At 71.0% G+C, this 42,874-nt stretch carries 33 protein-coding genes; 8 read left to right on the plus strand and 25 right to left on the minus strand.

The window, feature by feature from the left end; genetic code table 11:
• Nucleotides 1-173: 173 nt before the first annotated feature.
• Together ABD366_RS38015 and ABD366_RS38020 are read right to left on the minus strand one after the other, a co-directional pair.
• Nucleotides 174-1,523, minus strand: a complete 1,350-nt coding sequence (locus tag ABD366_RS38015) for a lectin (protein WP_324770422.1) — start codon at nt 1,521-1,523, stop codon at nt 174-176.
• 293 nt (nt 1,524-1,816) lie between these two features.
• Nucleotides 1,817-2,437 (minus strand): YigZ family protein, encoded by a 621-nt coding sequence (locus tag ABD366_RS38020; RefSeq protein ID WP_324770421.1) that lies wholly within the window; start codon nt 2,435-2,437, stop codon nt 1,817-1,819.
• A 136-nt stretch (nt 2,438-2,573) separates the two neighbouring features.
• Between ABD366_RS38020 and ABD366_RS38025 the strand changes: the two genes are divergently transcribed.
• Nucleotides 2,574-4,544: an APC family permease gene (locus ABD366_RS38025; protein ID WP_324770419.1), complete on the plus strand. Its 1,971-nt coding sequence runs from the start codon at nt 2,574-2,576 to the stop codon at nt 4,542-4,544.
• 51 nt (nt 4,545-4,595) lie between these two features.
• Here the strand turns inward: ABD366_RS38025 and ABD366_RS38030 are convergent, their stop codons facing one another.
• Nucleotides 4,596-5,582, minus strand: coding sequence for an arabinan endo-1,5-alpha-L-arabinosidase (locus ABD366_RS38030; RefSeq protein WP_324770418.1), 987 nt, complete (start codon nt 5,580-5,582; stop codon nt 4,596-4,598).
• Nucleotides 5,583-5,830: 248 nt separating this feature from the next.
• Here ABD366_RS38030 and ABD366_RS38035 point away from each other — a divergent pair, with 248 nt between their 5' ends.
• Nucleotides 5,831-6,238, plus strand: coding sequence for a CoA-binding protein (locus tag ABD366_RS38035; RefSeq protein ID WP_324770417.1), 408 nt, complete (start codon nt 5,831-5,833; stop codon nt 6,236-6,238).
• A 12-nt stretch (nt 6,239-6,250) separates the two neighbouring features.
• On the opposite strand, the gene ABD366_RS38040 is transcribed toward ABD366_RS38035, so the two are convergent.
• The 9 genes from ABD366_RS38040 to fes form a co-directional block, all read right to left on the minus strand.
• Nucleotides 6,251-7,171, minus strand: coding sequence for an NAD(P)-dependent oxidoreductase (locus ABD366_RS38040; protein ID WP_486388822.1), 921 nt, complete (start codon nt 7,169-7,171; stop codon nt 6,251-6,253).
• Between the two features lie 77 nt (nt 7,172-7,248).
• Nucleotides 7,249-11,160, minus strand: a complete 3,912-nt coding sequence (locus tag ABD366_RS38045; protein ID WP_324770415.1) for an amino acid adenylation domain-containing protein — start codon at nt 11,158-11,160, stop codon at nt 7,249-7,251.
• Complete coding sequence (locus ABD366_RS38050) at nt 11,157-11,390, minus strand: phosphopantetheine-binding protein (RefSeq protein ID WP_324770414.1); 234 nt, start codon at nt 11,388-11,390, stop codon at nt 11,157-11,159. The genes ABD366_RS38045 and ABD366_RS38050 overlap by 4 nt, the downstream gene beginning before the upstream one ends.
• The gene (locus tag ABD366_RS38055; RefSeq protein ID WP_324770413.1) at nt 11,387-12,028 is read right to left on the minus strand and encodes an isochorismatase family protein; all 642 of its coding nucleotides are present in this window, start codon (nt 12,026-12,028) and stop codon (nt 11,387-11,389) included. The genes ABD366_RS38050 and ABD366_RS38055 overlap by 4 nt, the downstream gene beginning before the upstream one ends.
• A gap of 23 nt (nt 12,029-12,051) precedes the next feature.
• Entirely contained in the window at nt 12,052-13,692 is a 1,641-nt protein-coding gene (locus tag ABD366_RS38060) for a (2,3-dihydroxybenzoyl)adenylate synthase (RefSeq protein ID WP_324770412.1), read from the minus strand.
• Nucleotides 13,689-14,897 (minus strand): isochorismate synthase, encoded by a 1,209-nt coding sequence (locus tag ABD366_RS38065; protein ID WP_324770411.1) that lies wholly within the window; start codon nt 14,895-14,897, stop codon nt 13,689-13,691. Before ABD366_RS38065 ends, ABD366_RS38060 begins: the two co-directional genes overlap by 4 nt.
• A 289-nt stretch (nt 14,898-15,186) precedes the next feature.
• Complete coding sequence (locus ABD366_RS38070; RefSeq protein WP_324770458.1) at nt 15,187-16,023, minus strand: 2,3-dihydro-2,3-dihydroxybenzoate dehydrogenase; 837 nt, start codon at nt 16,021-16,023, stop codon at nt 15,187-15,189.
• Complete coding sequence (locus ABD366_RS38075; protein WP_324770410.1) at nt 16,023-17,015, minus strand: ABC transporter substrate-binding protein; 993 nt, start codon at nt 17,013-17,015, stop codon at nt 16,023-16,025. The genes ABD366_RS38070 and ABD366_RS38075 overlap by 1 nt, the downstream gene beginning before the upstream one ends.
• A gap of 49 nt (nt 17,016-17,064) precedes the next feature.
• Complete coding sequence (gene fes / locus ABD366_RS38080; protein ID WP_324770408.1) at nt 17,065-18,375, minus strand: enterochelin esterase; 1,311 nt, start codon at nt 18,373-18,375, stop codon at nt 17,065-17,067.
• A 115-nt stretch (nt 18,376-18,490) separates the two neighbouring features.
• Here fes and ABD366_RS38085 point away from each other — a divergent pair, with 115 nt between their 5' ends.
• Nucleotides 18,491-19,540, plus strand: coding sequence for a FecCD family ABC transporter permease (locus ABD366_RS38085; RefSeq protein ID WP_324770407.1), 1,050 nt, complete (start codon nt 18,491-18,493; stop codon nt 19,538-19,540).
• On the plus strand, nt 19,537-20,613 hold the full coding sequence (locus ABD366_RS38090; RefSeq protein WP_324770406.1) for a FecCD family ABC transporter permease: 1,077 nt from the start codon (nt 19,537-19,539) through the stop codon (nt 20,611-20,613). Before ABD366_RS38085 ends, ABD366_RS38090 begins: the two co-directional genes overlap by 4 nt.
• Before the next feature lie 70 nt (nt 20,614-20,683).
• Here the strand turns inward: ABD366_RS38090 and ABD366_RS38095 are convergent, their stop codons facing one another.
• Together ABD366_RS38095 and ABD366_RS38100 are read right to left on the minus strand one after the other, a co-directional pair.
• Nucleotides 20,684-24,334: an ABC transporter ATP-binding protein gene (locus tag ABD366_RS38095; protein WP_324770405.1), complete on the minus strand. Its 3,651-nt coding sequence runs from the start codon at nt 24,332-24,334 to the stop codon at nt 20,684-20,686.
• Between the two features lie 6 nt (nt 24,335-24,340).
• Nucleotides 24,341-25,495 carry a glycosyltransferase gene (locus ABD366_RS38100; RefSeq protein WP_411293744.1) on the minus strand — a complete coding sequence of 385 codons (1,155 nt, stop codon included), beginning with the start codon at nt 25,493-25,495 and terminating at the stop codon, nt 24,341-24,343.
• Between the two features lie 74 nt (nt 25,496-25,569).
• Between ABD366_RS38100 and ABD366_RS38105 the strand changes: the two genes are divergently transcribed.
• Nucleotides 25,570-26,838 (plus strand): alpha/beta hydrolase-fold protein, encoded by a 1,269-nt coding sequence (locus tag ABD366_RS38105; RefSeq protein ID WP_324770403.1) that lies wholly within the window; start codon nt 25,570-25,572, stop codon nt 26,836-26,838.
• 61 nt (nt 26,839-26,899) lie between these two features.
• Here the strand turns inward: ABD366_RS38105 and ABD366_RS38110 are convergent, their stop codons facing one another.
• The 5 genes from ABD366_RS38110 to ABD366_RS38130 form a co-directional block, all read right to left on the minus strand.
• The gene (locus ABD366_RS38110) at nt 26,900-28,930 is read right to left on the minus strand and encodes an RICIN domain-containing protein (RefSeq protein WP_324770402.1); all 2,031 of its coding nucleotides are present in this window, start codon (nt 28,928-28,930) and stop codon (nt 26,900-26,902) included.
• A gap of 118 nt (nt 28,931-29,048) precedes the next feature.
• The gene (locus ABD366_RS38115) at nt 29,049-31,094 is read right to left on the minus strand and encodes a beta-galactosidase (RefSeq protein ID WP_324770401.1); all 2,046 of its coding nucleotides are present in this window, start codon (nt 31,092-31,094) and stop codon (nt 29,049-29,051) included.
• Between the two features lie 58 nt (nt 31,095-31,152).
• Nucleotides 31,153-32,493, minus strand: coding sequence for an ABC transporter substrate-binding protein (locus ABD366_RS38120; protein WP_324770400.1), 1,341 nt, complete (start codon nt 32,491-32,493; stop codon nt 31,153-31,155).
• An 82-nt stretch (nt 32,494-32,575) separates the two neighbouring features.
• Complete coding sequence (locus tag ABD366_RS38125; RefSeq protein WP_324770398.1) at nt 32,576-33,550, minus strand: carbohydrate ABC transporter permease; 975 nt, start codon at nt 33,548-33,550, stop codon at nt 32,576-32,578.
• A gap of 5 nt (nt 33,551-33,555) precedes the next feature.
• A complete protein-coding gene (locus ABD366_RS38130; RefSeq protein WP_324770397.1) occupies nt 33,556-34,482 on the minus strand; it encodes a carbohydrate ABC transporter permease in 927 nt (308 codons plus the stop codon).
• A 212-nt stretch (nt 34,483-34,694) separates the two neighbouring features.
• Here ABD366_RS38130 and ABD366_RS38135 point away from each other — a divergent pair, with 212 nt between their 5' ends.
• On the plus strand, nt 34,695-35,813 hold the full coding sequence (locus ABD366_RS38135; RefSeq protein ID WP_324770396.1) for a LacI family DNA-binding transcriptional regulator: 1,119 nt from the start codon (nt 34,695-34,697) through the stop codon (nt 35,811-35,813).
• A 2-nt stretch (nt 35,814-35,815) separates the two neighbouring features.
• Here ABD366_RS38135 and ABD366_RS38140 read toward each other — a convergent pair whose 3' ends face one another.
• From ABD366_RS38140 to ABD366_RS38155, 4 genes are all read right to left on the minus strand, one after another.
• A complete protein-coding gene (locus ABD366_RS38140) occupies nt 35,816-36,376 on the minus strand; it encodes a YbaK/EbsC family protein (RefSeq protein ID WP_324770394.1) in 561 nt (186 codons plus the stop codon).
• A 43-nt stretch (nt 36,377-36,419) separates the two neighbouring features.
• Nucleotides 36,420-36,992 carry a helix-turn-helix domain-containing protein gene (locus ABD366_RS38145; RefSeq protein ID WP_324770392.1) on the minus strand — a complete coding sequence of 191 codons (573 nt, stop codon included), beginning with the start codon at nt 36,990-36,992 and terminating at the stop codon, nt 36,420-36,422.
• 545 nt (nt 36,993-37,537) lie between these two features.
• Nucleotides 37,538-38,845, minus strand: coding sequence for an MFS transporter (locus ABD366_RS38150; RefSeq protein WP_324770390.1), 1,308 nt, complete (start codon nt 38,843-38,845; stop codon nt 37,538-37,540).
• 123 nt (nt 38,846-38,968) lie between these two features.
• Complete coding sequence (locus ABD366_RS38155) at nt 38,969-39,583, minus strand: LysE/ArgO family amino acid transporter (RefSeq protein ID WP_324770389.1); 615 nt, start codon at nt 39,581-39,583, stop codon at nt 38,969-38,971.
• A 69-nt stretch (nt 39,584-39,652) separates the two neighbouring features.
• Here ABD366_RS38155 and ABD366_RS38160 point away from each other — a divergent pair, with 69 nt between their 5' ends.
• On the plus strand, nt 39,653-40,567 hold the full coding sequence (locus tag ABD366_RS38160) for a LysR family transcriptional regulator ArgP (protein WP_324770388.1): 915 nt from the start codon (nt 39,653-39,655) through the stop codon (nt 40,565-40,567).
• A 25-nt stretch (nt 40,568-40,592) separates the two neighbouring features.
• Here ABD366_RS38160 and ABD366_RS38165 read toward each other — a convergent pair whose 3' ends face one another.
• Nucleotides 40,593-41,336 carry an acyltransferase gene (locus tag ABD366_RS38165; protein WP_324770456.1) on the minus strand — a complete coding sequence of 248 codons (744 nt, stop codon included), beginning with the start codon at nt 41,334-41,336 and terminating at the stop codon, nt 40,593-40,595.
• Between the two features lie 123 nt (nt 41,337-41,459).
• On the opposite strand from ABD366_RS38165, the gene ABD366_RS38170 reads away from it, so the two are divergent.
• A complete protein-coding gene (locus ABD366_RS38170) occupies nt 41,460-42,002 on the plus strand; it encodes a gamma carbonic anhydrase family protein (protein WP_324770386.1) in 543 nt (180 codons plus the stop codon).
• A 104-nt stretch (nt 42,003-42,106) separates the two neighbouring features.
• On the opposite strand, the gene ABD366_RS38175 is transcribed toward ABD366_RS38170, so the two are convergent.
• Nucleotides 42,107-42,745 carry a DedA family protein gene (locus ABD366_RS38175; protein WP_324770455.1) on the minus strand — a complete coding sequence of 213 codons (639 nt, stop codon included), beginning with the start codon at nt 42,743-42,745 and terminating at the stop codon, nt 42,107-42,109.
• Between the last annotated feature and the right edge of the window lie 129 nt (nt 42,746-42,874).

A 42,874-nucleotide genomic window follows, 5' to 3' on the forward strand; every position in this document is an offset into this window, starting at 1 on the left:
CCGGCGCTCGCCGGAGTCTGCGCGGCGAACTCGATGCCGGTCGCGGTGGTGGCGACGAGCGCGACCACGGCGAGGGCTCTCGGTATGACGGATCTGGGGACGGGTCTGGTCACGGGTCTGAACACGGGCACTCCTGCGGTGGGGGTCGGCCGGTGGTGGAGGGTCGGCCCGGGTCAGCCGGTGTACTTGGCGAAGATGCCGGTGAACTGCCAGGTGCTCTGGCTCACGCCCGAGCAGGTGTCGTCGTTCGGGTAGCCGCCCGGGCAGGGGCGGTCACGGTTGACCGACCAGAACGTCAGGCGCGCGAGGTGGTGCTGCTGCGCGTAGCCGAGGATGGTCTGGAAGTCGGCGGGGGTGACGGTCTCGTTGACGTCGGTGATCCCGTTCATGGAGGAGATGCCCATGTCCCGGTACGCCTGGTCGTCGCTGTAGCCGTACGCGTTCTTGAGCGCGTTCTTGAGGCCCTCGGCGGCCCGCAGGGTCAGCGTGCCCATGTTCTGGCCCGCGCCACCGAAGTCGAAGGGCATGATCGTCCAACTGTCCACGGTCAGGCCGGAGTTCGCCGCCCGGTTGATCAGGCTCGTATCGGGCCCGGACGTGTCGGTGCCGATGGTGACGATCACCTTGATGCCGGGGTTGTTGGCCTTGACCGTCTTGAGCGCGTCGACGGTGCGCTGCTGGACGGTGGGGTTGCTGTACGCGTCGGCCTCGAGGTCGATGTCGATGGCCTTGAGCCCGTACGCGTCGATGACCTTCTGGTACGCGCCCGCGAGGGCGGACGCGCTGGTGCAGGAGCTCTCCAGCTTGTTGCCGCTGTAGCCGCCGAACGAGGGGATGACGTCGCCGCCGTTGGCCCGCACGGTGTTGATGGTCTGCTGGTCGACGCCGCCGGTGAGCGGGCGGCCGCCGTCCCACTGCGGGTTGCAGCTGCCGTTGCTGAGGACGAAGGCGAGCGTGAACCACTTGACGCCGGTGGCGTTCATGACTGTGACCGGGTTGGGCGGGCTGCCCCAGCCGTTGTAGAGGTACGGGGCGACGGCCATCGGCGCGACGGGGGCCGTGCCGCCGCCGGCCGGCGCGGTCCACTTCTGGTTGGCGGCGCCGGTACAGCTCCAGATCTGGACCGGGGTGCCGTTGGCCGAGGTGTTGCCGGTGACGTCGGCGCACTTGCCGGACTGCCGGCCGACGAGGTCGCGGGCTGCGGAGACGGACCATTTCTGGTTGGCGCTGCCGGCGCAGTCCCACAGCTGGAGCCTGGCTCCGTCGGCGGTCGAATTCCCGGTCACGTCAAGGCACTTGCCGAGCGCGCGGATCGTTCCGTCGGAGCCGACCGTCCACTGCTGGGCTGTGGTGCCGTTGCAGTCGTAGAGCTGAACGGCCGTGCCGTTGGCAGAACTTGCTCCCGCCACGTCGAGGCATTTGCCCGCGAGCCCGGTGATCGTGCCGGTGGCGGCGGAGGCGGGCGTCGCGGCGAGTGCGCCCGCCGAGCCCGCGAGGAGTGCGGTGGCGAGCACGCCGCGCATAGCGGTCGAGCGTACGCGGGTGAATCTGGACATAAGGGGGTTGGCCATTGGGGGGTTCACAGCCCTTCATGGGGAGGCCGTCATGCGGCCGTCGATGGGGGGTGACCGTTCATGGAGATGAACAGCGGGTGCATTCATGAAGCTGTGGCGAACGGGAACCTAAAGGTCTGCACCAGGGCCGTCAAGAGATGAAACCAAGAAAGCCTCAACGGAGCGGTTCTCCGGAGGCGTTCGACAGGAGTTGAACACGAGAAAGCCCCCGGGAAACCTCCCGGGGGCTCAGCCGAGGAAGCTCAGCCGTACGCCTCTCCGCCCAGCTCGAATCCCGCGGTGCCCGCGCTCACGTCGGCCAGCCACGCCCGGAACCGTTCCACGTCCCCCTCGGGCAGCCCGATCTCGATCGCGACGGTCTCCGTGTAGCGGACGTCGCGCACCTCACGGCCCGTGGCCCGCAGATCGTTCTCCATCTTCCCGGCGCGGGTGTGGTCGATGGTCACCGTGGCCAGCCGGAACCGGCGGCGCGTCACCGTGCCCAGGGTGTCGAGCGCCTCCCCCACCGCGCCCCCGTAGGCCCGGATCAGTCCGCCGGCCCCCAGTTTCACGCCGCCGAAGTACCGCGTGACGACCGCGACGACGTACCGCATCTCGCGCCGCGTCAGCATCTGGAGCATGGGCACGCCCGCGGTGCCGCCCGGCTCGCCGTCGTCGCTCGCCTTCTGTACGGAGGCGTCGGCGCCGATGACGTACGCGTAGCAGTTGTGGTTGGCCGTCGGGTGTTCCTTGCGGATACGGGCGACGAAGGCCTGCGCCTCCTCCTCCGTCGCGGCGGGCGCGAGAGCGCACAGGAACCGGGAGCGGCTGATCTCTGTCTCGTGCACGCCCTCACGGGCCACGGTGCGGTACTCGTCCTGCATCACCCCAGCGTATGCGCAGGTACGGCCGGGCTCGCCCCTGCCGGAGGTGCGGGTGACGATGTGGTGGATACTCGCACGTCGCTACAGGGACAGCAGTCCGAACCGAGTGAACCGTCCGAACAGGAAGCGTCGCCACATGACCGGCACCCAGGCCGAGCGCCCCACCGCCTCGTCGGCCTCCACGCCCCGCTGGCGTTCCTGGCTCCTGGAGGGGCTGACCGACCGGACGGCCCGCCACCAGGGGCCGCACGGGCACGTCCCGGAGGAGCATCAGGGTCACACCTGGTGGCGGGTGATGTGTCTGACCGGCGTGGACTACTTCTCCACGCTCGGCTACCAGCCCGGTATCGCGGCCCTCGCCGCGGGCCTGCTGTCGCCGCTGGCGACGCTGGTACTGATCGCGCTCACCCTGCTGGGCGCCCTGCCGGTGTACCGCAGGGTCGCCAAGGAGTCGCCGCACGGCGAGGGTTCGATCGCCATGCTGGAGCGGCTGCTCCCCTGGTGGGCGGGGAAGCTGTTCGTCCTCGTGCTGCTGGGTTTCGCCGCCACCGACTTCATGATCACCATGACCCTCTCGGCGGCGGACGCGGCGGCCCACGTCGTGGAGAACCCGTTCGCGCCCGCGGCGCTGCACGGCGCGAACACCTGGATCACGCTGGTGCTCCTGGCCGCTCTCGGCGCGGTCTTCCTGAAGGGGTTCCAGGAGGCGATCCGGGTCGCGGTCGTGCTGGTCGCCGCGTATCTCACCCTGAACGTCGTCGTTCTCGTCACGGCCGCCGTCCATGTCCTCACCGAACCGGTGAAGGTCGGCAACTGGTGGGACGCGATGACGGCCGAGCACTCCTCGCCGTTCGTGATGGTCGGCGTCGCCCTGCTCGTCTTCCCGAAGCTGGCGCTCGGCATGTCCGGCTTCGAGACGGGCGTGGCGGTGATGCCGCAGGTGCGGGGTGCGGCCACGGACACGTTCGCGAAGCCGGCGGCCCGCATCCGCGAGACCCGCAAACTGCTCACGACGGCCGCGCTGATCATGAGCGGTTTCCTGCTCCTTTCGAGTCTGGCGACCACGATCCTCATCCCGCAGGACGCGTTCGAGTCGGGCGGTCCGGCGAACGGGCGCGCGCTCGCCTACCTCGCGCACACGTATCTGGGCGAGGGCTTCGGCACGGTCTACGACGTGTCGACGATCTGCATCCTGTGGTTCGCGGGCGCCTCCGCCATGGCCGGCCTGCTGAACCTGGTCCCCCGCTATCTGCCGCGCTACGGCATGGCCCCGGAGTGGACGCGGGCGGTGCGCCCCCTGGTCCTCACCTTCATGGCGGCGGCGGTCGCCATCACCTTGTGGTTCAACGCGAACGTCGACGACCAGTCCGGCGCCTACGCGACCGGTGTCCTGGTGCTGATGCTGTCGGCCTCCTTCGCCTCGACCGTGGCCGTGCACCGGCGTGGTCACCGCCGGGCGGCGATCGGCTTCGGCGCCATCACCGCGGTGTTCGCGTACACGCTCGTCACGAACGTCGTGGAACGCCCCGACGGCATCAAGATCGCCCTGATCTTCATCGTGGCGATCCTGCTCTCCTCCTTCGCCTCCCGGGTGCACCGCGCCTTCGAACTGCGCGCGGGCGCCGTCACGTTCGACGACGCGGCCGGGCGGATCATCGACGAGGCGGCGGCGCGGGGCCCGCTGCGGATCATCGCGAACGAGCCGCAGGAGCACAGCACCGCCGAGTACCGCGACAAGGAGTACTGCCAGCGCGAGGACACACACATCCCCGAGGGCGGTCCTGTGCTGTTCCTGGAGGTTTTCGTCCAGGACTCCTCCGACTTCACCGAGGACCTGACCGTGCACGGCGACGAGAAGCACGGGGTGCGCCGGCTGCGGGTGCACGGCCCCGGTGTCCCGAACACCGTGGCCGCGGTCCTGATGAACCTGCGCGACCGTACGGGCCAGGTACCGCACGCGTACTTCAACTGGACCGAGGGCCACCCCGTCAGTCATCTGCTGCGCTTCCTCGTCTTCGGCGACGGCGAGGTGGCCCCGGTCACGCGCGAGGTGCTGCGCCGCGCGGAACGCGATCCGCGGAGGCGGCCGCGCGTGCACGTCGGCTGAGACGGTCGGACAAGGCGGTCGGACAAGGCGGTCGAACGAAGCGGCCGGCCGCTAGTACGCGACGGGCCAACCGCTGCTCCAGTCGAGGAGGTTGACGCCGAGTTTCGGGGTCCCGTTGTCGTTCCCGTCGTAGTAGTGGTACACGATCAGATCCCCGTCGGTGTCGTTCATGATGGACTGCCCGCCGGGGCCGATGACGCTGCCGTGCGACTCCAGGACCGGGGTGCCGCCGTTGTTCGTCAAGGCGACACCGGCCTTGTCGTAGTAGGGCCCGGTGACGCTGCTCGCGCGGCCGACCTTCACCTTGTACGTGGAGGAGGTGCCCGAGCAGCACACGTCGTACGAGGCGAACAGGTAGTAGTAGTTGCCGTGCTTGACGATGTACGGGGCCTCGACGGCCTTGGTCCCGGTCGGCCGGGAGGCGAGGGAGCGGCGGGCGGTGTCGCCCGCGTACTGCTTGCCGGTGGACGGATCGATCCGGATCATCTTGATGCCGGTCCACCAACTCCCGAACGACAGCCACCACTTGCCGTCGCTGTCGACGAAGAGGTTCGGGTCGATGGCGTTGTAGTCGCTCGACGTGGTGGAGGTGTAGACGACGCCGTAGTCCGTCCACGAGCCGGGCAGCCCGGTGCTCGAACCGGCGAGCCCTATCGCGGACTTGTTGGATCCGAACGTCGAGACGGCGTAGTACATCAGGTACTTGCCGCCGTGGTACGAGATGTCGGGCGCCCACGCCTCGGTCGCGTACGACGACCACCAGGACGGCGTGCTGCCGAAGGCGTCGGCGCCGGCCGTGAACGCGATGCGGTCGCTCGACGTACGGAACCCGAGCCCGCCGCCGGTCGCGTACAGCAGGTACTTCCCCGCCGAGGTACGGATCATGGTCGGGTCATGCACGACGGTGGCGCCGGTGACGCGCCCCGGGTTCGGGTACGCGGACGCGGTCGACGGGACCAGAGCGAGGACCAGGGCGGCGGGTACGGCGGCCAGGGCGGTTCTGGTGCGACGGGAGATACGGCCGGAGGTGGGGCTCACGTGGGACTCCTTACGCGTCGGGGCGGAAGCAACGTCACACTCGTCGTCCGATATACCGAACGACGGTCGTGGCTTCGGACAAGACTTCGCACGGGACCGTAGAATCGAACCCCTGTTGCGTCAATGGTTTCCACCGACACGGTGCACCGCCCACCGTCCGGCAGGAATCCGCGGCGCCGCCCGGAGGTTGACCGCAGGACAGGAAGTTCCGCGCCATACAGCGCGCGCCATACAGCCAGGGAGCCAGCATGTACGCCGATCCAGGAATCATCCGGAAGATCCTGACGGAGTCCGGCGACACATGGGCCGTCGTCGGACTGTCGTCGAACCGGTCACGCGCCGCGTACGGGGTCGCCGAGGTCCTCCAGCGCTTCGGCAAGCGCGTCGTCCCCGTGCACCCGAAGGCCGAGACGGTCCACGGCGAACAGGGCTACCCCACGCTCGACGCCATCCCCTTCCCCGTCGACGTGGTCGACGTCTTCGTCAACAGCGACCTCGCGGGTCCCGTCGCCGACGAGGCGGCCGCCATCGGCGCCAAGGCCGTCTGGTTCCAGCTCGGCGTCATCGACGAAGCGGCGTACGAGCGCACGCGGGCATCCGGCCTGGACATGGTCATGGACCGCTGCCCGGCGATCGAGATCCCGCGGCTGGGCTGAGGGGGCAGTTCCTCAGCGGTCCGCACCCTCCTCGAACGACGCGAAATACGCCGCCGCCATGTCCTCCTCCCCGTGTCCCTGTTCCGCGGCGCGGGCCAGGCGGGCCGCGCTCGCTTCGGCGACGTCGAGGCGGACTCCGTGCTGCCGGCCCGCCTCGACGATGAGCCGGGCGTCCTTCGCGGCCGTGTCCACCGCGAACTGGGCCGGGGTGAGCCGGTCCTCCAGGACGAGGCCCGCCTTGAGGCGCAGGTAGGGCAGGTCGAGGCCGCCACCCGCGATGGCGTCGAAGAAGTTCTGCGGGTCGACGCCGAGGGCCTTCGAGAGGGCTAGCACCTCGCCGGCCGCGTTGGTGGCGGCCAGTACCCAGCTGTTGGCCACGAGTTTCAGGCGGGTCGCGGAGCCGGCCGCGCCGTCCTCCCCGGTCCACACCGTGCGGGAGCCGACGGCTTCGAGCACGGGCGTTACGGCGTCCCGGTACGCGCTCGGGCCCGCGGCGAGGACCAGGAGCTGCCCGGCCTCGGCGGGCTGGCGGGTGCCGAGCACCGGGGCGTCGAAGAGGACCAGGTCGTGGGCGGTGGCGAAGTCGGCCAGGTCGCTCAGCGCGTCGAGGCCCGCGGTGGTGGACTGCACCCAGGCGGCGCCGGGTCGCAGCCCGTCGGCAGCCTGGCGCATGACGTCCAGGGCGGCGGGCCCGTCGTAGAGCATCGTCAGGACGACATCGGCGTCCGCCACGGCCTCGGCCGGGGTGTCGGTGACCTGTACGCCGTCGGCGGTCAGCGGTTCGGCCTTGTCGCGGCTGCGGTTCCAGGCGCGGACGGTGTGTCCGGCCCGCGCGATGTTGCGGGCCATCGCCGCGCCCATGATCCCGGTGCCCAGGACACTCACGGTCAGCTGGTCGCTCATGTCTTCGTCAACTCTCCCTCGATGCCACAGGCTGCTTGTTCGGTGAGCTTAAGCTCGCGCCGCCTTCAGCCGGCCGTCGAGCCACGCCCGGCGGCCCGGGAAAGACCTCATCGATCGGCGAGCTCACCGAGACGCACCGACAACGCTTTCGCGATCACCTCCACGTGCTCGTCGCGCAGCAACTCCGGGTGCGTGCATGGAAGATCGTGGTTCGTCACCTCGCCGGTCACGTGCGGGCGCCATGCCTCGCGGGTCAGCCAGGACTCCGGTCGGGGCGCCGCCGCCGTGAAGAAGAGGACGTCTCCGTCGTAGCGGCGGTGGGTGTGGGCACGCATCATCCGGGCGTGGTTCGGGACGATGTCGACGATGCGGGAGAGTGTGGCGTCGGTGAGGCCCGCCAGGGGGCTGCCCGCCTTGCGGAGGGTGGCGAGGACGTCGTCGCGGGTGCGTTCGGCGTCGCGTTCGAAGCCCGCCATGCGCAGGACCGCCGTGAGCGCGTCGCCCTCCTCCGGCGCCGGGCGCTCGCGCCACTGTTCGGCGGGGAAGGCGTCCAGGAGTGCGAGGAAGTCGACGTGTTCGCCGGCTTCCTGGAGCAGGACGCCGACGGTGTGCGCGAGGATGCCGCCGACGGACCAGCCGAGCAGCCGGTAGGGGCCGTTCGGGTGGATCTCGCGGATCCGGGTGACGTAGTCGGCTGCCTGTTCCCAGAGCGTGGCCGGCAGCGCGTCGTCCGTCGTCAGGCCGCGGGCCTGGATGCCGTGGACCGGCTGGTCCCGGTCGAGGCGCGCGGTGAGTCCGGCGTAGCACCAGGAGATGCCGCCCGCCGGGTGGATCACGAAGAGGGGCGGGCGGTCGCCCTGGGCGCGCAGGGGCAGGACCACGTCCAGGGCGTCGCCGGAGACGGGGGCCGCGGAGCCGATGCGGGCGGCGAGCGCGGCGGGGGTCGGGGCCTCGAAGAGGGAGCCGATGGTGAGCTCCGCGCCGAGTTCCTCGCGGATCCGGGCGACCAGGCGGACCGCGAGGAGCGAGGTGCCGCCGAGGTCGAAGAACGCGTCGTCGGGGCCGGCCTGTTCGACGCCGAGAACTTCGGCGAAGAGGCGGGTCAGGGTCGCCTCGCGGTGGTTCGCCGGGCGTCCGGTGGTGGTGCCGCTGCCCGCGAAGACGGGGGCGGGCAGGGCGGCGCGGTCCAGCTTGCCATTGGGGGTGAGCGGGAACGCGGGCAAGGGCACGATCGCCGAGGGGACCATGTGTTCGGGGAGTTCGCGGGCGAGGGCTGCGCGGATCTCCGCCGGGTCCGCGCCGCCGCCGGTCACATAGCCGATCAGGCGGTCGTCACGGACCAGGGCGCAGGCCCCGTCGACGCCTTCCCGCGCCGCCAGTGCCGCCTCGATCTCGCCGAGTTCGATGCGCTGGCCGCGCAGTTTCACCTGGTGGTCGGTGCGGCCGAGGTACTCGACCTCGCCGCGGTCGGTCCAGCGCGCCAGGTCACCGGTGCGGTACATACGGCTGCCGGGGGCGCCGAACGGGTCGGGGACGAAGCGCTCGGCCGTCAGTTCGTCGCGGTTCAGGTAACCATCGGCCAACTGCCGTCCTGCCAGATGCAGTTCGCCCATGACGCCGGGTGGGCAGGGCTGTCCGGCGGGGTCGAGGACGTAGAGGCGGGTGTTCCAGACGGGGCGGCCGATGGGGACCGGGCCCGTGCTGTCCGGCTCGCACGCGTGGTACGTGACGTCGACGGCGGCCTCCGTCGGCCCGTACAGGTTGTGCAGCTCGACGCCCGGCAGTGCGCGGGCGAACGTGCTCGCCGTCTCGCGGGCGAGGGCCTCCCCGCTGCAGAACACGCGGCGCAGCGTGGCGCCGCACGCCGACAGCTCCGGCGCGTCCGCCTCCGCGAGGAACACCCGCAGCATCGACGGCACGAAGTGGCACGTGGTGACCCCCTGTTCGCGGATGACGCGCGCCAGGTAGGCCGGGTCCTTGTGACCGCCCGGCTCGGCCACGACGAGGGTCGCGCCCTGCCGCAGCGGCCAGAAGAACTCCCACACGGAAACGTCGAACGACGACGGCGTCTTCTGCAGCACGCGGTCGTCGGGCCCGATCGGATACGCGTGCTGCATCCAGCGCAGCCGGTTGTCGATCGCCGAGTGCGGCACGACGACACCCTTGGGGCGGCCGGTCGACCCGGAGGTGTAGATGACGTAGGCGGGGTGCGCGGGGGTGAGCGCGCGGGCCGGTTCCGCCGTGGCGTACGAGGAGACGTCCAGGTCGTCGAGGGGCACGAGCGGCGTGCCCGCGTCGGCCGGCAGCCGGTCCGCGCGGTCGGTGACGGCGCAGACGGGCCGGGCATCCTGGAGCATGTAGGTGAGGCGCTGCTCGGGGTAGTCCGGGTCGAGCGGCAGATACGCGGCGCCCGCCTTGAGTACGGCGAGCAGGGCCACGATCAGCTCGGCGGAGCGCGGTACGGAGACCGCGACGACCTCGCCGGGACGGGCGCCGAGGCTCTGCAGATGGTGGCCCAACCGTTTGGCTCGGGCGTCGAGTTCGGCGTACGTGAGTGAGGTGTCGCCGTACACGAGAGCCGTCGCGTCCGGGGTACGGGTGGCCTGCGCGGAGATCGGGCCGATGAGGGTCGTCGGCGGGAGTGCGCGTTCCGTGCGGTTGAACTCGTACAGGACGAGGGAGAGTTCGGCGGGCGTCGCGATGGAGTGGGCGGAGAGGGGGCGCTCGGGGTCGGTCTCGGCGAGGCGGTGCAGGAGGTGGACGAGGCGGGCCTGGTGTGCGGCGAGGTCGGCGTCCTCGTAGAGCGCGGGGTTGCCGTCGTGGTCGATGCGCAGGCCGCGGCCGTCGGCGCGGTCGTAGATGTTGACGGTGAGGTCGTCCACGGGGCCGGCGGAGAGGTTGTGGGCCCGGGCGGTGGCGCCCGCGAAGTCGGTGGCGTAGTCGAACGGCATGACGTTCACGAGGGGGCCGACGAGGCCGCGGTTCTCGCCGAGCAGGCCGAGGTCGCGGCGGATGTCCTCGTAGCGGTACCGCTGGTGACGCCTCACCTCACGTACGCCGAGCACTACTTGGCGTACGAGCTGGGTGAAGGTCGCGTCGGGTGCGACGGTCAGGCGCAGCGGCAGGACGTTCATGACCATGCCGGGGACGCGCAGCGCGACCGAGCCCATGCGGCCCATCATCGGGAGGCCGAGGACGACGTCGGTGCGGCCGGTGGCGCGGGCGGCGTAGAGGGCCTGGGCGGCGATGAGGACGTCGGGCCAGGTGGCGCGGGTCCCGGCGGCCAGTTCGCGCAGCCGCTCCGTGGTCTCCGGCGGCAGGTGGGTCGTACGGCGGCGGAACGAGCGGGAGGGAAGGGCGCCGCGGCCCGCGAGGCGCGGCGCCTCCGGGCGGTCGGCGAACGCGGCGCTCCAGTGGGCGCGGTCGGCCTCGTAGGCGTCCGAGGCCCGGTACTCGGCGTCGAGCGCGAGCAGGTCGGCGAGGGTCTCGAAAGGGCGCGGTCCCGGGTCCTCGCCGCAGGCCAGCGCGGTGTAGACCTCGGCGGTGCGGCGCACGAGGAGGGAGTGGCCGAAGCCGTCGATGACGAGGTGGTGGACGCGCTGGTACCAGAGCCAGCGCCGCGCCCCCACCCGGAAGAGGGCGTGCGCGAAGAGCGGTCCGGCCGCGAGGTCGCAGGGCCGGGCGAGATCCTCGCGCATCCAGGCGACGGCGTCCTCGGCGCTGAGGTCGCGACGCACGGTGAGTGGCAACTCGACGCTGGCGCACACCCGTTGGCGCGGTCCGTCGGGGGTGTCCTCGATCCGGACGCGCAGGGCGTCGGCCTCGGTGACGACGCGGCGCAGCGCGGCGGCGAACACCTCGGGGTCGAGCTCGCCGTCGATCTCCAGGTATTCGGCGGTGTTCTGCGCGGGGCTGAGCGGGTCGAGGGCCTGGGCGAACCACATGCCGGACTGGGCGGCGGTGAGCGGCAGGACGCAGTCCCGCGCGGCCACGGTGTCCTGGCTGGTCAGCACGGTCATGAGGCGGGCACCCCCAGCAGGGCCGCCCAGGCGTCGACGGCGGGCTTCTCGGCGAGGTCGACGAAGGAGACGGAGACGCCGTGGTCGCGGCGCCAGCGTTCCAGGAGGGTCATGATGCGGACGGAGTCGAGGCCGTGGTCGACGAGGTTCTCGTCGACGGGGATGTCGGCGGGGTCCTCGCCGAGGACGTCGGCGACGTCGGTCCGGATCTGTTCCAGGGTGAGGGTCATGCGGCCCGTACCTCCTCGATGAGCGCGTCGGTGGTGGTGACGACGGCGCAGCGTCCGGCGGCCCAGCGCAGGGCCATGTCGTGGTCGTCGCGGGTGAAGTCGGCGACGGCGTCGGCGACGACGAACGCCTGGATGTCGCGCATCCACGCGTCGGCGGCGCTGATGAGCACGCCGATGTGGGCGTAGACGCCGACGATCACCAGTTGGTCGCGGCCGGATTCCCGCATCAGCGCTTCGAGTTCGGTGCGGACGAAGGCGCTGTACTTCCATTTGGTGAGGACCGTGTCACCGTCCTCGGGGGCGACGGCCCCCGGCATGGCGAGCGCCTCGGGGTCGTCGGCGACGCCGGGCCCCCAGAAGTCGAGCTGGAGCCCGCGCTCCTCGGGTGTCTGGCCGCCGCGCTGGGCGGAGTAGTAGACGGGGATGCCGAGCCCGCGGCTCTCCTTGAGGAGGCGGGCGGTGTTGTCGAGCATGCCGGTCAACGGCTGTTCGCCTTGGGGGTACTTGGCGAGGAAGTGGTGCTGGAGGTCGTGGACGAGCAGCACGGCGCGCGCGGGGTCCACGGTCCAGGTGACACGGTTGGCCGGCAGTTCGTCCGGGCGCGGCAGGGGGTAGGCGGCGATGGCGGGCAGGGCCATGGTGGGGAACCTTTCGGGACTGCTCAGTGCTGCTCGGCGGCGGACCGCTGCTGCTTCTTGCTGATCTTGCCGATGCCGGTCTGCGGGAAAACGTCGACGAACTCGACGAGGTCGGGCACCTTGTACGCGGCCACGCCCCGCTCCCGCACGAACCGCTTGACGGCGACGGACCTCAGGGGTGCGGCGTCGGCGCGCAGGATGACGTACGCGAGCGAGCGCTCGCCGAGGTACTCGTCGGGGACGGCGACGACGGAGACGTCATGGACCGAGGGATGGCCGAGGATGATGTTCTCGATCTCCTCCGGGGCGATCTTCTCGCCGCCGCGGTTGATCTGGTCCTTGGCACGGCCCTCGACGACGAGATGGCCGGTGGGGGTGCGGCGCACGATGTCGCCGGTGCGGTAGAAGCCGTCCTCGGTGAAGGACCGGGCGTTGTGCTCGGGCGCCTTCCAGTAACCGCGGATGGTGTACGGGCCACGGGTCAGCAGATGCCCGAACGCGCCCTCGGCGACGTCCCGGTCGGCGTCGTCGACGACCCGGATCTCGTCGTCCGGGGAGATCGGCAGGCCCTGCGTGGTGACGACCGTCTCGGGGTCGTCGTCCAGGCGCGTGTAGTTGACGAGACCCTCGGCCATGCCGAAGACCTGCATGAGCTTGCAGCCGAGCGCGGGTTCGAGGCGCCGGGCGGCGGCTTCGCTGTACTTGGCGCCGCCGACCAGGATGAGTTCCAGGGTGCTGAGGTCGTACCGGGTCTCGGGTCCGGCCTGTGTCCACACGAGGGCGAGCGGCGGGACGAGGCCGGTCATCGTGACGCGTTCCTCGGCGATGATCGGGAACGCCGTGTCGGGGTCGGTGCCCGGCGACATCACCACGGTGCCGCCCGCATAGAGCACGCCGAGCCAACCCGGGCTGCTCATGGGGAAGTTGTGGGCCGCGGGCAGCACGACGAGGAAGCGGGTACCGGCGTCGACACCGCAGATCTCGTTCGAGCCCCACAGCGAGTACAGGTAGTCGTCGTGGGTGCGCGGGATGAGTTTCGGGCGGCCGGTGGTGCCACCGGAGAGCTGGAGGAAGGCCAGCTCGTGCGGCTCGGGGGCGGTGAGGCTCTCCAGCACGGCCGGGTCGCCGTCCACGTCGGCCAGGGCGGTGTGCTCGCCCGGGTCGCCGACCACGAAGACGTGCTCCAGGCTCGGGGTGTCCTTCTTGACCCGGGCCGCGAGGTCGCGGTGGTCGTAGCCCGCGTGCCGGTCCGGGACGACATAGGCGACGGCCTCGGCGAACGAGCAGAAGTAGGCGATCTCCGTGTCGCGGTGCGCCGGAAGCGCGTACACCGGCAGCGCGCCGATGCGGAACAGGGCGAAGACGACCTCGATGAACTCGCCGATGTTCGGAAGCTGGACGACGACGCGGTCGCCCTTGCGTATGCCGCGCTCGGTGAACCCGGCGGCCAACCGGTCGGCGTGCTCGTCGAGTTGGCGGTACGTCCAGGTGCGGCGGCTCGGCGCCGGGTCGATGAGAGCGATCCGGTCGGGGTGTGTCCCGGCGCGTTCGCGCAGCACGCCGCCGAAGGTCTCGCCGCGCCAGTACCCGGCCGCCCGATAGCGCTCGGCGAACTCGGCGGGCCAGGTCGGCGCGTCCACGCCCGGGGTCGTGGCGGCGGTCACAGGGTGGCTCCCACGGCGTTCAGGAACGTACGGAACTTGGCGCCGGTCTCCGCGGTCTCGGCCTCGGGCGACGAGGCGGCGACGACACCGGCCCCGGCGAACAGGCGCAGCAGGCCGCCCTCGGCGTCGCCTTCGGCCTCGGCGCAGCGGATGGTGACGACCCACTCGCCGTCACCGTCCGCGTTCTGCCAGCCGACCATGCCGGTGTAGGCGCCGCGGTCGAAGGGCTCGGACTCGGCGATGACCTGGCGGGCCAGCTCCGTCGGGGTGCCGCAGACGGCGGGGGTCGGGTGCAGCGCGGAGGCGAGGTCGAGCGCGGTGGTGGCGGCCGGGTCGGCGAGTTCGCCGGTGACCGTGGTCGACAGGTGCCACATCGCGGCCGTCCGTACGAGGGTGGGGCGCTCGGGGACGTCGAGGTGGGTGCAGAACGGGGCGAGGGCCTCACGGACGGCGGCCACGACGACGGCGTGTTCGTGCAGGTCCTTCGGGGACTCCAGGAGGGCGGCGGCGCGCCGGACGTCCTCGGCGAGGTCGCCGCTGCGGGGCGCGGAACCGGCCAGCGGGTTGGCGGTGAGGCGCGATCCGTCGCGGGCGACGAGGAGTTCGGGACTCGCGCCGATCAGGGTGCGGCCGGGGCCGCTGGGCACGGCGAATGTGTAGCCGGCCGGGTCGCGGCGGGCCAGGCGGCGCAGCATCGCGGTCAGGTCGGGGGCGACCGGGCCGGTCAGTTCGAGGGTGCGGGCGAGGACGACCTTGTCGAACTCCCCCGCCCGCATCCGGGCGACGGCCGCGGCGACGGCGGCGCCGTACTCCTTCGCGGCGGGCACCTCGCGCACCTGCCAGGCGGTGGCGTCCGCACCGGGCGGCACGGGCAGCGCGATCAGCGGATCCTCGCGCAGCGGCGGCGCCCAGCGCACTCTCCGCGGTACGGCGAGGGCGGGCGCGGCGGCCGGGTCGAACGGCAGGGCACCCATGACGACGGCGGTCTGGCCGGCGCGGCGGCGGGCGTCGAGAAGGTCCCGCACCCGCACGCTCAACGGGCCGTCAGCGTGCGGGAGTTCGACGGCGGTGCCGTGGCCGAGGAGGGTGCGGTGCGGCGTGGCGAGGAAGCGGTCGGAGCCGGGGCGGTAGTCGTCGAGGAGGGCGGTCGCTGTGCCGGTCACCTCCGGTGGGGTGGTGACGGGTTCATGGACGGACGTGGTCATCGTTGCCTCCTGGGTGTGGGGGGGTGGGGTCGTGGGGGTGGGGCGCGCGTTCGCCGTGCCGGGTGCGGTTGTTCGGCGGGTGCGGGTGCGTCGTGGCTGGTCGCGCAGTTCCCCGCGCCCCTGAGATGCGCACTGCGTGCGCCATCTCAGGAAGGCGCGTGGGACGCGCGCCTCCATGGGGCTGCGGCGAAGCCGCATGCTCCAGGGGCGCGGGGAACTGCGCGAGAAGCACCACGCACCCGCAGCCGCCGAATCAGGCGCACCCGGCACGGCGAGAGGGCGGACCCCCCTACCCGCGGAGCGTCGCGCCGCCGTCGACGTACAGGTCGTGAAGCGTGATGTGCCTCGCCCGGTCCGACGCGAGAAACGCGACCGCCTCCGCGATGTCGGCCGGGTCGGCGATGCGGCCGAGCGGGATGCCGGTGCGGTGGGCGCCGAGGTCGCCCGCGATGACGGAGCGCCGGGCCGCCTCGATGTCGGCGCCGGACTCCTCCCACATGCCGCGCTGCATGTCGGTGAGGGTCGAGCCGGGACAGACGGTGTTGCAGCGCACGCCCTGCGCGGCGACTTCGAGGCCGAGGCATTTGGTGAACATCGCGGTGGCTGCCTTGGACGCGGCGTAGGCGGACATGCCCGCGCGGGGGATGCCGGCGGCGTTGGAGGCGACGGTGACGATGCTGCCCGCGCCGCGTGCGCTCATCCGGCGGGCGACGGAGCGGCAGACGTGGAAGACGCCGTTGGTGTTGACCGCGAAGGTGGCGGCCCAGTCCTCGTCGCTGAGGTCGATCGCGGGTGCACTGCGCAGGATTCCGGCCACGTTGACGGCGATGTCGAGGGGGCCGTGCGCGGACTCGGTGTCTTCGACGAGCGCCTCGACGGCCGCCGCGTCGGTGACGTCGAGCGGGCGGGCGGTCACCCGGCCGCCGTCGTACTGGGCCGCGACCTTCTCGACGGTGTCGGCGTCGAGGTCGGTGGCCAGGACGCGGGCGCCGCGCCCGGCGAGCGCGGCGACCACCGCCTCGCCGATCCCCCGGCCCGCCCCCGTGACGAGGGCGAACCGGCCGGTCAGCTCTCCGGCGAAGCCGGTGGGAGCCGCGGAGATTTCGGCGTGTACCTGACCGGCAATCACTTGGCGAGCGCCCCCTCGAGGTCGTCGAGGACGACCTGGGCGGAGAGCGGGCCGCCGGCGCTGTTCCACGCGGAGCCCTCGATGACCACGACGTGCTTGTCCTTCTCGGCGGTCAGCTTGCCGAAGTTGGTGACCTTCTGAGCCTCGCCGTACGCCTTCTCGCCGTCGGCCTTGTCGCCGAGCGTCCCGAAGAACAGCCAGTCGCCGTCGATGGTGTCGAGCTTCTCCAGGGAGACCGGCTCACTGTGTCCGGTGCTCGCGCCCTGCTGGTCCTTCGGCCGGGTCGTGCCGAGCGCCTGGAGGGTGGAGGCGACGACGCCGTCACCCTTGCCGACGACCGAGGGCGCGCCGTCCTGCCAGCGGATCACGGAGACCGACGTGCCCGCGTTGGAGCCGAGCTGCTTCTTCACGTCGGCGACCCGGGTGTCGAAGCCGGTGAGCCACTTCTCGGCGTCGGCCTTCTTGTTGAGGGCGTCGGCGGTGTCGGTGAAGGACTTCTTCCAGTCCTCGTTGAGCTTCGCGGTGACGACGGTCGGCGCTATCTCCTGGAGCTTGTCGACGGTCTTCTTCGCGCCGGTCGTCTCGTCGAGGAGGATCAGATCGGGCTGGAGCGCGGCCAGCTTCTCCATGTCGGCCTCGGCGACGGTGGCGACGACCTGCGCCTTGGAGGCCTTGTCGGCGAGGTACGTGGACACGCCCTTCTGGCCGCGTCCGGCGGTCACGCCGACCGGCTCCACCCCGAGGGCGAGCGCGGCGTCGGTGGTCGGCTCGCTGAGCGTGACGACCTTCCGCGGATCGCCGGGCACCTTGACCTTGCGGCCCTGGGCGTCGGTGATCTGGCGCGTGGTGGCCGCCGCGGCCTTCCCCTCGCCGCTGCCGCTCTCGCTGTCGTCGCCGCTGTCGCTGCCGCAGGCGCTCAGGAGCAGGGCTCCCGTGACGGCGGCGCAGGACACCAGGACCGCGCGGCGGGAGGTTCGGTTGGAGGACATGTGCGTGATGCTCCTAAGGGCAAGAAGAGTGGATCGGTGGTACGGAGGGCTAGTGGGTCCGGCCCAGCAGGCGGACCAGGGTGTCGGCCAGGGCGACGTGCCAACAGGCGTGGTCGTGGCCGCCGTTGAACTCGCGCCGGGTGACGTCGTAGCGGGCCGAGTGCAGGGTGTCGTAGAGGGCCCTGCAGTGGTCGACCGTCGCGCCTTCGTGCAGTCCGACGTCGAGGTGGACGGTGATGGGGCGGGGCGCGGCGGCCGCGTACCGGGTGACGAGCCAGGGCACGCCGAAGACGTGTTTCTGCGGCACGCCCGACGGGAGTCCCGGCCGCCACCACAGGGACGGCGACTGGGCGATGACGTGGCCGAACCGGTCGGGGCGCTGATGTCCTGCGTGCAGGGCCGTCATCGCGCCGAGGCTCTGACCGGCGACGACGGTGCGTGCCGGGTCTGCGGTGACGGGCCAGCGGCCGGCCGCCCAGGGCAGGAGTTCGTCGGCGAGGAACTCCACGTAGGCGTCGCGCGCGCCGAGTTCGCGGCCACGGGTGACGCGGTCGACGGCGTCCGGTGCGAACACCGCCAGCGGCGGCAGTTTCCGCTCGGCGATCAGTGCGTCGAGGGTGTGCTGCAACCCCATGCGGCCGAGCCACATGTCGCCGTCGCAGAGTGCCAGGACGGGCAGGGGGCCGTCGTCGCGGTGGTGGCCGGGGGGCAGGTAGACCCAGACGTCGCGGTGGCCGCCGAGCGCCGCGGCTGCCGTGCGGTGCCGCTCCACGCGCCCTGCGGGTGTGTCGGCCGGCGGCCGTGACCACACCTCGGGGGGCGCGTCCGGCAGGGCGAAGACGGAGGAGTCGGTGACGCCCCAACGGGTGGGCCGGGTACGGGGGTTGAGCGGGTCACTGGAAGCGTGCACGGCGAGGGAGCGCAGGCGCGCCTGGAGGATGACCGGGTCGGCGGGCGGTTCGTTCGCGGAGATGTCGGCGGCGAGACGGTAGGTGCCGCGGTGGTCGGCGCGCAGCCGCAGCCCCAGGTGCCAGATGTCGGTGCCGGGGGCGTGCTCCAGGAGGGAACCGGCCAGATCGTCGCGGTCGACGAGCCGGTTGGCCATGAGCAGGACCTGCCGGGTGGCCCGGTGGCCGCGCCACAGGAAGGTGACGACCCGGTGGTCGGGCTCCCCGTCGGCCTCCTCGACGAGCGGGGTGCCGAGGCCGGAGACGTCCTGCCAGAACTCCTCGGCGATCCGGGCCCGTTGCGCGTCGTCCGCCCCGGTCAGGCGCTCCAGGAGATGCGCGATCCGTCGGCCGGTGGCACGGACCGGCCGGTGGTCCGGCAGGGTGGCGGGGGCCGCGGTCTGGACGCGCATGTCTCCTCTTCCTCCGTTGTGTCCCTCGGCGAATCCGTCCGCGGGGCAGGCAGGGCAGGCGGTTTCGTCAACGTAATTGTCAGCAGACTTGGTTAGGTTAGCCTAAGCTAATCACATGCTCACTGGAACCCGCCCCCGCCCGGGAGAAACAGCGCGAATACCGGCCACCCCCCGCAGCGGCCCACCGCGGCTTGCCGGTCTCGTCCTCGGCGTGGTTCTCCTCGTCACGGCGGCCGCGCTGTCGCTGGCCGTGGGCACGGAACACATCCCGCCCGGTGACGTGTGGTCCGGCTTGTTCTCGCCCTCGGACTCACGGTTCGACAACATCGTGCGCGAGCTGCGGCTGCCGCGGACCCTGATCGGGATCGCCATCGGCGCCGCGCTCGGCCTGGCCGGCGGCGTCATGCAGGTCCTGACCCGCAACCCGCTCGCCGACCCGGGCCTGCTCGGTGTGAACGCCGGGGCGTCGGCCGCCGTGGTCACCGCGATCAGCGTGTTCGGCATCACGTCGTTCACCGGATACCTGTGGTTCGCGCTGGTCGGCGCGTGCGTCGCCGCCGTCGCCGTGAACGCCCTCGGGGGCACCCGCTCGGCGACCCCGGTCCGGCTCGCCCTCGCGGGCACCGCCGTCAACGCGGCCCTGTTCGGCTACGTCAACGGCCTTCAGCTGTGGGACCTGAGCACCCTCGACTCGATGCGGTACTGGTCCGTCGGCACGCTCGAGAAACGCGACCCCGAACTCCTGCTCATCGCCCTGCCGTTGCTGATCACCGGCGCCCTGCTGGCGTTCGCGATGGCCCGGCCGCTCGGCGCCCTGTCGCTCGGCGAGGACCATGCCCGCGCCCTCGGTACCTCGGTGCGGCGCACCCGGGTCCTGTCCATCGTGGCCATCACGCTGCTGTGCGGCAGCGCCACCGCCGTGTGCGGGCCGATCGGCTTCGTCGGCCTGATGATCCCGCACGCGGTCCGCGCGTTCACCGGCCCCGATCCGCGCTGGATGCTCCCCTACTGCGCCCTGTTCGCCCCAGCCCTGCTGCTCGTCGCCGACGTGATCGGCCGGGTCGTGGTGGCTCCCTCCGAGATCCAGGCGGACATCGTCACCTCGTTCCTCGGCGGCCTGCTCTTCATCCATCTCGTACGCCGTCGGAAGGTGGCCCAGCTGTGACGACGCTGATCAGAAACGAACAGCGGCCGGTCCGCGCCGAGTTGCGGCGGGGCCGGCTGCGCGCGGGCCGCTACTCGCTGCGCTTCGACCCGCGTACGGTCCTCGTCTGCCTCGCGCTGATCGTCGTCACGGCGTGCCTGGTGGTGCTCTCCGTCGGCACCGGCACCTACGAGCTGTCGCCCGCCGAGGTGCTGCGGACGTTCGCCGGGAACGGACCGCCCGGCGCCGAGTTCATCGTGCTCGACCTGCGGCTGCCGCGCGCCCTGGTGGCCGTCCTGGTCGGCTTCGGGACGGGCATGGCAGGGGCCGTCTTCCAGTCGCTCACCCGCAATCCGCTGGGCAGCCCGGACATCATCGGCTTCGGCAACGGCGCGTCGGCGGGAGCCCTCGTAGCGATCATCTTCCTCAACGCGGGCGCGCCGCAGACCGCGCTCGGCGCGCTGGTCGGCGGGTTCGCCACGGCTGCCGCGGTCTATCTGCTGGCCTGGCGCCGTGGCGTGCACGGCTACCGGCTCGTCCTCGTCGGCATCGGTGTGTCCGCGGTACTCGGCTCGGCGACCAGCTTCCTCTACATCCGTGCGGACATCGGCAAGGCGGCGCAGGCGGCGAGCTGGATGATCGGCTCCCTCAACGACCGCGGCTGGAACGAGGTGAAGATGGCCGGGCTCGGCCTGGTCGTCTGTGTTCCCCTCATCCTGGTGTACGGGCGCCGGCTGACGATGCTGGAGATGGGCGACGACACGGCGGGCGCCCTCGGTGTGCCGCCCGAGCGCAGCCGGCTGATCCTGCTGTGCGTGGGCACCGGCCTGACCGCGATGGGGGTGGCCGCGGCGGGGCCGATCCCGTTCCTCGCGCTGGCCTCGCCGCAACTGGCCCGCCGCGTCACACGGGCGGCGGGACCGAACGTGCTGCCCGCAGCGTGGATGGGCTCCCTCCTCGTGACGGCCGCCGACCTGGTGACGCAGCGCGTGACCGGTTCCGCGCTGATGCCGGTCGGTGTGGTGACGGGGGTGGGCGGCGGTCTCTTCCTGGCGTGGCTGCTGCTGCGCGAGCGCAAGGCGCAGCATGTGTGACCGGACGCCTCGGCGGCCGTGAAAGGAGCCCCCTCGGTGATCGCCGAGGGGGCTCCTTCGTGGTCTCGGGCTAGACCGCCGTCTCGACCTCCTTGCGGGCGGTCGTCGGCGCCTGCGGCCGCGCGCTCTCCCACAGCCGGGCGTACACGCCGCCCAGGGCGAGGAGTTCGTCGTGCGTGCCGTACTCGACGGGCTTCCCGGCGTCCATCACCAGGACCCGGTCGCACCGGGCGGCCGTCGTCAGGCGGTGGGCCACCAGCAGGGCTGTCTTGTTCCGCGCGGCGCTGAACATGCCGTCGAGGACGGCGCTCTCCGTGCCCGAGTCGAGCATCGCGGTGGCCTCGTCGAGGAGCAGTACGTCGGGGCCGACGAGGGCCACCCGGGCCAGGGCGACGAGTTGCCGTTCGCTGGCCGACAGGTTGCCGCCCGCCTGGCGCACGGCGTGCCGGAATCCGCCGGGGAGCCGGGCGATGGTCGCGGTCGCGCCCACCGCCTCCGCGGCGGCGGCGACCTCCTCGTCGCTCGCGTCGGGCCGGCCGTAACGGATGTTCTCCGCGATGTCCCCCTCGAAGAGGTGGGCCTCCTGGGGGACGATGCCGATCCGCTGCCGGTATCCGGCCAGGTCGTAGCGGCCGATGTCGACCCCGTCGAGGCGCACCGTGCCGGACGCCGGGTCGTAGAACCGGGCGAGGATCTTCACCAGGGTCGACTTGCCCGCGCCGGTGGCGCCGACGACGGCGACGCTCCGCCCGGCCTCCAGGGTGAGGTCCGCGACGCTGATGGTGTCCTCGGCCGCCCCCTCGTAGCGGAAGGTCACGTCCCGCAGTTCGAGGTGCCCGCTGAACCGGCCGGACACCGAAACCGGGTCGGCGACGGGGCGCTGGGACGGCTCGGTGGCGAGCAGCTGGGTGACCTGACGCACGCTGGTGCGGGTCTGCAGATAGGAGTCGTAGATGGTCGAGAGCTGCTGGATCGGCCCGTAGAACTGCCCGAGCAGCAGCAGGAACGCGGCGAGTACACCGGTCGTGACCGAGCCGCCCGCCACGAGATGGCCGCCGGCCAGCACGACGAGCGCCATGGACAGTTCCGAGCAGAACGCCAGGAACGGGAAGTACAGCGAGATGTACCGCTGGCCCTTCACCTGGATGAGCCGGTTCAGGTTGGACAGGGCGCTGAAGTGCTTCTCGGTGCTGTTCTGCTTGCCGTGGGACTGGGCGACTCGCAGGCCCGCGACGTTCTCCCGCAGGGAGCTGTTCACCTTGCCGAGCTGGTCGCGCGCCTCCTTGTACGCGCTCGAACTCAGCCTGCGGAAGACCGGGGTGATCAGCGCGATCACCGGGAACGGTGCGAGGGCCGCGAGGGCGAGCCGCCAGTCGAGGACGAACATGGCGACCGCGATGCCGGCCATCGTCAGCAGGCTCACCAGCCCCTGCACCATGCCCTGTTGGAGGAACTTCGACAGGGAGTCGATGTCCACGGTCATCCTGGTGAGCAGGCTGCCCGCGCTCTCCTTCTCGTAGTGGTCGAGGCCGAGCCGGTGAAGATGCCGGTAGCTGCGCAGCCGCAGGGCGTACTGCACGGACTCGGAGGCCCGGGCGCTGGTCAGCGTCTGGTACGTGTAGACGAACCAGTTGACGGCGGCCAGCGCCAGGCAGATCGCGGCGATCCACCACACCGTGCTCATCGAGCCGGGCGAGATGCCGTCGTCGATGCCGCGCTGGAGCAGGACCGGCACGACGACACGCGCCAGCGCGTCGAAGGCGATCAACCCGAGCGCGACCGCGAGCAGGCCGCGCACCGGGCGCAGGATCGCCCCGAGGGTGGGGCGCCTCTCCTCGCCGACGTCCGCGATCACCGCGGACGGGAGTTCGGCGAGCCGGTCCCGGCGCCCTGCCGGGACCGCCTCCTCCTCGGTGTGCTCCCGCGCGGGCCACAGCTCGCTCGGTGTGCGGGCCGTGCGGGCGTCGATCTCGTCGGTGTCCCCGGCGATCAACTCCTGGAAGACGAGGCTGCGTTCGGCGAGTTCGGTGTAGGTGCCGCTGTCGGCGACGCGGCCGCCGTCGAGCACCACGATCCGGTCGGCGAGTTCCAGGGTGGAGCGGCGCCGGGCGATGAGGACGGTGACCCGGTCGCCGCCGACGTACCGCTCCAGGGCGCGGTGGATGGCGGCCTCGGTGGTGGCGTCCACGGCGGAGGTCGCGTCGTCGACGATCAGCACCGGCGGCCGCTTCAGCAACGCCCTTGCCAGAGCCAGGCGTTGGCGCTGGCCGCCGGAGAGGTTCTGCCCGCGCTCGGTCAGTTCCGAGTCGTAGCCGGACGGCATGGCCGAGATGAAGGCGTGCGCGCCCGCCGCCTCGGCCGCGGCGACGATCTCCTCGTCGGTGGCGTCCTCGTGCCCGTAGGCGATGTTCTCGCGGACACTGCGGGCGAAGAGGAACGGCTCCTCGAAGACGACGCCGACATGGGAGCGCAGGGATTCCAGGCGCAGCTCGCGGATGTCGGTGCGCCCGTCGGCGCTGCCGAGGGCGACGGTGCCGGAGGTGGCGTCGTAGAACCGCGGGATCAGCAGGGACAGCGTCGATTTGCCGGATCCGGAGGGGCCGACGACGGCGACGGTCTCCCCGGCTCCGACGCGGAACGAGACGTCGCGCAGGACCGGTTCGTCGTGCGTGTAGCCGAAGCCGACCCTGTCGAACACCAACTCCGTCGGGTTGTGCGGCAGTTCGGTGGCGCCGTCGTGGATCTCCGGGCGGGAGTCGATGAGTTCGAAGATGCGCTCGGCGGAGGCGCGGGTGCGCTGCGCGATCACCAGGTACGAGGCGAAGACCCGGGTCGGTCCGGTCAGCATGGTCAGATACGCGGCGAAGGCGATGAACGTACCGATGTCGATCGAACCGTCCATGACCAGGCTGCCGCCGTAGACCAGCACGGCGATCTGGCCGAGGACGGGGAGGGCGAGCATGGTCGCGCCGGGTGCGGCGTGCACCCGCATCATGCGCATGCGCCGGCCGAAGAGGCCGCGGGTGGCCCGGTCGAGCCAGCGGATCTCGCGCTCCTCCTGGCCGAAGCCCTTGACGACGCGGACGCCGTCGATGACCTCCTTGATGTGCTCGGTCACCTCCGCCGCGTCGTTGGCCGCGCGCGCGGAGGTCTCGAAGACCCGGCGCCTGGTCCACATGGCGACGGCGCCGAGCGCGAGGACCACGGCGACGGTGACCAGGGTCAGCCGCGGCGAGAGCCAGCTCATGGCGACGATGCCGAAGAGGTAGTACGTGACGACGGTCAGCGGCACGGGCAGCATCGTCAGCATCTGCTGGATCTGCTGGAGGTCGCTGTTGGTGCGGGAGATGACCTGTCCGGTGCGCAGCTTGTCCTGGCCGGGGCCGTCGAGTCGCTGGATGCTGCGGAACACGTCCTCGCGCAGGCCGTGCTGGACGTCGAGGGCGAGTTTGCCGCCGGTGAAGCGGCGTACGTAGTTGCCGACGAAGTCGATCGCGGCGATCAGGACGAGGCCGCCGGCCACCCAGGCGATGCCGCTGCTGTCACCGGCGACGGCCTGGTTCACGCCGTCCCGGGTCAGGAGCGGGCCGAGGGTGACCAGGACGATGCTCAGGATGGAGGAGAACACGATCGCGGCCATGAGCCGCCGACGCTTGAGGCAGATGCTCATCAGCCGCCGGAGCCAGCCGGGTCCTGTCGTGGGGAACAGTGGAGTCGGCATGGATCCTCAGAAGTCCTCGAGTGCGGGTACTGCCGTCCGGCCGGGCCGGGCGTCGCCCGACACGACGAGCTCGGCGAGGCGCCGGGCGACGACCGTCGGCGGGTCCTGCGCGCGCATCTCGTCGCGCACCTCGGCGGCGGCGGTGCGCAGCGACGTGTCGGTCAGCAGCCGGTCGATGTCGGCCTTGACGAGGCCATGCTCTGCCGGCACGAACCCACAACCCCTGTCCTGCACGGTCTTCGCGTTGACGGGCCGGTCCGCCCCCTGCCCGAACACGATCTGCGGGACGCCCGCGGACAGTGCGGTGAGGGTGTTGCCCGCCCCGCCGTGGTGGATGAATCCGGCGGCGCGGCCGAGCAGAGGGCCCATCGGGATCCACGACACGAGGCGGACGTTCTCGGGCAGCGAGTCGATCTCCTGCTGCCCGTGCCTGCCGAGGGACAGGACGAACTCGGCGTCCGATTCGTGGGCGGACTCGACGACCCACTTGATGAGGTCGATGCCGTCGACCATCGGCTTGAGGGTGCCGAGGCTGACGACGATGCGGGGCCGTCCGGTCTCGGCGCTCCACCAGTCCTCCAGGACGGTGCCGCCGTTGAAGGGCACGTAGCGCATCGGCCACAGGTCCGGCTCGTCGAGGACGCGCATGCTCGGCGGCGCTATGTCCAGCCACGCCAGGTCCTTCGGCGGGCCCGCGACGCCGTGCCGGGCGTAGGCCTCGTCCATCGACCTGGTGACGCCCTCGATGTGCCAGCGCTGGTGTCCGAAGCCGACGGTGTGCATGACGACGGGGATGTCGTACTTGGCCGCCACCAGCGGGCCCGCGACACCGAGCGGCGGATAGACGACGAGGTCGGGCTTCCACCGGCCGGCGAAGTCCACCAGGGCGTCGGCCATCTCGTCGCCGAAGAAGGAGAACCTTCCCATCTTGGTGCCCAGGTTGAGGCTTTTGCGGCGGCTCTCCCCCTGGCGGTACTCGTGCTCCGAGTCGAGGTCCGGCGCGGCGTCGAAACCGACAAGTCCGGCCTCGGCGACCCTTTTGGTGAAGTCTCCGGCACTGGCCACGACCACGTCGTGCCCCTCGGCGCGGAACGCCTGCGCCAAGGAGAGGACCGGGTACAGCAATCCGTACAGGGGCGGTCCGACGAACAGCACGCGCATAAGCTACTCCCGTTTGGTTAGGTTAGGCTTACCTAAGTAGCTATCACAAGTCTGTTGAAGGAGGCGAACTCGCCATGGCGAACGCGACAGCGGCGGCGGAACCCGAAAGTCCGCGACTCACACGGCTGTTGGGAGAGGTGCACGCGCGAGGGCGCGAAGCGCTCGACCTCTTTTGGCGGGAACTCGCCCAGGAGGGAGCGCCGTTGGTCGAACCGGTCCCCGGCGCCCCGCAAGAACGTCTGGTGACCGTCGTCTGGCGCGAGGACCGGCCGGTCGCGGGCGTATATCTCCTGGCCAACCGCGTCACCGACAAGCACCGCGCACGCCGCGGCATGATGCGCCGCCTCGACGGCACCGACGTCTGGTACGTCAGCCTGCGGCTGCCGCTCGGCCTGCGCTGCGGCTACCGCATCCACCCGTTCGGCCCGGACGATCCGCATCTGACCCCGGACGGGCCGCGCTCCGGCTCCTCCCGCGGACTGCCGGACGACCGCATGGACCCGTTCAACCGCCATGCCGACGGACCCTTCGGCTCCCTCATCGAACTCGACGGCGCGCCCTCGCTCACCGAATGGACCGAGGCCGCAGCCCCCTCCCCCGCGGGCCGGACCGACGCGTTCGACTTCACCGCCGCCGACGGGACGGGCTACCGCGTACGACGATTCGTCCCGGACACAGGTCCCAGCGCCGGCGCCGGGCTCGGGCTGCTCGTCGTGTTCGACGGCGAGCAGTGGTTCGACCGGTACGGGATCACCGGCGCCGTCACCTCGGCCGTCGCGGCCGGCCGGATCCCGCCCCTGGCCGTCCTCGGCATCGAGGCGGGGGCCGATCCCGCCGCGCGTATGCGCCAGCTCGGCGCGAGCACGCCCTTCATCGACATGCTGACCGACGAACTCCTGCCGGCCGTGACCGCCGAACTGCCCGGCTGGGCCGGGCCCCGGCGCACCGTGCTGTGCGGGCAGAGCCTGGGCGGACTCACCGCCCTCGCGACGGCCCTGCGCCGGCCGGCCGCCTTCGGCACCGTGCTCGCCCACTCCGCCTCCACCTGGTGGCGCCCCGGCATGACCGGACGCCCGCAGGCGGCCGCCGACGGGAGCGAGACCTGGCTGTACGAGCAGGCGTCCGCCGCACCCGTCGGCGATGTCCGCGTCCGCGTCGACGTCGGCTGCAACGAAGGCACGATGGTCGACGACCTGCACCGGCTGCACAAGCTGATGGAAGCCCGCGGATTCGACATCTCCCTGAACGTCTACACCGGCGGCCACGACCACTCCTGCTGGGCGGCCGCACTCATCGACGGCCTGGCGGACACCTTCGCCCGCAAGGACGCGCCGGTCAGGTGACACACGTACGCGCCCCGCGGCAGAAGGCCGTGGGGCGCGTGGAGCGTGTAGGACTACCGGATCAGGAGGTCAGTTCCGTGACCTTCCAGCGTTGGTTCGAGCCGGAGTTGGGCTGGTACGTGGTGACGGCCGCGCCCTCGTTCGTGGCCTGTCCGCCGACCTCCAGGAGCTTGCCGGTCCCCGCGTTGATGAGGGTGTACGTGCCGTCGCCGGTCGAAGAGACGATCCACCGTGCGGCCGCGTCCCGGCGCCCCTCGTCCTTCTCGACGACCGGGTTTCCGTCGCGCACGGCGAGCCGCTTGCCGCCCGCCGCGCTCGTGAACACGTACTGCTTGCGGTTGTCCGCGCCCTTGCCGCTGATCTGCTTCACCTGCCAGCGCTGCCCGGCCTCGGAGGCGCCCGCCTTGATGACGAGCTTGCTGCCGTCGTCGGCGACGCTGAGGTCCTTGCCGCTCTGTACGCCCGTCACCTCGTACGAGTGACCCTTGCGCAGGGTCGCCGCGTCCTTCGCGGTGCCGGACACCTGGTCGACGACGAACGATGTCACGGACTGAGCGGGCACCGTGAATGTGGCCTTCTTGCCGCTGACCGGGACCGCCTTGTGCCGCTCCAGCTTGCCATCCGCGCTGGTCACGACCGGGGTGACCGTGGCGCCCCGGCCGATCTTGGCGAACTTCGACAGGTCGAGCGTGACCGTACGGGCATCGGTCGTCCGATTCACGTGGACGACCGTCGCCCCCTTGCCGTCACCCGAGACGGCCGCGGCGCTGCTGGTGTCGTCCGTCTTGATCAGGCTGTCACCGGGCTGGATGTAGTGCGTGAAGTTGCGGGCCGTGTCGAACTTCGTGTTCGTACGGATCGGGCAGCTTTCGAGGGTGTCCTTCGCGGTGCAGCTGAAGGGGAGCTGGATCTCGCCCCAGTTGCCGCCCTTCGCGGACTCGCCGCCGGGCTTCATGTTGTCGTAGTCCTCGACTGGCTGCCAGAACACCCAGGCGGTGGGCTCCAGTTCGCGCAGGTCGTCGACCATCTGCTGGGCGAGCCCGAGGCCGGGGCGCATGTCGGTGAAGGACTGCCCGTCGCCCCAGTCGCCCTCCACCTCGCTCATCCACAACGGCTTGTCGGCCGCCTTGGCGAGGTCGCGGACCGTGGTGCGGCCGCCGGTGCCGTACGTGTGGACGTTCATCTGCGCGACGAGGCTCTTCACGTCGGCCGGGTAGCTGTTCCAGTTCGTCGAGAAGAGGCCCGGGTTGGTCTCGTCCATCGCGGCGATCTCCGCGCCGGTCCGGGCCTTCTTCAGCGCCGGGGCGAGCGCCTTGATGACCTTCTGCTGGAGCTCGGGGCCTATGTGGGCCCCTTCCTGGCGACCGCCGGTCGGTTCGCCGTCGGCCCCCAACTGCGTACCCCAGTAACCGGTGTTGGGCTCGTTGAACGGGTCGACGGTGTCGACCTTGATGCCCTCCGCCTTCTCCAGGCGCTTGGTGACCCCGGCGACGTACGCGGCGAAGTCGTCGACCGACTCGGTCTTGAGCTGGTCCTTGTTCGCGTCGAAGTTGCCGGAGACGTAGCCGCTCTCCGTCATGAAGTACGGCGGGGAGTTGCTGAACGTCTCCCAGTGGTCGATGTCCTTCTTGATGCGCTCCACCCACCAGCGCTGGGTGGCGTCGGCGTCCGGGTTCCAGTCCGCCGCGTCGTCCGCGCTCCACCAGTCGGTGTCGGAGCGGGTGGTGCCGGCCGGGGCCTTCCACCAGCCCTCGACCGCGCCGCCCGCCCGCAGGTAGTCCTTCACGTCGGGGGCGTTGCCGCCACCGATGTTGTAGCGGGCGATGTTCAGGGCCAGTCCGTCGTCGCCGAAGAGCAGGTCGGCGAGCTTCTCGCGGATCTCCTTCGGATAGCCGCCGGTGACGTTCGCGAACCAGACGAGGCTAGTGCCCCAGCCCTCGAACCGCTGCTGCTGGTACGAGGGGTCGGGCGTGACCGTGACGGCCGCGGTCGCGGCGGTCACCGGCGGCGCGGTGGTCAGGGCCGCCCCGGAGACCAGGGCGGCGGTGCCGACGAGGCCGAGGAGGCGTCTTGTGCGGGTACGGCGTGCCAACGTGTTCTCCCAACGCGAGGGTGCGGATGAGTAGTTGGTACTGGAGATGGAGCTGGAGCTGGAGCTGGTCCCGGTCCTGGTTCTGGTACTGGTAGGGCCGCGTGTGCGGTGGTGCGGCTCAGCGGGCGGGCTGCCGCAGGACGGCGACCTCGCGCGGCGGCAGGACGAGCCCGTCGGCCGGGGCCGGGCCGATGAGCACGTCTCCGGTCACGCCGGGCAGCGACACGGACTCGTCGCTGCGGTTGACCAGGAAGAGGTAGCGGTGGTCCGCGTCGCGGCGGACCGTCGACTCCACCAAACCCTGTGCTTGGGACGGGAGTTCGGCGGTGACCCCGGTCGGCGCGAGCAGATCGGGGAGGAGGGTGGCGAGGCCCTCGACGCCCAGGCGCGTGGAGACGTACGCGGCCGAGCCGCCACCCGTGGCGCGGCGGGTGACCGCGGGGCGCGACGCGTAGGAACCGGTCCGGTAGCGGGCGAGTACCTCGACCTCCGGACCGGTCACGTCGATCCGGTCGGTCCACAGGGACCCGGCGGTCCCGTTGTCGAGGTCTACGGAGGAGCCGTCGAGCAGCGGCCCGAACTCCTCGACACGGATGCCGAGCAGCTCCCGCAGCGCGCCCGGGTAGCCACCGAGCCAGATGTGGTCGTTCTCGTCGACGATCCCCGAGAAGTACGTGGTCACGAGGTGGCCGCCGGACTCGACGTACCGGGTCAGCTCCTTGCCGAGCGTCTGCGGCACCACATGCAGGACCGGCGCGATCACGACGTCGTACGAGGAGAGGTCGGTGCGGTGGGCGGGCACGACGTCGGCACGGATACCGAGGCGCAGCAGCGCGGAGTACCAGTCGAGGGCCTCGCGGTGGTAGTCGAGGCGCGCGGTGGGGTGGGAGTCGTGCTCGCTGGTCCACCACGAGTCCCAGTCGAAGAGGACGGCGACGCGGGCGGGCTCGCGCACCGACCCGGCGATCGGCGCGAGCGCTTCGAGCGTGCTGCCCAACTCCGTTACAGAGCGGAAGAGTTCGCTGTCGGCGCCGGCGTGCGGCAGCATCGCCGAGTGGTACTTCTCGGCACCGGCCGCCGACTGCCGCCACTGGAAGAAGCAGACGGCGTCGGCGCCGTGCGCCACGTGCAGCAGCGAGTCGCGGGCCAGCTCGCCGGGCGTCTTGGCCAGGTTGACCGGCTGCCAGTTCACGGCGCTGGTCGAGTGCTCCATGAGGAACCACGGGCGGTGGCCCGCGATACCGCTGGTCAGGTTGGCCGCGAAGGACAGCTCGTCGCGGTCCTGCGGCCCGGGGATGACGTAGTGGTCGTTGGCGACGAAGTCCACCTCCGCGGCCCAGTCCGCGTAGTCCATACCCTTGGTGCCGCCCATCACCATGAAGTTGGTGGTGACCGGCACCTCCGGGGTCAGCTCGCGCAGGACCGCGCGCTCGGCCAGCAGATGCTCCTTCAGCGCGTCCGAGGAGAACCGCTTGAAGTCGAGCTGCTGCGTCGGGTTGGGATGCGAGGCCGCGAGGCGCGGCGGCAGGAGCTGGTCCCAGTCGCTGTAGCGCTGCGACCAGAACGCCGTCCCCCAGGCGTGGTTGAGGGCGTCGAGCGTGGTGTAACGGCGGCGCAGCCAGGCGCGGAAGGCGCGGGCGGCGTCGTCGGAGTAGTCGTAGACGTTGTGGCAGCCCAGCTCGTTGTTGACGTGCCAGGCGACGAGGGCCGGGTGGTCCGCGTACCGGGTCGCCATCTCGCGCACGAGGCGCAGCGCGTGCTCGCGGAAGACGGGTGAGGTGGGCCGCCAGTGCTGGCGCGCGCCGGGCCAGAGCGTCTCGCCGGTCGCGGTCACCGGGAGGATCTCGGGGTGCGCGGTGGTGAGCCACGGCGGCGGGGACGCGGTGGCGGTGGCCAGGTCGACGCCGATGCCGCCCGCGTGCAGCAGGTCCATCACCTCGTCGAGCCAGGCGAAGTCCCAGCTGTCGGCGGTGGGCTGGAGTCTCGCCCAGGAGAAGATCGCCAGGGAGACGACGTTCACCCCGGCCTCGCGCATCAGCCGGACGTCCTCCTCCCACACCTCCCGCGGCCACTGCTCGGGGTTGTAGTCGGCGCCGTACCCGATCCTTCGGGTGCCGTCGGGGCCCTTCGCGTACGGGAAACGGGAGGTGAGGGGGGCGGTCATCAAGGTCCTTCCAGACGACGGACGAGCTGAGGTGCGGGGTCGAGCGAGTGCGCGGCGGCTACTTCTCGACGGTGAAGCCCTGTTCGGTGCCGTACTTCACGGACGCGTCCTGCCACGACTTGAGGCCGGCGGTCAGCTTCGTGCCCGAGATGTAGGCCTTGCCGACGGTGTCGTTGAAGATCGAGTTGGCGTACACCTGGTAGGGCAGGTACTTCCAGTCGGCGGGGACGTTCTTCGCGGACTCGGCGAAGATCTTGTTGGCCTTCTGGCCGCCGAAGTACGGGAACGCGGTGTCCTGGAACGACGAGGAGTTCAGGTCCTTCGTCGTCGCCGGGAACGCGCCGTTCTTGATGCGGGTCTGCACGCCCGCACCCGAGTTCGCGTACTCGACGAAGGCGTACGCGAGCTCCTTGTTCTTGCCCGCCTCGGGCAGCGCGAGGGAACTGCCGCCGTTCTCGGAGCTGGCGTTCGCGCCCTTCGTCCACTGCGGCAGCGGCGCCACGCGCCAGTCGCCGGCCGCGTTCTTCACGCCGGAGGCGAAGTTGGCGGGCATCCAGGCCCCGATGGGCAGCGTGGCGATGGTGCCGTCACCGAGACCCTTGTACCAGTCGTCGCTCCAGCCGACGACCGGCGAGACGAGCTTCTCGTCGATCAGCTTCTGCCAGGTGTCGGTGTACTTCTTCGCACCCGCGTCCGTGAAGTCGATGCCGACCTTCGTGCCGTCCACCTTGTACGGGTGCGAACCCGCCTGCCACAGCAGGCTGGTGGTCATGCCCGCGTCGCCGACGTCGCTGGTGATGTACGCCTTCGGGTCCGCCTTGTGCAGCTTGCGGCCCGCCTCGACGTACTCGTCCCAGGTCGTCGGGACGGCGATCTTGTGCTTGTCGAAGACCTTCTTGTTGTAGAACAGCGCCATCGGGCCCGAGTCCATGGGCAGGCCGTAGACGCCGTCGCCGGACTGCACCGAGTTCCACGGGCCTGGCGAGTAGGAGTCCGCCAGCTTCTCGGCGCCGTAGGCCTTCAGGTCGTCGATCTGCTTCGTCAGGGCGTACTGGCCGAGCGCGTAGTACTCGATCTGCGCGACGTCCGGGACGCCCTTCTTCGCCGAGATCGCGTTCGACAGCGCCTTGTACTGGTCGTTGTTGGTGCCCGCGTTGACCAGCTTGACGGAGACCTTCGGGTGCTCCTTCTCGAAGTCCGCGGCGACCTGCTTCAGGGTGGGCTCCCACGCCCACACCGTGACCGTGCCGCCCTTCTTCAGCGCGGCCTCGATGTCGGCCGCACCCACCTGCTTCTGATCGGAACTGTCGCCGTCGGAGCCGCCGCAGGCGGTCGCCCCGAGGGCGAGGGCGGCGACGAGACCTATGCCGCGCAGGAGGCGGCGGGTGTGCTTGGGCATGCTGGGGCTTCCACTTCGTCGTGGGTCTACGGAGGGTTCGGGGGCTCGGGTGGTGTGGTGCGGGTGAACTGCCTTGTGGTGCCTACTCCTTGACGCTTCCGGCGGAGAGGCCGGACTGCCAGTACTTCTGGAGCAGCAGGAACGCGGCGATCAGCGGCACGATCGTGAGCAGCGAGCCGGTGACGACCAGGTTGAAGACGGCCTCCCCGCCGGCCGTCTGCGCCTGTTTGTTCCAGGCGTCCAGTCCGAGGGTCAGCGGGTACCAGTCGGGGTCCTTCAGCATGATCAGCGGCAGGAAGTAGTTGTTCCACGTCGCGACCGTGGTGAAGAGGAGCACGGTGACCGTGCCGGGCGCCAACAGCGGCAGCGCGACCTGGAAGAAGGTCCGCAGCTCGCTCGCCCCGTCGATGCGCGCCGCCTCCATCAGCTCGGCCGGGATCGCCTCGGTCGCGAACACCCACATCAGATACAGGCCGAACGGGGAGATCAGCGACGGAATGATGACGGCCCAGGGTGTGTCCGTCAGGCCGATCTTGCTGAACATGAGGAACGTCGGGACCGCGAGCGCCGTCGTGGGCACCGCCACCGCGCCGATGACGACCGCGAACACGGCCCGCTTCCCGGGGAACTGGAACTTGGCGAGCGCGTACCCGCCGAGAACCGCCAGGAAGGTCGCGCCGCCCGCACCCACCACCACGTACAGCAGCGTGTTGAGGAGCCAGCGGCCGAAGACTCCGTCCTGGTACGTGAACGTCGTGCTGATGTTGTCCCACAGCGCGAAGTCCCCGTCGAACCACAGACCGAACGAGCCCGCGAGCCCCTCCTGCGTCTTGGTCGCACTGATCAGCAGCCACAGCAGCGGTACAAGGCTGTAGAGCAGGACGATCGCCGTGAGCACGGTCAGCAGGACGCTGCGCCGGGGGCGGCCGGGGCTGTGCCGCTGTCTCGGGGTGCGCAGGCGCGGGGGCGCGGGCTTTTGTTTTGCGGGTGTGGTCGCAGGGGCTTCGGTGGTGGGTGTGGTTGTGGCTGTGCTGGTCTGTCCCGCCAGATCCGGCATCCGGCTCACGCTCCCTTGCGCATGCCGCGCAGCTGGACGACGTAGGCGACGATCATGGTGATGACGCCCATGACGATGGCGACCGTCGCCGAGTAGTTGTGCTGCTGACCGGAGAAGGACAGCGAGTACGTGTAGTAGTTCGGGGTGTAGTCGGTGGTGATCGCGTTCGGCGCGAGCTTCTGGAGGATCGCGGGCTCGTTGAAGAGCTGGAAGCTGCCGATGATCGAGAAGATCGTGGCGATGACCAGGGCGCCGCGGATCGCCGGGAGTTTGATCGCCGAGATGACCCGCCACTGGCCCGCGCCGTCGATCTCCGCGGCCTCGTAGAGCGAGTGCGGGATGACGCGCAGCGCGGAGTAAAAGATCAGCATGTTGTAGCCGACGAACTCCCACGTCACGATGTTGCCGATCGACGCGAGGATCAGGCCGGAGGAGAGCGGGTCCGGCAGGCTCAGCCCGAACGCGTCGTTGATGTCCCCGACCAGGCCGAACCGCGGGCCGTACATGAAGCCCCACATCAGGGTCGCGACGACAGCCGGCACCGCGTAGGGCAGGAAGACCGATATCCGGAAGAAGTCCTTGCCGTACAGCCGGCCGCTGTCGACCGCCAGGGCCACGAGCAGCGCGATGCCCAGCATGATCGGGACCTGGACCAGGAGGAAGAGACCGACCCGGGCCACGCCGTCCCAGAACTGGCCGTCCTGCAGAGCCTGTTGGTAGTTGTCCAGGCCGACGAACGTGGTGCCGCCGATGAGCTGGGTGCGGAACAGGCTCAGGTAGACCGAGTACGCCAGGGGCGCCAGGAAGACCAGGGCGAAGACGAGCACGAAGGGGCCGATGAACCCCCAGCCCGTCCATGAGCGGCGCGTCCGCCGCACCGGCGACCGGGCCGGGCGCCGGCCTGCGGCGGCCGGCCGTTGAAGCGTCGTCATGTCTCGCGTCCCTCGCTCATGCGTCCTGCCATGCGTCCTGCCATGCGTCCTGCATGGATGGTGCCTGGATGTTTGCGTAAACATCTCTGCGTGCAGACGTGTCGGCGGCTGTTATGTTTACGTAAACATTCGGTGGCGGAATGTCTACACTGCTCTGCGGAGGACGGTCAAGAGTCGTCCGCGGAACGACCGACACAGCTGGTTGGGACGGCATGGGAGCAACGGACAACGCCGCGGCACGCACACCGCGCCGTACACAGAACGCGTCGATGGCGGACGTCGCCCGGGTCGCGGGGGTCTCCTCGCAGACCGTGTCCCGCGTCTCGAACGGGTTCCCCGGCGTCAACGAAGAGACCCGGGAGCGGGTTCGCGCGGCGATGAAGGAGTTGGGCTACCGGCCCAACAGCGCGGCCCGGGCCCTCAAGCGCGGCGACTTCCGCACCATCGGCGTCATCACCTTCACGCTGTCCACGACCGGCAACATGCGCACCCTCGAGGCCATCGCGACCTCCGCCGCGCACGAGGGGTACGCCGTGACGCTGCTGCCCGTCGCCGTGCCCACCCAGGACGAGGTGCGCGGCGCCTTCTCCCGCCTCGGCGAGCTCGCCGTCGACGCCGTCATCGTCATCATGGAGGTCCATCTCCTCGACTCCGCGCGGCTGTCGCTGCCGCCGCACGTGAAAGTCGTGGTCGCGGACTCGGACGCCGGGGACCGGTACGCCGTCGTCGACACCGACCAGGCGGGCGGCACGCGCGACGCCGTACGCCACCTCCTCGGCCTCGGCCACGACACCGTCTGGCACCTCGCCGGGCCGTCCGAGTCGTACGCCGCCCAGCGCCGAACCGACGCCTGGCGCACGGCACTTGAAGACTCCGGTCGCGTGGCGCCGCCCCTCGTACGCGGCGACTGGTCGGCCGAGTCCGGCTACCGGGCCGGCCTGCGCCTCGCCGAACACGCCGACTGCACCGCGGTGTTCGCCGCCAACGACCAGATGGCGCTCGGGCTGTTGCGCGCCCTGGACGAACGCGGGCGCCGGGTCCCCGAGGACGTCTCCGTCATCGGGTTCGACGACATCCCCGACTCCGGGTCCTTCCAGCCGCCCCTGACCACCGTCCATCAGGACTTCGCCGAAGTCGGGCGCCGCTGCGTCGAAAGCGCGCTGCGTCAGGTACGGGAGAGCGAGGCTGAGCGGGGGACAACGCTTGTGCCTACGCGGTTGGTTGTGCGGGGGAGTACGGGGGCGCGGCGTTCAGGGGCGGTTGAATGTGGGGGTCACGGTGGGGGTGAGGGTGGCGGGGAGGGTGGCGGTGAGGGTGGCGGTGGAGCCTGAGTTCAGGCCGTGACTCCTAGTCCCTCCAGGACCACGGCGCCCGGCAGGCCTGCGAGCGCCTTGCCCGGGACGATCAGTTTGCCTCGGCGGGTGCCGCTGCCGATCAGGACGTACGGGAGGTCCGCCACCGCCGCGTCCACCAGGACCGGCCAGTCCGCCGGGAGGCCGATCGGGGTGACGCCGCCGTACTCCATGCCCGTCTCGCCGATTGCCGTGTCCATCGAGGCGAACGACGCCTTGCGCGCGCCCAGTTGGCGCCGTACGGCTCCGTTCACGTCCACCTTCGTCGTGGAGAGCACGACGCATGCCGCGAGCGTGCTCTCGCCGCCGCGCTTGCCCGCGACGACCACGCAGTTCGCCGACTGGGCGAGGAGTTCGGGACCGTAGTGCTCGACGAAGGTCGACGTGTCTGCCCACTGCGGGTCCGTGTCCACGTAGACCAGGTCCTGGGCCGGGGCCGTGCCACGCCAGTTCCGGATCGCTTCCGCGACGGGGCGCGTGAGCAGGTCGAGGGCGTCGGGGGCCGGACGGGCGTCGTCGAAGGTGCCGATGGGTGCGCGCATGGCGGCACGCTAACAGCCGCCGTGCGGGCGGGTTCTGGGCGTCTCAGCGTACGAACGGCACCGAGACCGCCATGACCAGACGGGTCTGGACCTTCCCGTCGTTGCGGTACTCGTGCGGTACGTCCGCCTCGAACGTGACGCTCGCTCCTTCGGGCACCTTGTGGTGGGTGCCGTCGACCACGAGGGTCAGCTCGCCCTCCGTGACGTGGAGCAGTTCGACCGTGCCCTGGGGGTGGGGGTCGGAGGGGCTGCCGTCGCCGGGCTGGAGCAGCCAGTCCCACATCTCCAAGGGGCCTGGGGCTTCGGTTCCGGCCAGGAGGCGGTGGTAGCTGCCTGCCTCCGTGGACCACAGGCGCACCGCTTGTTCTGCGGGGACGATTCTTACTTTGGGGCCCTGCTCGTAGTCGAGCAGTGTGGTGATGCTGATGCCTAGCGCGTCGCCGATCTTCACGACCGTGCCGATGCTCGGGTTGGTGCGGGCCTGCTCGATCTGGATGAGCATGCCGCGGCTGACGCCGGCCCGGGTGGCGAGCACGTCCAGGGTGAAGCCGCGCTCGGAACGCCAGTGTTTGACGTTGCGGGCTAGTGACTGGGTCAGGAGGTCGAGGTCCGACACGTTCCGTCCAAGATTCGAGACTACGGCGTTCAGCGAACTGTACTGCGGTGGGTTGGGTGGGGCCGGGTCGGTGTACCTCCTCGGCCGGTTCGGTCTCCACCCCCGTTGTCCGCCATAGGCGAGTGGGCCGGGACTGGGTTCCCGCGGAGTCCTGCGGGGGCACACCGACCCGTCCCCACCCGTACGTCTCGTACGTGGCTGCACGCCGGAACACCGGAACACAGCACCCTGCCCCGATCTGGGCAATCTGCCGCCGCCGCTCCCCCGCCCCGCCTTGGCAATCTGCCGCCACCGCTGAACCCCGCCCCGCCTTGGGCAATCTGCCTCCCCCAGGCTCCGCCCGGGGGGGACCCCCAGGGCGGCAGGGTGGGCAAGGCGGCACCCCAGCGCCGGGCGCGTCCTCACAACCGGGCCCCACCCCTACCCCGCCGGCGACACCTCCGCTCCGGGCGCGTCATGGCAATTGGCCCCGCCAAAACGCCGGCGCCAGCACCCCAGCGCCGGGCGCGACCCAACAACAGCAGGCCCCGCCAGAACACCCCGGGTCAAATGCGGTAACGGCGGAGCGCCGGGGTCGTCAAGGTCAGCGCCCCCATGGCCACGACCACGAGAACGCCCCCGCCGACCACCGCCGCCCGCGGCCCGAACGCCGAGCCCGCCGCACCGTGCAGCACGTCCGCCAAACGAGGGCCGCCCGCCACCACCACTGTGAAGACACCCTGCATCCGGCCCCGCATCTCATCCGTCGCCGCGGACAGCAGGATCGCCCCGCGGAAGACCATCGAGACCATGTCGGCGACACCGGCCACGGCCAGGAACACCACCGCGAGCCACAGGCTCCCGCTCAGACCGAACCCGGCAATCGCCGCGCCCCACGCGACAACCGCGCCGATCACCATCCAGCCATGCCGCCGAGCCCGCGAGAACGTACCGGAGAACAGTCCCCCGACCACCGCCCCGATCGGGATCGCCGCGAAGAGGAGACCGAGAGCCAGGCCCTCGCCGTACGGGGCGTACGTCTCGGCCGCGAGCTGCGGGAACAGGGCACGGGGCATGCCGAAGACCATCGCGATGATGTCGGCCAGGAACGACAGCAGCAGCACCTTGTGCGCCGAGATGTAGCGGAACCCGGCCGCTATCTCGCGCACGCCCGCCCGCCGCTTCGTCGTCGCGTCGAGGGGCGGCAGCGCCGGGAGGCGGTAGACCGCCCATACCGTGACGCACAGAGCCAGCGCGTCGATGAGGTACAGCTCGGGCAGGCCGATGACCGGGATGAGGACCCCGGCGAGGAGCGGGCCGACCACCTGGCCGGTCTGCATGACGGTCGAGCCGAGCGCGTTGGCGGCGGCCAGTTCGCCCTCGGGGACGAGCCGGGCGATGGACGCGTTGCGCGCAGGGGCGTTGAGGCCCCAGAACGCCTGCTGCATCGCCAGCAGGATCATGAGCGTCGCCACCGAGTCGAGCCCGGCCACGGCCTGCACCCAGAACAGCACCGAGGTCACGGCGATACCGCAGTTGGTGATCAGGAGGAGCTTGCGGCGGTCCATGGTGTCGGCGATCGCCCCGCCCCACAGGGCGAACACGATCAGCGGCAGCAGACCCGCCATGCTCGCGGCGCCGACCCACGCCGAGGAGCCGGTGATGTCGTAGATCTGCTTGGGCACGGCGACCGCGGTGAGCTGGCTGCCCACCGCCGTGACGATGGTCGACGACCACAGGCGGCGGTACGCGGGGATGCGCAGCGGGCGGGTGTCCATGGCCCAGCGGCGCCAGCCTCGTCGCGGCGTTCCCGTCTCCTCGGATGCGGCCGTGCCCTGCGGGTCGGTGCCGGTGCTGCTTTCGCTGGTGTCCACGGGCTTCCTGGTTGCTCGTTACATCTATCGGGGCCAAGGTTCACTATCGCAGCATCGGACGGACGTACGGAATGCGGCCTCGGTACGGCTCTGATCGTGCCGTTCGGGATCGGAGGCGGGCGCTCACGCTCCCGCGATCAGCATGATTCCCATCGCGATCATCGTGGCGGCGACCAGGCCGTCCAGGACCCGCCAAGCGGCCGGCCGCGCCAGATAGCGGCCCAGCAACCGCGCGCCGAAGCCGAGCGCGACGAACCAGCACAGGCTGGCCAGCACCGCGCCGAGCCCGAACGTCCAGCGCATCGGCCCCCGGTCGGCGGCGACGGAGCCGAGCAGGAACACCGTGTCCAGGTAGACGTGCGGGTTGAGCCAGGTCATCGCCAGACAGGTCAGCACCGCCCGCCGGCGCGACCCCACCGCCTCGCCCTCCGCACGCAGCGCCCCGGCCGGCTTGAGGACCCGGCGGGCGGCGAGTGCCCCGTAGCTCAGCAGGAACAGGCCACCGATCCAGCCGATCGCGGTGAGCGCCTGCGGCCACGCGACCACCACGGCGCCGACGCCGCCGACCCCCAGCGCGATGAGCGCCGCATCGGACAGGGCGCAGATACCTACCACGGCGAGGACCGCGTGGCGGCGCACCCCCTGGCGCAGGACGAAGGCGTTCTGGGCGCCGATGGCGACGATGAGCGAGAGGCCGGTGCCGAAGCCCGCGGCCCCGGCGGTGAGTGAAGCGGTCATGGTCTCGACGGTAGGTTCGCGATCAGCGCGCGTACAGCTAAAGATTTTTACGTAGCATTAGCGCTCGTAATGGTTCCGGAGCTGCCTCTCGAACAGGTGCGTACTCTCCTCGCGGTGGTCGACGAGGGGACGTTCGACGCTGCCGCCGCCGCGCTGCACGTGACTCCGTCCGCGGTCAGCCAGCGGGTCAAGGCGCTGGAGCAGCGCACGGGCCGGGTTCTTCTGGTGCGTACGAAACCGGTGCGGCCGACCGAATCGGGCCAGGTCGTCGTGCGGTTCGCCCGGCAGCTGGCCCGTCTCGAACGGGACGCGCACGCCGAGCTGGGCCTGAGCCCGGAGGACGGGGCTGCCCGGGTGTCGGTCGCGGTGAACGCGGACTCGCTCGCGACCTGGTTCCTGACAGCGCTGGCGCGCGTGCCGCAGCAGCCCCGGATCTGTTTCGAGCTGCGCCGCGAGGATCAGTCCCGTACGGCGGAACTGCTCCGGGACGGCCGCGTGATGGCCGCCGTGACCTCCTCGCCGGATCCCGTGGCGGGGTGTTCGGTGCGTCCTCTCGGGCGGATGCGGTACATCGCCGTGGCGCACCCGGATTTCGCCGGGCGCCATCTCGACGGGCCGTTGTGCGAGGTGCTCGCCGCCGCGCCGATCATGACCTTCGACCGCGGCGACGACCTGCAGGACGCCTTCGTACGCGAGTTGTACGCGGGTGAGGCGGGCGGCGGGCGTGTCTCGGCGAGCGCGGTCCGGCATGCCGTTCCCACGTCGGAAGGGTTCGTCGAGGCCGTCGCGGCGGGGCTCGGCTGGGGCATGGTTCCCGAAGTGCAGGCGGAGCCGTTGCTGCGCGCCGGTCGTCTGGTGCAGCTCGCGCCCGAGCGGCCGGTCGACATCCCGTTGTACTGGCAGCAGTGGAAGCTGGACTCCCCCGCCCTCGCCGCGGTGGCCGCCGCGGTCCTCACCACGGGCGCCGAGGCGCTACGCGGTTAGAGCCTGCCATCGGGAAGTCCGGAGTTCACAGGCCCTGGGTCTCCCCCAGCTCCCCCAGGGCCACCAACTGTTCCGGCGTCATCCCGGAGGGGATCGGCCGCGGCGCCGGGGTGCGCAGCGGCGGCTGCCAGCCCGCCTCCGCGTCCCACGTGCGTACGGTGCGGGCGGGTGCCCCGGCCACCACCGCGTGGTCCGGCACCTCGCCGCGCACCACGGCCCCGGCCGCGACGACGACGTTCCGCCCGATCCTCGCGCCCGGCAGGATCACGGCGCCGGTGCCGATCCAGCAGCCAGGACCGATCTCCACCGGTTCCATCCGGGGCCACTGCTTGCCGATGGGCTCGTGGGGATCGTCGTAGGAGTGGTTGGTGGAGGTGATGTAGACGTAGGGGCCCATGTACACGTCGCGCCCGATCGTCACGGTCGTGTCGGCGATGACATGGCTGCCGCGTCCGATGACGACCCCGTCGCCGAGGGTCAGGATCGGTTCGGGTCCGAGGTCGAGGTCCGGCATCATGCCGGCGGTCAGGGTGACCTGTTCGCCGATGATGCAGTGGGCGCCGAGCCGGATCCACGGCTCCCCGAACACCGTGCCCTGCGGGAAGGACAGCTTCGTGCCGTGCCCGATCGCGCCGAAGCGGTGGCCGCCCGGCTGCTCGGCGGTGACCGCGCCCGTGCGCTGCACCCAGCGCCAGCCGGCCTGTACGACGCGATGGCCGAGCCCGCCCCTGGAGGACCGTCCGGCTGACGAGAACGCGTTCCACTTCATCGGCACGGCGCCACGTTACTCATCCGTACCGTCCGGCCCCACCTCGACGAGCTGTGATCTTCACCCCACGGGTACGGTTCGCTCAGGCGCGACGCACGCAGGCAACGTAGGGAGCGGCACCCGATGGGAAGCACTGGCCACGAGGCACTCGTCACCGGTATCGGCGGCAAGGATCCCGAGGTGGACGCGGAGGCGTTCACGGCGCCGACGTCCGTGGTGATCGGCGAGGTGACGCTGCGCGCGGGCGCGAGCGTCTGGTACGGGGCGGTCCTGCGGGCCGACTGCGGGCCGATCGAACTCGGCGCCGACAGCAACATCCAGGACAACTGCACCGTGCACGTCGACCCCGGTTTCCCGGTCTCGGTCGGCGAGCGCGTCTCCGTCGGACACAACGCGGTGCTGCACGGCTGCACCGTGCAGGACGACTGCCTGATCGGCATGGGCGCCACCGTCCTCAACGGCGCGGTGATCGGCGCGGGTTCCCTCGTCGCGGCCCAGGCACTGGTCCCCCAGGGCATGCAGGTCCCGCCGGGCTCCCTGGTCGCCGGCGTCCCCGCCAAGGTCAAACGCGAACTGACCCGGGAAGAACGAGAAGGCATCACCCTCAACGGCACCCTCTACGTGGAGCTCGCGAAAGCCCATAAAGACACTCACGCGAAGGGCTGAGCGGCCCCGGCAGGAAGCGCCCTGCAGGGGCGCGGGGAACTGCGCACTCCAGCGACGACGGGCCCGCGCGATGAACCCGCCCCTGCTCGGTCCCGGCGAAGCCCCTAGTCCCCGGCAACCACAGCTTCCGGCTCGGCGGCAGCCACCTTCGCCGCACGCCGCTTCATGAACAGCATCGAACCCACCCCGAACAGCACGGCCGCCCCGAGCCCCACGTACGAGAACCGCTTCAGCCAGTCCTCGGCGACGATCCCCAGGTAGTAGATGACCGCGGTCGTGCCGCCGGCCCACACGATGCCGCCGAGGAAGTTCGCCGTGAGGAACTTCCAGTACGGCATGTGCAGCACACCCGCGAGCGGCCCGGCGAAGATCCGCAGCAGCGCGATGAAGCGGCCGATGAAGACGGCCCACATGCCCCACTTCTCGAAGGACCGCTCCGCCGTGGCGATATGGGCGGGCCCGAAGTGCTTGGGGAACTTCCGCCCCAGCTTGGCGAGGAGCGGCCGTCCGCCCTTGCGCCCGATCGCGTATCCGATGGAGTCGCCGATGACGGCGCCCGCGGTGGCGCAGATGCCGAGGACGACCGGGTTGACGTCACCGTGCTGCGAGGACAGCAGCGCGGCCGAGACGAGGACGATCTCACCGGGCAGCGGAATGCCCAGACTCTCGAAGCCGATGACCCCGGCCACCAAGGCGTAGATGGCGACCGCCGGAATCGTGTCGAGCCATTCCTGGACGTGCAACGCCGTCGCCTCCCGTACCCAAAAAATCCGTGTGCCCCGCATGCGCTCCCCACCGGCCGCGCACGCCGGGCAGCCTACCTGCTCCCTATGACGCCGTCGGGTCCCCGGCATGAGGGACGCAGGAAGCCC

This window comes from Streptomyces kunmingensis (genome assembly GCF_039533535.1).
Lineage (GTDB): Bacteria > Actinomycetota > Actinomycetes > Streptomycetales > Streptomycetaceae > Streptomyces > Streptomyces kunmingensis.

Coding starts and splice junctions, on each gene's coding strand:
- ABD366_RS38125 (WP_324770398.1), bottom strand. CDS start 33,550: ATGCCGGATCTGGCGGGACAGACCAGCACAGCCACAACCACACCCACC.
- ABD366_RS38035 (WP_324770417.1), top strand. CDS start 5,831: ATGTACGCCGATCCAGGAATCATCCGGAAGATCCTGACGGAGTCCGGC.
- ABD366_RS38155 (WP_324770389.1), bottom strand. CDS start 39,583: ATGACCGCTTCACTCACCGCCGGGGCCGCGGGCTTCGGCACCGGCCTC.
- ABD366_RS38075 (WP_324770410.1), bottom strand. CDS start 17,015: ATGTCCTCCAACCGAACCTCCCGCCGCGCGGTCCTGGTGTCCTGCGCC.
- ABD366_RS38085 (WP_324770407.1), top strand. CDS start 18,491: ATGCTCACTGGAACCCGCCCCCGCCCGGGAGAAACAGCGCGAATACCG.
- ABD366_RS38055 (WP_324770413.1), bottom strand. CDS start 12,028: ATGGCCCTGCCCGCCATCGCCGCCTACCCCCTGCCGCGCCCGGACGAA.
- ABD366_RS38065 (WP_324770411.1), bottom strand. CDS start 14,897: ATGACCACGTCCGTCCATGAACCCGTCACCACCCCACCGGAGGTGACC.
- ABD366_RS38170 (WP_324770386.1), top strand. CDS start 41,460: ATGGGAAGCACTGGCCACGAGGCACTCGTCACCGGTATCGGCGGCAAG.
- ABD366_RS38100 (WP_411293744.1), bottom strand. CDS start 25,495: ATGCGCGTGCTGTTCGTCGGACCGCCCCTGTACGGATTGCTGTACCCG.
- ABD366_RS38130 (WP_324770397.1), bottom strand. CDS start 34,482: ATGACGACGCTTCAACGGCCGGCCGCCGCAGGCCGGCGCCCGGCCCGG.
- ABD366_RS38025 (WP_324770419.1), top strand. CDS start 2,574: ATGACCGGCACCCAGGCCGAGCGCCCCACCGCCTCGTCGGCCTCCACG.
- ABD366_RS38160 (WP_324770388.1), top strand. CDS start 39,653: ATGGTTCCGGAGCTGCCTCTCGAACAGGTGCGTACTCTCCTCGCGGTG.
- ABD366_RS38095 (WP_324770405.1), bottom strand. CDS start 24,334: ATGCCGACTCCACTGTTCCCCACGACAGGACCCGGCTGGCTCCGGCGG.
- ABD366_RS38105 (WP_324770403.1), top strand. CDS start 25,570: ATGGCGAACGCGACAGCGGCGGCGGAACCCGAAAGTCCGCGACTCACA.
- ABD366_RS38140 (WP_324770394.1), bottom strand. CDS start 36,376: ATGCGCGCACCCATCGGCACCTTCGACGACGCCCGTCCGGCCCCCGAC.
- ABD366_RS38015 (WP_324770422.1), bottom strand. CDS start 1,523: ATGCGCGGCGTGCTCGCCACCGCACTCCTCGCGGGCTCGGCGGGCGCA.
- fes (WP_324770408.1), bottom strand. CDS start 18,375: ATGCGCGTCCAGACCGCGGCCCCCGCCACCCTGCCGGACCACCGGCCG.
- ABD366_RS38120 (WP_324770400.1), bottom strand. CDS start 32,493: ATGCCCAAGCACACCCGCCGCCTCCTGCGCGGCATAGGTCTCGTCGCC.
- ABD366_RS38165 (WP_324770456.1), bottom strand. CDS start 41,336: ATGAAGTGGAACGCGTTCTCGTCAGCCGGACGGTCCTCCAGGGGCGGG.
- ABD366_RS38050 (WP_324770414.1), bottom strand. CDS start 11,390: ATGACCCTCACCCTGGAACAGATCCGGACCGACGTCGCCGACGTCCTC.
- ABD366_RS38135 (WP_324770396.1), top strand. CDS start 34,695: ATGGGAGCAACGGACAACGCCGCGGCACGCACACCGCGCCGTACACAG.
- ABD366_RS38045 (WP_324770415.1), bottom strand. CDS start 11,160: ATGACCGTGCTGACCAGCCAGGACACCGTGGCCGCGCGGGACTGCGTC.
- ABD366_RS38115 (WP_324770401.1), bottom strand. CDS start 31,094: ATGACCGCCCCCCTCACCTCCCGTTTCCCGTACGCGAAGGGCCCCGAC.
- ABD366_RS38020 (WP_324770421.1), bottom strand. CDS start 2,437: ATGCAGGACGAGTACCGCACCGTGGCCCGTGAGGGCGTGCACGAGACA.